Source organism: Clostridium vincentii, from assembly GCF_002995745.1.
Classification (GTDB): domain Bacteria; phylum Bacillota; class Clostridia; order Clostridiales; family Clostridiaceae; genus Clostridium; species Clostridium vincentii.
Window position 1 is genome coordinate 1 of record NZ_PVXQ01000026.1, and the last position, 48506, is coordinate 48506.

General features: G+C 30.2%; 51 protein-coding genes, 1 riboswitch and 1 other annotated feature. Of the genes, 49 read left to right on the forward strand and 2 right to left on the reverse strand.

All coding sequences use genetic code 11. From position 1 onward, the window contains the following. Window positions 1-111: 111 nt before the first annotated feature. The 11 genes from CLVI_RS11495 to cobU all read left to right on the forward strand — a co-directional run bounded on the left by CLVI_RS11495 (window position 112) and on the right by cobU (window position 8666). On the forward strand, window positions 112-813 hold the full coding sequence (locus CLVI_RS11495; protein ID WP_242980679.1) for an ATP-binding cassette domain-containing protein: 702 nt from the start codon (window positions 112-114) through the stop codon (window positions 811-813). 4 nt (window positions 814-817) lie between these two features. Beyond that, window positions 818-1507, forward strand: coding sequence for an ABC transporter permease (locus CLVI_RS11500; RefSeq protein ID WP_242980680.1), 690 nt, complete (start codon window positions 818-820; stop codon window positions 1505-1507). 150 nt (window positions 1508-1657) lie between these two features. Continuing rightward, window positions 1658-2923 (forward strand): replication-associated recombination protein A, encoded by a 1266-nt coding sequence (locus CLVI_RS11505; protein ID WP_106060278.1) that lies wholly within the window; start codon window positions 1658-1660, stop codon window positions 2921-2923. Between the two features lie 289 nt (window positions 2924-3212). Then, complete coding sequence (locus tag CLVI_RS11510; protein WP_106060279.1) at window positions 3213-3665, forward strand: RrF2 family transcriptional regulator; 453 nt, start codon at window positions 3213-3215, stop codon at window positions 3663-3665. Between the two features lies 1 nt (window position 3666). Further along, a complete protein-coding gene (gene nifS / locus CLVI_RS11515) occupies window positions 3667-4848 on the forward strand; it encodes a cysteine desulfurase NifS (RefSeq protein WP_106060280.1) in 1182 nt (393 codons plus the stop codon). Window position 4849: 1 nt separating this feature from the next. Next, window positions 4850-5284, forward strand: a complete 435-nt coding sequence (gene nifU, locus CLVI_RS11520) for a Fe-S cluster assembly scaffold protein NifU (RefSeq protein WP_106060281.1) — start codon at window positions 4850-4852, stop codon at window positions 5282-5284. Window positions 5285-5292: 8 nt separating this feature from the next. Beyond that, a complete protein-coding gene (gene mnmA, locus CLVI_RS11525) occupies window positions 5293-6369 on the forward strand; it encodes a tRNA 2-thiouridine(34) synthase MnmA (protein WP_106060282.1) in 1077 nt (358 codons plus the stop codon). A gap of 163 nt (window positions 6370-6532) precedes the next feature. Beyond that, on the forward strand, window positions 6533-7195 hold the full coding sequence (locus tag CLVI_RS11530; protein WP_106060283.1) for a hypothetical protein: 663 nt from the start codon (window positions 6533-6535) through the stop codon (window positions 7193-7195). A gap of 1 nt (window position 7196) precedes the next feature. Beyond that, window positions 7197-7616, forward strand: a complete 420-nt coding sequence (locus CLVI_RS11535; protein ID WP_106060323.1) for a ribosomal maturation YjgA family protein — start codon at window positions 7197-7199, stop codon at window positions 7614-7616. 62 nt (window positions 7617-7678) lie between these two features. Next, complete coding sequence (locus CLVI_RS11540) at window positions 7679-8113, forward strand: C-GCAxxG-C-C family protein (RefSeq protein WP_242980681.1); 435 nt, start codon at window positions 7679-7681, stop codon at window positions 8111-8113. A gap of 4 nt (window positions 8114-8117) precedes the next feature. Then, window positions 8118-8666, forward strand: a complete 549-nt coding sequence (cobU, locus tag CLVI_RS11545) for a bifunctional adenosylcobinamide kinase/adenosylcobinamide-phosphate guanylyltransferase (protein ID WP_106060284.1) — start codon at window positions 8118-8120, stop codon at window positions 8664-8666. Window positions 8667-8732: 66 nt separating this feature from the next. Here cobU and CLVI_RS11550 read toward each other — a convergent pair whose 3' ends face one another. Beyond that, window positions 8733-9575, reverse strand: a complete 843-nt coding sequence (locus CLVI_RS11550; RefSeq protein WP_106060285.1) for a hypothetical protein — start codon at window positions 9573-9575, stop codon at window positions 8733-8735. Between the two features lie 169 nt (window positions 9576-9744). Next, window positions 9745-9930, forward strand: a riboswitch (cobalamin riboswitch). A gap of 269 nt (window positions 9931-10199) precedes the next feature. On the opposite strand from CLVI_RS11550, the gene CLVI_RS11555 reads away from it, so the two are divergent. Genes CLVI_RS11555 through CLVI_RS11610 form a run of 12 tightly spaced genes read left to right on the forward strand, consistent with a single transcriptional unit; the run spans window position 10200 to window position 21909 of the window. Further along, complete coding sequence (locus CLVI_RS11555; RefSeq protein ID WP_106060286.1) at window positions 10200-11690, forward strand: cobyric acid synthase; 1491 nt, start codon at window positions 10200-10202, stop codon at window positions 11688-11690. A 22-nt stretch (window positions 11691-11712) separates the two neighbouring features. Further along, window positions 11713-12660, forward strand: a complete 948-nt coding sequence (locus CLVI_RS11560; protein WP_106060287.1) for an ABC transporter substrate-binding protein — start codon at window positions 11713-11715, stop codon at window positions 12658-12660. Between the two features lie 9 nt (window positions 12661-12669). Further along, window positions 12670-13716, forward strand: a complete 1047-nt coding sequence (locus CLVI_RS11565) for a FecCD family ABC transporter permease (protein WP_106060288.1) — start codon at window positions 12670-12672, stop codon at window positions 13714-13716. A 2-nt stretch (window positions 13717-13718) separates the two neighbouring features. Beyond that, complete coding sequence (locus CLVI_RS11570) at window positions 13719-14492, forward strand: ABC transporter ATP-binding protein (RefSeq protein WP_106060289.1); 774 nt, start codon at window positions 13719-13721, stop codon at window positions 14490-14492. A gap of 12 nt (window positions 14493-14504) precedes the next feature. Further along, window positions 14505-15845: a cobyrinic acid a,c-diamide synthase CobB gene (locus CLVI_RS11575; RefSeq protein ID WP_106060290.1), complete on the forward strand. Its 1341-nt coding sequence runs from the start codon at window positions 14505-14507 to the stop codon at window positions 15843-15845. After that, window positions 15838-16377: a cob(I)yrinic acid a,c-diamide adenosyltransferase gene (locus tag CLVI_RS11580; protein ID WP_106060291.1), complete on the forward strand. Its 540-nt coding sequence runs from the start codon at window positions 15838-15840 to the stop codon at window positions 16375-16377. Before CLVI_RS11575 ends, CLVI_RS11580 begins: the two co-directional genes overlap by 8 nt. Before the next feature lie 35 nt (window positions 16378-16412). After that, entirely contained in the window at window positions 16413-17501 is a 1089-nt protein-coding gene (gene cobT, locus CLVI_RS11585; protein ID WP_106060325.1) for a nicotinate-nucleotide--dimethylbenzimidazole phosphoribosyltransferase, read from the forward strand. A gap of 29 nt (window positions 17502-17530) precedes the next feature. Further along, window positions 17531-18292, forward strand: coding sequence for an adenosylcobinamide-GDP ribazoletransferase (locus CLVI_RS11590; RefSeq protein WP_341458758.1), 762 nt, complete (start codon window positions 17531-17533; stop codon window positions 18290-18292). A 15-nt stretch (window positions 18293-18307) separates the two neighbouring features. After that, window positions 18308-18898 (forward strand): histidine phosphatase family protein, encoded by a 591-nt coding sequence (locus CLVI_RS11595; protein WP_106060293.1) that lies wholly within the window; start codon window positions 18308-18310, stop codon window positions 18896-18898. After that, complete coding sequence (gene cbiB, locus CLVI_RS11600) at window positions 18895-19869, forward strand: adenosylcobinamide-phosphate synthase CbiB (RefSeq protein ID WP_106060294.1); 975 nt, start codon at window positions 18895-18897, stop codon at window positions 19867-19869. The genes CLVI_RS11595 and cbiB overlap by 4 nt, the downstream gene beginning before the upstream one ends. Before the next feature lie 15 nt (window positions 19870-19884). Then, on the forward strand, window positions 19885-20952 hold the full coding sequence (locus CLVI_RS11605; protein ID WP_106060295.1) for a pyridoxal phosphate-dependent aminotransferase: 1068 nt from the start codon (window positions 19885-19887) through the stop codon (window positions 20950-20952). After that, window positions 20953-21909, forward strand: coding sequence for an alkaline phosphatase family protein (locus CLVI_RS11610; protein WP_106060296.1), 957 nt, complete (start codon window positions 20953-20955; stop codon window positions 21907-21909). A 98-nt stretch (window positions 21910-22007) separates the two neighbouring features. Here CLVI_RS11610 and CLVI_RS11615 read toward each other — a convergent pair whose 3' ends face one another. Continuing rightward, complete coding sequence (locus CLVI_RS11615; RefSeq protein ID WP_106060297.1) at window positions 22008-22571, reverse strand: nitroreductase family protein; 564 nt, start codon at window positions 22569-22571, stop codon at window positions 22008-22010. Window positions 22572-22741: 170 nt separating this feature from the next. Here CLVI_RS11615 and CLVI_RS11620 point away from each other — a divergent pair, with 170 nt between their 5' ends. From CLVI_RS11620 to CLVI_RS11745, 26 genes are all read left to right on the forward strand, one after another. Next, window positions 22742-23722, forward strand: a complete 981-nt coding sequence (locus tag CLVI_RS11620; RefSeq protein WP_106060298.1) for a diaminopimelate dehydrogenase — start codon at window positions 22742-22744, stop codon at window positions 23720-23722. 181 nt (window positions 23723-23903) lie between these two features. After that, window positions 23904-24383, forward strand: a complete 480-nt coding sequence (locus tag CLVI_RS11625) for a hypothetical protein (RefSeq protein ID WP_106060299.1) — start codon at window positions 23904-23906, stop codon at window positions 24381-24383. 113 nt (window positions 24384-24496) lie between these two features. Then, a complete protein-coding gene (locus tag CLVI_RS11630; protein WP_106060300.1) occupies window positions 24497-25735 on the forward strand; it encodes a mechanosensitive ion channel family protein in 1239 nt (412 codons plus the stop codon). Between the two features lie 150 nt (window positions 25736-25885). Continuing rightward, complete coding sequence (locus CLVI_RS11635) at window positions 25886-26680, forward strand: AAC(3) family N-acetyltransferase (RefSeq protein ID WP_242980683.1); 795 nt, start codon at window positions 25886-25888, stop codon at window positions 26678-26680. An 87-nt stretch (window positions 26681-26767) separates the two neighbouring features. Next, a complete protein-coding gene (locus tag CLVI_RS11640) occupies window positions 26768-27550 on the forward strand; it encodes a YdcF family protein (protein ID WP_106060302.1) in 783 nt (260 codons plus the stop codon). Between the two features lie 178 nt (window positions 27551-27728). Beyond that, window positions 27729-28244 carry a PRC-barrel domain-containing protein gene (locus CLVI_RS11645; RefSeq protein ID WP_106060303.1) on the forward strand — a complete coding sequence of 172 codons (516 nt, stop codon included), beginning with the start codon at window positions 27729-27731 and terminating at the stop codon, window positions 28242-28244. Then, on the forward strand, window positions 28222-29253 hold the full coding sequence (locus CLVI_RS11650) for an AI-2E family transporter (protein ID WP_106060304.1): 1032 nt from the start codon (window positions 28222-28224) through the stop codon (window positions 29251-29253). Before CLVI_RS11645 ends, CLVI_RS11650 begins: the two co-directional genes overlap by 23 nt. A gap of 70 nt (window positions 29254-29323) precedes the next feature. Beyond that, window positions 29324-29499, forward strand: a binding site (T-box leader). Between the two features lie 47 nt (window positions 29500-29546). After that, window positions 29547-32186 (forward strand): alanine--tRNA ligase, encoded by a 2640-nt coding sequence (gene alaS, locus CLVI_RS11655; protein ID WP_106060305.1) that lies wholly within the window; start codon window positions 29547-29549, stop codon window positions 32184-32186. A 115-nt stretch (window positions 32187-32301) separates the two neighbouring features. Next, window positions 32302-32559 carry an IreB family regulatory phosphoprotein gene (locus tag CLVI_RS11660; RefSeq protein WP_106060306.1) on the forward strand — a complete coding sequence of 86 codons (258 nt, stop codon included), beginning with the start codon at window positions 32302-32304 and terminating at the stop codon, window positions 32557-32559. Window positions 32560-32614: 55 nt separating this feature from the next. Next, window positions 32615-33034 carry a Holliday junction resolvase RuvX gene (gene ruvX / locus CLVI_RS11665; RefSeq protein ID WP_106060307.1) on the forward strand — a complete coding sequence of 140 codons (420 nt, stop codon included), beginning with the start codon at window positions 32615-32617 and terminating at the stop codon, window positions 33032-33034. Between the two features lie 30 nt (window positions 33035-33064). Then, window positions 33065-33331, forward strand: coding sequence for a DUF1292 domain-containing protein (locus CLVI_RS11670; protein ID WP_106060308.1), 267 nt, complete (start codon window positions 33065-33067; stop codon window positions 33329-33331). A 38-nt stretch (window positions 33332-33369) separates the two neighbouring features. Next, complete coding sequence (locus CLVI_RS11675; RefSeq protein WP_106060309.1) at window positions 33370-33831, forward strand: Fur family transcriptional regulator; 462 nt, start codon at window positions 33370-33372, stop codon at window positions 33829-33831. Window positions 33832-34008: 177 nt separating this feature from the next. Beyond that, the gene (gene typA / locus CLVI_RS11680) at window positions 34009-35835 is read left to right on the forward strand and encodes a translational GTPase TypA (protein ID WP_106060310.1); all 1827 of its coding nucleotides are present in this window, start codon (window positions 34009-34011) and stop codon (window positions 35833-35835) included. Between the two features lie 116 nt (window positions 35836-35951). Next, window positions 35952-36977 (forward strand): endolytic transglycosylase MltG, encoded by a 1026-nt coding sequence (gene mltG, locus CLVI_RS11685; RefSeq protein WP_106060311.1) that lies wholly within the window; start codon window positions 35952-35954, stop codon window positions 36975-36977. Between the two features lie 9 nt (window positions 36978-36986). After that, the gene (locus tag CLVI_RS11690) at window positions 36987-37631 is read left to right on the forward strand and encodes an O-methyltransferase (RefSeq protein ID WP_106060312.1); all 645 of its coding nucleotides are present in this window, start codon (window positions 36987-36989) and stop codon (window positions 37629-37631) included. A gap of 5 nt (window positions 37632-37636) precedes the next feature. Next, window positions 37637-38863 carry a peptidase U32 family protein gene (locus tag CLVI_RS11695; RefSeq protein WP_106060313.1) on the forward strand — a complete coding sequence of 409 codons (1227 nt, stop codon included), beginning with the start codon at window positions 37637-37639 and terminating at the stop codon, window positions 38861-38863. 134 nt (window positions 38864-38997) lie between these two features. Further along, complete coding sequence (locus CLVI_RS11700; protein WP_106060326.1) at window positions 38998-40527, forward strand: penicillin-binding transpeptidase domain-containing protein; 1530 nt, start codon at window positions 38998-39000, stop codon at window positions 40525-40527. Between the two features lie 129 nt (window positions 40528-40656). After that, a complete protein-coding gene (gene sigK / locus CLVI_RS11705) occupies window positions 40657-41355 on the forward strand; it encodes an RNA polymerase sporulation sigma factor SigK (protein WP_106060314.1) in 699 nt (232 codons plus the stop codon). A 101-nt stretch (window positions 41356-41456) separates the two neighbouring features. Further along, window positions 41457-42512 (forward strand): type IV pilus twitching motility protein PilT, encoded by a 1056-nt coding sequence (locus tag CLVI_RS11710; protein WP_106060315.1) that lies wholly within the window; start codon window positions 41457-41459, stop codon window positions 42510-42512. 90 nt (window positions 42513-42602) lie between these two features. After that, complete coding sequence (locus tag CLVI_RS11715) at window positions 42603-43838, forward strand: cell division FtsA domain-containing protein (protein ID WP_106060316.1); 1236 nt, start codon at window positions 42603-42605, stop codon at window positions 43836-43838. A 13-nt stretch (window positions 43839-43851) separates the two neighbouring features. Continuing rightward, window positions 43852-44958, forward strand: a complete 1107-nt coding sequence (gene ftsZ, locus CLVI_RS11720; protein ID WP_106060317.1) for a cell division protein FtsZ — start codon at window positions 43852-43854, stop codon at window positions 44956-44958. 206 nt (window positions 44959-45164) lie between these two features. Then, on the forward strand, window positions 45165-45968 hold the full coding sequence (spoIIGA, locus tag CLVI_RS11725) for a sigma-E processing peptidase SpoIIGA (protein ID WP_106060318.1): 804 nt from the start codon (window positions 45165-45167) through the stop codon (window positions 45966-45968). A gap of 10 nt (window positions 45969-45978) precedes the next feature. Further along, window positions 45979-46686, forward strand: a complete 708-nt coding sequence (gene sigE / locus CLVI_RS11730) for an RNA polymerase sporulation sigma factor SigE (RefSeq protein ID WP_106060319.1) — start codon at window positions 45979-45981, stop codon at window positions 46684-46686. 81 nt (window positions 46687-46767) lie between these two features. Beyond that, the gene (sigG, locus tag CLVI_RS11735) at window positions 46768-47541 is read left to right on the forward strand and encodes an RNA polymerase sporulation sigma factor SigG (RefSeq protein ID WP_106060320.1); all 774 of its coding nucleotides are present in this window, start codon (window positions 46768-46770) and stop codon (window positions 47539-47541) included. Window positions 47542-47623: 82 nt separating this feature from the next. After that, complete coding sequence (locus CLVI_RS11740) at window positions 47624-47887, forward strand: YlmC/YmxH family sporulation protein (protein WP_106060321.1); 264 nt, start codon at window positions 47624-47626, stop codon at window positions 47885-47887. Between the two features lie 120 nt (window positions 47888-48007). Then, complete coding sequence (locus tag CLVI_RS11745) at window positions 48008-48238, forward strand: hypothetical protein (RefSeq protein ID WP_106060322.1); 231 nt, start codon at window positions 48008-48010, stop codon at window positions 48236-48238. Window positions 48239-48506 lie beyond the last annotated feature (268 nt).

Below are 48506 nucleotides of genomic sequence, written 5' to 3' on the forward strand. Positions count from 1 at the left end.
TTTGCCGCCGACTTCCTTCAGATTCCACCTCACAATGGACACCCTTGTCTTAAGCTAAATGGTTGGCACTATCAGCCTCCATTACGGACTTTCACCGATTAGTGCACGCCCATGCTGGGCGCACTAGGAAGTATCATAGAATATCCTGTATTCTACGATAATCTCACTGGCAGAGAAAATTTAGAACTTCATTGTGAGTACATGGGATATTATGATAAAAGTGGTATTGATAAGGCAATAGATCTAGTAAATTTAAAGGAGATAGATAATAAGGAAGTTAAATATTTTTCCCTAGGGATGAAACAAAGGCTTGGAATTGCAAGGGCAATTTTAACTAAACCTGAGTTATTAATACTAGATGAGCCAATCAATGGTCTTGATCCAATAGGAATTAAGGAAATCAGAGACATATTGAAAATGTTAAATAAAGAATATGGTATAACAATTTTAATATCTAGTCATATTTTAGGGGAAATAGAACAATTAGCAGATACCATAGGGATAATAAATAATGGAAGATTAATAGAAGAAGTCTCCATGGAAAGCATTAGAGAAAAAAATACTGAGTATATAGAAATTATTACTAAGGATTGTATAAGAGCAGTGTATATTTTGGAAAATGATTTAAATATTTCTAACTTTAAAGTTGTAGACAATACATTAATAAGAATATATGACTTAACGTTAGCTCAAAAGGATATTTCAAAGGCTTTAATTCTAAAGGATATAGAGATTGATGCTATTAATAAGAAAAATAGTACATTAGAAGACTATTTCTTAAATCTTTTAAATGGGGGTAAGTTAAGTGTATAAATTAATGAAATTAGAATTGAAGAAGTTCAAAATCAGTGGATATATTAAAGGAGCTATTATTACTAACTTAATTATTCTGGGGTTATTATTTATGGCTGTGTATTTGCCTGAATTTGGTGAAGATAGAATTATTAATAATTTCAATGATGTTTTTTGGATGACAGATGCATTTGTAAAAGCTCCTTTCACAATTTTTGCAGCCGTATTAATTTCAAGATTAATAATTAGTGAATATAAAAATAAAACAATAAATGTTCTATTCACATATCCAATAAACAGGGAAAAAATTATGTTAGCAAAGCTAGCTGTTGTAGCAACATTCACTTTTATAACTATGATAATATCAAATTTTTTCTTGAATTGTAGTTTATTTGTTTTAAATATTTTTATAAATTTTACTCAAGATCCTTTAACAGTGGATATATTGCAAAAAAGTATGATTAATATTGTTTTGTATTCAGTGACCTTTGCATTTATAAACTTAATTCCTGTATGTGTAGGGATGAAGAAGAAATCCGGGTCTGCCACAATAATAACCTCAATTATATTAGTAAGTATATTAAATAGTGGAACCAACGGAAATACCTTAAGTAGCATTATAGTAATTCCAATCATTCTTGCAGTTATAGGAGCAATTACTTCTTATTTATCAATAAAAGATATAGAAAAAGTAGATGTGATTGATTGTTATTAAGGTGTATTGTCACGTAAATTAAAGTTTCATATGAATAAAAAAAGAAGCTCTATAATAACTTAGGTTATTTATGAGTTTCTTTTTGAATGTATAGCAAAAGAATATATGTTAAAATGTAAGTATATTATTCAAGGAAGATGAGGCGGAGTTATGTATCAACCATTAGCAGATAAAATAAGACCAACTAAACTATCGGAAGTTTGTGGTCAAAAACATATATTAGGAAACAATAAAATTTTAGATAGGATCCTTAAAAGTGGTGCAATAAGTAATATGATTTTTTACGGACCACCTGGTATTGGGAAGACAACTGTAGCAAATATTATTTCGAAATCTGCAAATAAGCAATTTTATAAGTTGAATGCTACGAATGCTTCTTTAAAGGATATACAGGATATTTGCAAGGAATTAGATACCTTTATGGGAAGAAATGGGGTTCTTTTGTACTTAGATGAGATTCAAAATTTTAATAAAAAACAACAGCAATCCTTATTAGAATATATAGAAGACGGACGTATTACTTTAATAGCATCTACCACAGAAAATCCCTACCATTATGTTTATAAGGCTCTTTTAAGCAGGTCTACTATTTTTGAGTTCAAACCCTTAAGTGAAGATGATGTAAAAGAAGCATTAAATAGGGCGATTGATATAGAAAAAGTAAATTTTACTGAAACGTCCCTTAAAATTGATGAGGAAGCCTTAGATTATTTCGCAGCTGCATCTAATGGAGATGTTAGAAAAGCTATAAATGGTCTTGAGGTTGCACTAAATTCTACAAATCCAAGCAGTGAAGGAATTGTACATATTACCCCTGTGATAGCAAGGGAAAGCTCTCAAACTAAGGTTGTAGCTTATGATATGAATGGTGATAGCCACTATGATATCTTAAGTGCTTTTCAAAAATCAATTAGAGGAAGTGATGCAAGTGCATCTCTTCATTACTTAGCTAGATTAATAAAAGCTGGAGATTTAATTTCAATTTGTAGAAGACTTCTGGTAATAGCTTCAGAGGATATAGGCCTTGCTTATCCTCAAGCATGTTCTATAGTAAAGTCTTTATTAGATACATCTAGAGAATTAGGGTTTCCTGAAGCTAGAATACCATTAGCTGAAGCAACTATTTTGCTTGCCACCGCACCAAAGTCAAATTCTGTGGTACTTGCAATAGATAAAGCTTTGGCAGATTTAGATAATATGAAAATAGATGATATTCCAAACCATCTAAAGGATGCACATTATAGTGGAGCTGCTGCTTTAGGACGAGGGGTTACTTATAAATATCCACATAATTATGAGAATAACTTTATTAAGCAGCAATATTTACCCAATAATATTAAAACAAGGATCTATTATGAGCCGGGAGCAAATAAGATGGAAAGAACTACGAAGGAGTTTTGGGATAGAGTTAAATAAAATATATTTAAAAATAGATAAGCAATTTGTATATAATTATGATATTATATTAATAAGTTATTATTAAATAAATAGATATAACTAGTAACGATTAGTCTTTGAGATAACAATTTAATAAATATAGTATACAAGACACGTATATTTTTCAATGATGAAAAGCTACAAATATTAGCTTTTCATTTTTTTTACAGAAAATGAAACATCCTTATTGACAATTCCCGAGTGCTTTGCTATGATATAAATATAAATCATAGCATAGTAAATTGGTCAACATTAAGGAGAGATTACAATGAAGTTATCTACAAAGGGGCGCTATGGTGTAAAGGCAATGGTAGAACTTGCTATAAACTATGGTGGTCCTCCAATATCTGTTAAAACAATATCCGTAAGACAAAATATATCTGAATGCTACTTAGAACAATTATTTGCACCTTTAAGAAAGGCAAAATTAATTACTAGTAGTCGAGGAGCTCAAGGTGGATATGTTTTAAGTAAAGAACCTAAAAGTATTACAGTGGCGCAGGTTATCTATATTCTTGAAGGTCCTATTGAAATAGCAGATTGTATAGAAGGTACGGCATGTGATAATATCGATTTTTGTGCTACTCGACTTCTTTGGGAAAAAATTAAAAATAGCATTGATGATGTAATGGAATCAATAACCCTTCAGGACATTGTTAATGATTACAAAGATATGAAATTTAAAAATGAAGAAATAAAGTTACAAAATGGAGGAAAATAAAATGAAGAATGTATATATGGATTATGCAGCCACAACTTTTGTTAAACCAGAAGTACTAGAGGAAATGTTGCCTTATTTCACGGAAAAGTTTGGTAATCCATCATCCTTTTATGAAGTTTCAAGAATAACAAGTAAAGCAATTGATGACTCTAGAGCAAAAGTTGCTAAAGCAATAAATGCACAAACTAGTGAAATCTACTTTACAGGTGGAGGATCCGAAGCTGATAACTGGGCAATTAAAGGTATTGCTTCAGCTTATAAAAATAAAGGCAATCATATTATTACATCAAAAATAGAACATCATGCAGTATTACATACCTGTGAATATCTTGAAAAGCAAGGATATGAGGTAACTTATCTTGATGTGGATAGTGAAGGTTTTGTAAATCCAGAAGATGTTAGAAATGCAATTACAGATAAAACTATTTTAGTTTCTATCATGTTTGCAAACAATGAGATTGGTACAATTGAACCTATAAAGGAAATTGGAGCAATTTGTAGAGAAAAGAAGGTTTTATTCCATACAGATGCAGTTCAAGCTATAGGGAATATTCCAGTTGATGTTGAAGATATGAACATTGATTTATTATCTCTAGCTGGACATAAAATTTATGGACCTAAGGGAATAGGAGCTTTATACATCAAAAAAGGTATTAGAATACATAACCTTATTCACGGTGGTGGACAAGAAAGAGGTAGAAGAGCTGGAACTGAAAATATTGCAAGTATAGTAGGCATTGCAAAAGCAATTGAACTTGCTACAGAAAATCTAGAAGAACATATGAATAAGATGACAAATTTAAGAAATAGGTTATTTGAAGGATTATTAAAACTTCCTCATACAACTGTAAATGGACCTATGGGAGATAAACGACTACCTGGAAATGTAAATGTAAAATTTAGATTTATTGAAGGAGAAGGGATTTTACTTTCATTAGACTTTGAAGGAATAAGTGCTTCTAGTGGAAGTGCTTGTACATCAGGATCTTTAGACCCATCACATGTACTATTAGCTATAGGAATATGTCATGAAAGAGCTCATGGTTCTTTAAGACTTACTTTAGGGGATAGCACAACTCAAGAAGATGTTGATTATGTTATAGAAACAGTACCACCAATTATAGAAAGATTAAGAAAGATGTCTCCATTATGGGATGACTACAATAAAAAAGGAGAGGTTTAATATGATATATTCTGATAAGGTAATGGACCATTTTAAAAATCCTAGAAATGTAGGGGAAATTGAAGATGCAAATGGCGTTGGAGAAGTTGGAAATGCTAAGTGCGGAGATATAATGAAAATTTACTTGAAGATTGAGGATAATATAATAAAGGATGCAAAGTTTATGACTTTTGGTTGTGGATCAGCAATAGCATCATCATCAATGGCTACAGAACTTATTATAGGAAAAGATATAGATGAAGCATGGGATCTTACTAATAAAGCGGTTGCTGAAGCTTTAGATGGGTTACCACCAATTAAAATGCATTGCTCAGTTTTAGCTGAAGAAGCTATTCATAAAGCTTTAAATGATTATAGAGCAAAGGCTGGACTTGACGTTCACTTTATTGAAGAACATGGAGAAGATTTACACGATGCGGTTCATTTCGCTGAATAGGAGATAGCATGAATAAAAAAGTAGTAGTAGGTATGAGTGGTGGAGTTGATAGCTCCGTTGCAGCTTATCTTTTAAAAGAACAAGGATATGATGTAATTGGTATTACAATGCAAATGTCCCCAGAGGACCCGGATTTTGCCGAAAGAGAAGGCGGATGTTGTGGTCTTTCTGCGGTAGAAGATGCAAGACGGGTATGTGATAAACTGGAAATACCATTTTATGTTTTGAATTTTAGAGAAATCTTTAGAAAAAAAGTAATTGATAATTTTGTTGATGAATATATGGCAGGAAGGACACCTAATCCTTGTATCGCCTGTAATAAGTATTTGAAATTTGATGAATTATTAAGAAAAGCTAGAGGTATCGGAGCAGAGTATGTAGCAACTGGTCATTATGCTAAAATAGTAGAAGAAGATGGAAGGATGCTTTTAATTAAATCAGAAGATGATAAAAAGGATCAGACCTATGCTCTATATAATTTTACTCAAGATCAATTAGCTCATACTTTAATGCCTTGTGGTGAATATAATAAGGACAAAATACGAGAAATAGCTAAAGAACTAGGTCTAGCAGTACATAATAAAAAAGACAGTGAAGAAATTTGTTTTGTAACAGACAATGACCATGGTAGATTCATTTCAGAAGATAAGCCAGGAAAGATTAAGCCTGGTGATTTTGTAAATAGGGCTGGAGAGATTCTTGGACAGCATAAGGGAATAGTTAACTACACTATAGGTCAAAGAAAAGGATTAGGTATAGCTTTTGGGATTCCTATGTTTGTAACTGGTATTAATGCTAAAAGAAATCAGGTTATATTAGGGTCGGAAGAAGATATTTTTAAGACTGAATTATTAGCTAAGGACCTGAATTTTATCTCTTTTGATAAATTAAAACAAGAATTAGAGGTTACTGCTAAGGTAAGGTATGCTGGAAAGGCTGCTGAAGCAACTATTTATCCAGAGGCATATGGTAAGGTTAGAGTTGTCTTTAAGGATAAACAAAGAGCTATAACAAAAGGTCAATCCGTTGTTTTTTATAATGGGAACATTACTATTGGTGGCGGAATTATTGAAAAGATATTTTAATATTAAAATGAGCTGCTAAAACTAGAAATTATAAATTCTAGTTTTAGCAGCTCATCTTTTTATCTATAGTCAAATAATCATTATTACTTCATGGAATACATTAAGTAAATTGGAAATTAGACGATAATAAGGATAAATATCAATAAAAAGGTGGCGTGTATTAATGAGTATAGACAGTATTGGATCTAATGGCATAAACACCTCCAATTATAGTAATATAAATGATAGAAAAAAAGTAGAAAATAAAAATGAAGAGTCTAGCAACACATCAAAAGGCATAGGTACTGATACATTTATTGAATCCAAAGAACAAGATACAACTAATTCAACATATAAACCTGTAAAAAAGAAACTTACTCTAGAAGAAGTAAAAGCCATAAAAGAAGAACAACAAAATTTAAAAGCAGATCTTATAAAAAGATTTATTAGTGATACAATAAGTAATCAGAATAAATTGCTTGGAAAATCAACTGGAAGTAACATAAATGAAATGCCCAAGGAAACTACAGATTTACTTACTAAAATCTTCGGTTCTGTAGAAGATGCTTACCCACCACTTGCAACAACTCAAGAAGGTGCACAGCAAGCAATATCAGAAGGTGGAGCATATTCTGTAACTGCAGTTGCAGATCGTATTATGACTATGGCAAAAGCCATAGCAGGAGATGATCCAGATAAAATTCAAAAAATGAGAGATGAAGTGGAGAAAGGTTTTGCACAAGCTGGATTAGATTTTAGCAAAGCAACAAAAAGTGATTTACCCCAAATTTCTAAAGATACCTACACTGAGGTCATGAAGAGATTTGATGAATTACAGGATAAATAATATGATTTTCAAATATACTAGAAATAGATTATTGTATGCAGTTTTAATTATTATTGTAATGATATTAGGATTATTATCTGGAAAATATGGATATATCATACCAGATTTTATAGATATATATCTAGGTGATGCTTTATGGGCATCAATGATTTACTTAGGAGTAGCCTTTATTTTCAATAAAAAGAGATTAAAAATAGTGGCTGCATTTGGATTATCTTTTTGCTATCTAATTGAAATTAGCCAATTGTACCATGCTAATTGGATAGATAACATTAGGCAAACTACTCTAGGAGGTTTGATTTTAGGGTATGGATTTTTGTGGAGTGACTTGGTAGCTTATAGTATGGGAATTGGGATAGGTGTAATTATTGACCTGATAATTTCAAAGAGTTATAAGATTGTGGAGAGTAATCATAGATAGATTATATGTTCAATTCAAGAATTTGTAATCTATCAAACATTTTATTAATGGAGGGGGTACTAATGGAAAATTTAACTGAAAAAGCAATAGATAAATTTAATAAGGGTTATAATTGCTGCCAATCAGTCCTTTGCGCATATTGTGAATTGTTTGATATGAAGGAGAAAGATGCAATTCGTATAACAGAAGCATTTGGGAGTGGTATAGCAGGATTAAAAGAAACTTGTGGTGCCGTAACAGGTATGGCTATGACAGTAGGTTTAATAAATAGTGCTGGTGATTTAGATAATCCTAAAAAGACAAAGATTGAAACCTATAGAATAACTCAAGAAATGATGAAAGAATTTGCTGAGATTAACGGGTCTTTAAACTGTGGAGATATTTTAAAAGGTGATGGATTTAATCAATTAAGAAGTTGTAAAGGCTGTGTTGAAGATGCATCAAACCTTATCCAAAAGCATTTTTTCTCAAACAAAACGACTTTAATGGAAAGGTGAAATAATGAGTAAAATAACTTTAGTAACAGGTGGTAGTAGAAGCGGTAAAAGTAGCTTTGGGGAAGACTTATTTAAAGAGGAAGACAGGGTCCTATATATTGCTACATCTATGATTACAGATGATGAAATGGAAAATCGAGTTGCCGTTCATAAAAGTAGAAGAAATCAGAATTGGGAAACCTTTGAAGGTTATAGAAATTTGTATAATGTAATTAAAGATACTAATTGTAAATACATTATCCTTGAGTGTATAACTACCATGATAACAAATTTAATGTTTGATAAATATACAGACTTTGATAATTTATCAAAAGAAGAGATACAGACTTTAGAAGAGAGTATTAGTGAAGAGATTACAAAAATAATATCTAATTGCAAAGATTTTGATAAAGAACTTGTAATAATAACAAATGAAGTTGGTTTTGGTTTAGTATCTGAATATAAACTTGGAAGAATTTTTACTGATATATCAGGTAGAATAAATCAATTAATAGGTAAATTATGTGATGAGGCTTATTTAGTGGTATCAGGATTACCATTAAAGCTTAAATAGTTAAGTTTGATTGTATGCAGATATTTTTTATTTATTCTTGAGAACCCTGAAAAGGGAAGAAGCTAATCATTTTAGAATGATTAGCAACATACAATAAATAATCATATAAATTCCGAACAGCCACTTATATAGTTTATTTTCAAACGGCTTGTCTCTTTCTGGAGCTGAAAAACAGTTCTTGAATGATCCTTTTGCCAATTTTCGCCCAAGGATTATTTCTGATATCAAGTAGGGTATAAATGGCCCTAAGATGCTCCCTATAACTAAAAAAATATAAATAGGTGTAGTAGTAAAATATCTTGAAAATATAGCTATAACTCCTAGATTTAGTACAATATAAACTATAAAAAACTTTATATTCTCATATATTCTTTCCCAACTATTATCAGAGTATTTTGCAGTTTTGAAAAAACTATACATTTTCTTTTCGTTATATACAGTAGACATATTTCTTTTGTCAAGACTTTCCTTTAAGGCAGTTAGCATATCTCCTATATTTTCTAAAACTACAGTAAGTCTTATATTTCCATTAATATGAATAATTTTTACCCAACCCCCAGTGTACTTAATAGATGGGAACTTCAAGGCTTGTATATTTTCATAAGGAATTCTTGTTTCCCCTTTAATATTATTGTATACTATTCCTTCTTCAGTCAAAGTCACGTTTATTTTTTTGAATTTTCTATACATAACTAAATAAATGAATAGGAACTCTAAACTTAAAAGAACAATTATCCCTATTCCAACACCTAAAATAATTGACCACAATGTAGGACTGTTTGTGGTTTTCACCCTTGATGCTAGTCCTAATGAAACAGTGGCATAACTAATAATAAACATAAATTCAATAAATAAGAAAAACTTTGCTGGCTTTCGTAAATACTTTCTGTAAATATATTTTTCTTCCAAATTTTTCACTACCTTTCATATAATTTGAATACATTAATATTGGGAAGTATTCAAATATTTTATATATATGTACATATTACCTTATTATATATGAAAAAACAATAATTGGATTTATGAATGTTAATTTGACAAGAGTAGGGAAATCTTCTATACTAATCTAAGTAATTATAACTTAATATTAAGTTTAGGTGCCTTTAAATAGGTGAAAAGGGAATGTGGTTAGAATCCACAAAGCAGCCCCCGCTACTGTATTTGATGACGAATCTTTGGTAAAGCCACTCTATATATTTATAGGGGAAGGAAAAGATAAGGATGATTCATAAGCCAGGAGACCTGCCTAAATTTACGTTTCAAATATACTTTCGGAGGGAAGGTCTATTAGATTTTGATAGGAACTAATATAAGATTTTTATTAGTTGAGAATTGAAAGTTGACATCCTTTGGGTCCCCTTGTTGGGGAGTTGAAAGTTATGTATGAATCCCAAAAGGATTCAATCCTTAACTTTCAATTTTCAATTATCAATTTTCAAAAAATTATCTTTGTTTTAAATAAATTCTAGTGGCAATACGTCTATATGTATTGCTGCTTTTATTTTGCCCATTTTAAAGAGAGGTGATGTGACTATGGCTAAAATAATGATTCAAGGTACTGGATCATCTGTTGGTAAAAGTATTCTTGTTGCAGCATTATGCAGGATATTTAAGCAAGATGGTTATTCAGTATGTCCCTATAAATCACAAAATATGTCCTTAAATTCGTACATTACTTTAGATGGCAAGGAAATGGGTAGAGCTCAAGTTCTTCAAGCCTATGCAGCAGGAATTGAGCCCCAGGCTTTTATGAACCCAATACTTTTAAAGCCAACAGCTGATACAAAGTGTCAGGTAATTGTAAATGGAAAGGTACATAATAATAACACTGCGCAAGAATATCATAATTTGAAGCCTATGTTCAAGGACATGCTCAAGGAACAATTTATTAAGCTAGAAAAGAATTTTGACATAATTGTCATGGAAGGAGCTGGAAGCCCTGCTGAAATCAATTTAAGAGATCGAGATATTGTAAATATGGGAATGGCCGAGCTTGTAGATTCACCTGTACTTATAGTTGGAGATATTGACAAAGGAGGAGTTTTTGCTTCCCTTGCTGGTACTATGCTGCTTTTAACAGATGATGAAAAGATTCGAGTTAAGGGAACAATTATAAATAAATTCAGAGGAGATATTAATCTTCTCAATCCTGGAATTGATATGATTGAAGAAATTATTAAAAGACCAAATTTAGGGGTTGTTCCTTATTTTAATTTAACACTTGAGGATGAAGATGGTGCGATGGTGGAAGTAAACAGAAAAGTCACAGCACCAATAGATGTTGCAATGATAATGTTCCCACATATATCTAATTTTACAGATGTTGATTGCTTAAAATGTGAAGAGGATGTAAGTGTTAGATTTATAAGTAGCCGTGAAGAGTTTGGAAATCCAGATCTTTTAATTTTACCAGGAAGTAAGAATACTATTGAGGATTTAAACTTTATAAGAAATTCAGGTCTTGAGGATGCAATTATAAATTATAGTGAATATGGAATACTTATAGGTATTTGTGGTGGCTATCAGATGCTTGGCAAAAAGATTAGTGACCCATTGAATATTGAAAGTAATCTTAAAAGTATAAAAGGCATGGAGATTTTGGATGTTGAAACAATAATTGAAAGTGAAAAGGTAATGACTAGAGTTGAAGGTCATGTAACATTACCAGGGTGTAAAGGCTGTATCTATGGATATGAAATTCATATGGGAAAGACTACTATAGCTGAAGGTAGTAATAGTTTCATAAATATAGATAAAGAAAATAATATAGAAATAAATAAAACTGATGGTATCTTTAATAAACAAGAGACTATTTTCGGTACATATATACATGGGATACTAGATTCTACACACTTTAGAGAATACTTGTTAAATAAAATAAGAGTTAAAAAATCAATTACTCAAAGGAAATCTCCAGTCTATGAAGGTTTTAGGGAACAAGAAATAAATAAACTAGCAGACATAGTTCGTAAAGCAATAGACATGGAAAAGATATATGAAATAATGAATTTAAATAGAAAATAATTTAAAGGTAGGTAAATACATAATGAAAAAAATAATGAAAACTTTAACGACAATATTAATTACAATGACAATGATAGCTACTTTTACAGCATGCACAAGTGGTAATAAGACAGATAGTTCATCAAATACTAAAAGTGAAGCAGTGCAAACTGTATATCCTTATACATTTACAGACTCAAAGGGCGATGAAATTGTTATTGAAAGTGAACCAAAGAAAATTATTTCCATAGCTCCAAGCGTCACTGAATTAATTTATGCTCTTGGAAAGGGTGATGAACTTCTTGGAAGAACAGATTATTGTGATTACCCAGAAGAAGTAGCTGATGTAGAAAGCATTGGGTCATTAACAGATCCCAATATAGAAAAGATTATTGAATTACAACCGGATATAGTAATTGCATCAACACATTTTAAAGATGATGTAGCTAAAAAGTTACAGGATTTAGGTATTAAGATAGTTGTTTTAAAAGATTCTAAAAGTATTGATGGGTCATATGAATCAATAAATAAATTAGGGCAAATGCTAAATGCACAAGATAAGGCTGAAGACGTCGTTGATTCAAGTAAGAAAAAGATTGAAGAAATAAAGGAAAAGGTTGAAGGTGCAGAAACACCAAAAGCTTATTACGTTGTAGGTTTTGGCAAAAGTGGCGATTTTACTGCAACTGGAGATACTTTTATATCAGAAATGTTAAGTATTGCAGGTGCAAAGAATATAGCACAGGATGCTACTGGATGGAAGTATAGCCTTGAAAAAATAATTGAAAATGATCCAGAATATATAATAATATCAAAAAAATCTGGAATGAAGGATCAATTTATGACAACTGATGGCTATAAAGAATTATCAGCTGTAAAAAATGATAAGGTTTTTGAAATAGATGATGATTTAGTTAATAGGCAAGGTCCTAGAATTGCAGATGGAGTAGAAGCCTTAGCTAAAATTATTCATCCAGATCTATTTAAATAGGTATAAGTTATGAATAAAGTAATTATAAAGAAAAGAAAAACTTTGTTTATTACACTATTGCTAGTTTATATAATACTTGCTGTGGTTGCTACCTCTTTGGGGGCAGCAACTATAAAACCTTACACTGTATTAACAGGCATTTTAGGTAAAATACCCTTTTTAGGACAATATATAAATAGCAATGTATCAGAAACAGATTCTCTTATAATATTTATGGTAAGGATGCCGAGAATTATTATGGCAAGTTTAGTTGGTATAGGCCTTTCAGTAGTTGGCGCATCATTCCAATCCTTATTTAAAAATCCCATGGCAGATCCTTATGTCCTGGGAATATCCTCTGGTGCAGCACTAGGTGCAGTTCTTGCAATGGTACTAAACATTCCAAGTTCCGGGGCCTCTTTGAGTATTGTAACCATATCAGCATTTATAGGTGCTGTAGTTACAACTATTCTTGTTTATAATATAGCTCAGGTTAGAGGACGGGTAACAACAACTAATCTATTACTTGCAGGTTGTGCAGTTAGCTTTTTAATGTCATCTATGATTTCAATAATAATGGTTTTTAATCAACAAGATGTTAATAAAATAGTTTTTTGGATGATGGGAAGTTTTAATGCTTCAAGCTGGAAAAACATTTGTATAGTAGCTCCTATTATATTAATTGGCACAATAGTTATATACTTTTATTATAAGGATTTTAATTTAATGTTAACTGGGGAAGATAATGCAAAGAGTTTAGGTACTGATACAGAAAAAATAAAGAAAATTATAATATTACTTTCCTCTATGATTGTAGCAGTAAGCGTTTCTTTTTCAGGAATAATTGGTTTTGTAGGATTTTTAGTACCTCATATGATTAGAATTGTATTTGGCCCTAATAATAAAGCATTGATTCCGTTATCGGCAATAGGTGGAGCTACTTTTCTTCTCTTCTCAGATACTATTGCAAGAACAATAGCCGCTCCAGCTGAATTGCCTGTAGGATCCGTTACAGCATTAATTGGTGCTCCATATTTCATATATCTACTTATAAAAATGAAAAAAAGGAGTGGCTAGAATTGAAAGAAGAAATTAAAGTAAAAGACCTGAATTTCTCTTATGAGACAAAGGTTATTTTAAAAGATATAAACCTAAGCTTTAGTAAAGGTAATTTTTATTCTGTAATTGGACCTAATGGCTCAGGGAAATCTACATTTATTAAAAATATATCAAAAATATTACCATCAGGAGATAATAGTGTATTTATAGATGGCATAGATATTTCTACTATCAAAAATAAAAAGCTAGCTCAAACAATGGCTGTAATCTCTCAGGATATAATAATAGAATATGATTTTACGGTTTTTGATATAGTAATGATGGGAAGAAGTCCCTATAAAAGAAGATTTGAAGATTTTAATATTGAGGATGAGAAAATAGTTGAAAAATATATGAAAGCTACGGATACATGGTATTTAAAGGATAAACTTATTACCGAATTAAGTGGTGGAGAAACTCAAAGGGTAATAGCTGCAAGAGCTTTAACCCAAGAAACAGATATAATTTTACTTGATGAACCTACCTCACACTTAGATATACAATATCAAATAGAATTCTTAAAGATATTTAAGAGTTTAAAAGTGGATAAAGTTATTATAGCTGTCTTACATGATTTGAATTTAGCATCAATTTTTAGTGATGAGATAATATTAATTAATAAAGGTGAAGTTGTATCAAAAGGTCTTCCTTGGCAAGTTATAAACAAAAAGAATATCAAGGAAGTTTATAACCTTTCAGTAGAAGTTTTTGAAAATCCAATAAGTAAATGTCCATATATAATTCCTATATTGTAGGCGGTGAAAAATATGAAAAGTATAATAATATCTTCAAATTGTAGCGGTGGAGGTAAAAGCACCTTTACTTTAGCTCTAATGAAAGCATTAATTAATAGAAAATATGATGTTCAAGGCTATAAAGTAGGTCCAGATTACATAGATACAGCCTTTCATACCCATGTTTGTGGAAAATCTTCTAGAAACTTAGATTTATTTATGATGGGCGATAAAGGTGTGAAATCATCATTTGCAAAAGGTAAAGGTAATATAGGCATAATAGAAGGCGCCATGGGTCTCTATGATGGTTTAGGATATGATAGTAAATATTCAACTTATCATTTATCTAAGTTTCTAAGTATTCCTATAATTCTTGTAATAACTCCAAGGGCTCAAAGCAATACACTTTGTGCTGAACTTATGGGACTATTAAATTATGAGAATGCAGATATCAAAGGGGTAGTACTTAATAATATTTCAAAAGATTATTACAAACTTTTGAAAAGGATGATAGAAAATAATACTCCTTTAAAAGTATTTGGATACATGCCAAAAGACGAGAGAATTATACTTGAAAGTAGGCATTTAGGCTTAATTCAAAGTAGTGAAATAGATGATTTAGATGAAAAAGTTGATCTTTCGTCCAAAATCCTAGAAGATCATATTCAAATAGAAGAAATAATAAACTGCTTAGAAGTAAAACCAGAGTCCCATGAACAATATATCCCCTCTAAGAATAAATCTTTGAAAATAGGATATGCCTTTGATAAAGCTTTTAGCTTTTACTATAAAGATAATTTAGAATTATTTGAAGACATAGGAGAATTAATTCCTTTTAGTCCCTTAAAGTCTAAAAAGCTACCAGAAAACATAGATTTTCTCTATATTGGAGGTGGCTATCCGGAGGTTTTTGAAGAGGAACTTAGCAAAAACAAGGATCTTTTAAGTGATATAAAAAACAAATTAGAAAAGGGACTTCCTGCCTATGCTGAATGTGGTGGCCTTATGTATTTAACTAAGGGTTCAGAGAGAAACAATTTGGTAGGATTTTTTAATGGAATGTATAAGCTTACTGATAAACTTGTGAATTTTGGATATGCTAAGCTTCAAGTATCAAAAGAGAATAATATTTTTCCTAAAGGTCTGGAGATAAACTGTCAGGAGTTTCATAAAAGTTTTGTGGAACTTAAAGAGTCAACAATATTTAGTTTATCTAAAAATTACTATGAAGAAAAAAAATGGCATTGTGGTTACTTGAAAAAAAATGTTATTGCTTGTTATGCACATATTTATTTCTATGGGAATATGGAGTTTTTCAATAGTTTAATAGAATTAGCAAAATCTTATAAGAGTGAGGAGATTAATAATGGATAGCTTAGAAAGAGGGTATGTCCAAGTCTATACAGGAAATGGGAAAGGAAAGACAACTGCAGCCGTAGGTCAAGCTGTTAGGTCAGTAGGAAACGGTCTAAAGGTATATATGCTACAATTTCTTAAAACTGATCCAACAGGAGAGCTTGAAACAGCAAAATTATTTGGAGATAAATTTCAGATTTTCAGATTTGAAAGTAAAAAGGGGTTCTTTTGGAATCTAACTGATGAGGAAAAAGTAATTCTGCAAAGTGAAATAAATACAGCTTATAATTTTGCAATTGAAGTAATTAAAAATAATAGCTGCGATGTATTTATATTAGATGAAATCATGGGAATATTATCTAACAAACTGCTAACTGAAGGACAAGTAATAGATCTTATAGATAAAAAACCAATTAATATGGAGTTAATTCTAACTGGAAGAAATGTACCTGATTCAATAATTGATAAAGCAGATTTAGTAACAGAAATGAAATGTGTTAAACATTATATGGATAAAGGGGTCTATACTAGAAAAGGAATTGAGAGTTGAAATTTGATACCCAAAGGGTGCGCCCTTGTGGGGAAATTGAAAGTTTAGAAAATGCGTTGAAAAAAATAACCCCTTCAAATAAAACCATAATGAAAGAATGTATAGAACGCTGGGATGGCATTGCAAAACCTCTTAGAAGCCTTGGGACTCTTGAGGAGGCTGTAGTAAAAATTGCTGGAATAACTGAGAATATCAATGTGAATATAGATAAAAAAGCATTAATTATTATGTGCGCAGATAATGGAGTTGTAAAAGAGAATATTACTCAAACGGGTAGTGAAGTTACAGCAATAGTTGCAGAAAATTTCACCAAAAGAAAAGCAACTGTAAGTATAATGGCAGGAGTTTCAAAAACTGATGTCTTTACTGTTGATATTGGAATAGAGAGAGATATGGAGAATAGTTTAGATATAAATGAAGAGGTTCTCCCTTTTAGAATATTAAATAGAAAGATTTCTTATGGAACTAGAAATTTATATTTAGAACCTGCTATGACTCAAGAACAAACAATAGCCGCAATTGAAGTAGGAATTAATTTAGTAAAAGAACTTAAAAAGAAGAATTATAATATAATTGCTACAGGAGAAATGGGCATTGGCAATACTACTACAAGTAGTGCGATAACTTCAGTATTATTAAATGAACCTGTTGAACTTGTTACAGGTAAAGGGGCTGGCCTTTCTTCTAGTGGATTAGAAAGAAAAATACATGTAATTAAAGAATCAATTAAATTAAATAAACCAAAGGTTGAGGATCCAATTGATGTTTTATCTAAGGTTGGAGGCCTTGATATTGCAGGGCTTGTTGGGGTATTTATAGGTGGTGCAACCTTCAAAATTCCAATAGTAATTGATGGTTTTATATCAGCTGTTGCAGCATTAATAGCAATTAGACTTGAACCACTAGTGATTGGTTATATTCTGCCTTCACATGTATCAAAGGAACCAGCAGGAGAAATGGTTTTAAATAAGCTTGGATTAACACCTTTTATAAACTGTGGAATGTTTCTAGGGGAAGGTACGGGTGCAATAGCTGTATTTCCAATATTAGAAATGGCCTGTAATGTTTATAGAGATATGAGTACTTTTAGTGAAATCCATGTTGAAGAGTATAAACAATTATAATTTACATTAAGCTGAAGGGAGCGATGAAAATGATATGGAATTCATTTAAAATAGCCTTTTCCATGTATTCAAAAATCCCAATGCCAAAAACAGATTGGAATAAAAGAAATATGAAATATGCTTTATGCTTTTTCCCTGTAGTGGGACTAGCAATTCTAGCTTTAGTTATGCTGTGGAATTATATTTCTCTTAATTTGAAAATAGGGAACATTCTGCATACTGCAATTTTAGTTGTTATTCCAATCCTTGTTACAGGAGGGATTCATTTAGATGGTTTTTTAGATACCATGGATGCTTTAAGTTCTTACCAGCCAATTGAAAAGAAATTAGAAATTCTAAAAGACCCTCATACAGGAGCATTTGCAATAATAAGTGCTATTACATACTTTATTCTCTATTTTGGAGCTTGGAGCGAGGTTCACGGTGATGCTTTAATTATTTTATCAATTGGATTCATCCTATCAAGAGCATTAAGTGGACTTAGTATTGTCATTTTTCCTTGTGCGAAAAATAGTGGCCTGGTAGCCATGTTTAGTGATGCTGCTGAAAAAGATAAGGTAAAGTATTCAATGCTGTTTTACATTTTCATCTGCACACTTTTAATGTTATTTATTAATATTTTTCTAGGAGGAATCTGTGTAATTACAGCTTTACTAGTATTTATTTATTATAAGGTCATGAGCAAAAAAGAATTTGGAGGAATAACAGGAGACTTAGCAGGCTATTTTTTGCAAATTTGTGAATTGATAATGGCATTAAGCGTTGTATTTATTGAAAAGTTATTTTTGTAATTAGGGGAGAAAACTATGATTAAAATTGCACTTATTCGGCATTCTAAAACTAATGGAAATCTTGAGAAAAGATATATTGGTATTACTGATGAATCATTATGTAAAGTAGGTATAGATTTAATAAAATCAAAATCCTTTCCCTTAGCTAAAGTTGTCTATTGCAGTCCACTAGCTAGATGTCTTGAAACTTCAAAGCTAATCTATAAAGATATAGAACCTATAATTTATAAGGATTTAAAAGAATGTAATTTTGGACTCTTTGAAAATAAAAATTATAAAGAGCTAATAGGGAATATACACTATAAGAAGTGGATTAACAGTAATGGTACTTTGAATTTTCCAAATGGGGAAAGTTCTGAAGAATTTAAAGATAGATGTGTTAATGCATTTGATAAAATAATTAATGATATTTTGCAAAAGGATGTAAAGTCCAGTGCCATGATAGTTCATGGTGGAACTATCATGGCTATTTTAGATAGATATTCCTTACCTCATGAAGACTTTTATCATTGGCAAGTAAATAATTGTGAGGGATTCGTGATAGAAATCGATGAAATTTTATGGATAAAGGGTGACAAAAGAACCACCATATCGGAGGTAATATGATAATATCTTTAATCGCTTTATTAATTGGCTATATATTAGATTTGATTTTTGGAGATCCATATTCCTTTCCACATATTATCAGATTACTAGGAAATCTAATTTCTAGAGCGGAGAAAATACTTAGAAGAATATTTCCAAAGAATAATAATGGAGAATTTGTAGCTGGAATATTTTTAGTTGTAATCATGACAGTTATTCCAACTATAATTACAATCTTAATTCTAAAAGCTTGTGAAAGCTTTAGTGTGTATTTAAGATTAGCTGTAGAAGGATTTATTTGTTATCAACTATTAGCAACAAAATCTTTAAAAACAGAAAGTATGAAAGTATATAAAGAATTAAAGAATAACAATTTAGACGAGGCTAGATATAAAGTATCCATGATTGTAGGACGGGACACTAAAAAATTAACACAGGAAGGAATTACAAAAGCAACTGTTGAAACAATAGCAGAGAATGCCTCAGATGGTGTTATTGCACCTATGATATTTATGGTGCTTGGGGGAGCACCATTAGGACTTTTTTATAAAGCAGTTAATACTATGGATTCAATGGTAGGATATAAAAATGAGAAATATCTTTATTTTGGTAGGTTTGCTGCAAGACTTGATGATGTTTTAAATTATATTCCAGCTAGAATATCTGCGTATCTTATGATATTAGCTAGTTTTTTTACTAAGATGAATGGAAAAAATGCTTATAAAATATATAAAAGAGATAGATATAATCATTCAAGTCCTAATTCTGCACATACAGAAGCAGTTTGCGCAGGAGCACTTGAGATTCAATTGGCAGGAGATGCCTATTATTTTGGTACTCTATATAAAAAGAAGACTATTGGAGATGCCCTAAGACCAATAGAATTTGAAGATATAAGAAGAACTAATCTTCTTTTGTATACAACTTCAATTATAGGAATTACGATATTCTTAATAATAAAAACCATAACGTTATACATAATCATTAAGTAAGTGGGAGTGAAGACGATGAATAAACTAATTCACGGTGGGGATATATATACTAAAAGAAGGACTAATGCAGATTCAATTTTAGATTTCTCTGCGAATATAAATCCATTTGGAATGCCGGATTCTGTTAAACAGGCAATAATTGATAATATTGAAAGCTACACTAATTACCCTGATCCACTATGTAGGGATTTAAGGCAAGCATTAGCTGTTTATGAAAATACAAATTCTAGTAATATAATATGTGGAAATGGAGCAGCTGATATAATCTTCAAAATTACCCTTGCACTAAAGCCTGAAAAAGCTTTGCTAATTGCTCCAACTTTTGCAGAATACGAAGAAGCTATAAATCTAGTTAATGGTGAAATAATTTATTATAATTTAAAAGAGGAGAATAATTTTTATATTGAGGCTGATATCTTAAACTATATTACCTGTGATTTAGATATTATGTTTATTTGCAATCCCAATAACCCAACTGGGATACCTATGAAAAAACAGGATCTGCTTATTATTTTAGAAAAGTGTAAAGAAAATAATGTGAAATTAGTTGTAGATGAATGTTTTATAGATTTTTTAATAGATGAAGAAGAATATAGTATTTCAAGTTACATATCTCAATATAATAATTTGATAATATTAAAAGCCTTTACAAAAATATATGCTATGGCTGGAATTCGTTTAGGATATATGCTATGTTCCAATATAGATATTGTAAATAAAATAAATGCTATAGGCCAACCTTGGAGTGTATCTACTGTAGCAAGTAAATGCGGAGTAGCAGCATTAAAAGAAATAGATTATGTACAAAAGACAAAGAGATATATTAAAGAGAATAGACAGTATTTAATTAAGGAATTAAATACTTTAGGCTATAAAGTATTTGAATCTCAAACTAATTTTATATTATTTAAGACTAAGAATACGAATATAAAAGATAAATTAGAGGAATACGGTATTCTAATTAGGTCCTGTAGTAATTATAGAAACCTAAATGAAGAGTATTTTCGTATTGCGGTAAAAAGTGAAAAGAATAATGAGTATTTTATTGATTCTCTTAAAAAGATAGAAAGGCAAAGTGAATAAATGAAAACAATTTTAGTGATAATAGATGGTGCAGAGCCAGCTGATTATAAATATTGTGAAAATATAAATAAAATAAAAGAGATAGGTTCCTTTAGAACTGTAAATAATACACCGGAAGGTATGGAAACTAATAGTTTAACATGTATTTTAAATATTTTAGGTGTTCCATATAGTGCTATCCCAAAGGGAAGGGCTTATTTAGAGGCTCTTGCAATTAATGAAGAGATTGATGAAAATGATTTAATATTTCGATGTAATAATATAAAGATGAAAAATGATATTCTTTTATCCTGTGTTGAACATAAAAATACTATTTTGCAAGAAGATGAATTTAGAGATATTAGATTAATTAATATTGGAAGCTATAAAAATCTTCTTATTATAAAAGAGGGAAGGAAATATTATGATAGTATTTCAACATTTCCACCCCATGAAAATTTAGGCAAAATCTTAAGTTACATTCTGCCAAAATGTACTGACAAAAAAATTGAAAGTATATTAAATAAATTAATATATAATTATAATTTGTATCCTTGGGGACAATCTGTTAAAGATATGATTCCTAGTTTTTATCAATTACATAATAAAAAAGGCGCTGTTGTTTGTAAAACTGAAATAGTTGAAGGTATTGCAAAGGATATGAATATGTATGTTCCTATTTTAAATAGTGCTACGGCAGATGTGGATACTGATTTGATTGAAAAAGCAGAAAAAGCACTTGAATTATCAAAAGAATATGACTTTGTACTATTACATATAAATGGTGCAGACGAAAGTGCTCATAGAAAAAATGAAGATCAGAAAATAAACTTTATTAATAAAATAGATAAAGAAGTAATTAGTTATTTAATGAAAACTATAGATGCTAATACTAGTCTTATTGTTACATCAGATCATGGAACTAGTGCCAAAAGTGGAAATCATATTAATGTTGAAGTGAATTATTATATTTTATAGATAACTATATATATAGGTCTCTGAAACATTTAAAAGCTATGAATTAAAAAAATTCACAGCTTTTATTTTACGATAACTAAATCTCAATAAGAATATACCTAAAAAACATCTTCTTTAATGTTATTAACATAGGCTTTATCCCAAGTGTTCAAAAACACAAAATCTTTGATATCTTTCTTATCATAATGTTCCTTACTTTCAGCAATTTCTCCAATAGGAGTCATGGCAACTACTTTAAAATTTTCTGGAATGGATAATGTTTCTTTAATAATATTCTCATGAATTGCAGCAATCCAACATGTTCCATATCCTTCATTGGTAGCAGATAAAATAAAATGTTCCATAGCTATGGCACTATCAACTAGATAATACTCTTTGTTTTCTATTTCTCCAGAAGCATGTGGGTCTGCAACAACTACCATTGTCATTGGGGCTTCTAATATCGATTGTGATGCTAAATTATCCTTATTCATTATAGCTTTAGAAAGTTGTTCTAACTCTTTTTTTTTATAAACTAAAATAAATCGGTACGAGGTCTTATTTTTCCATGAAGGAGCCATCATAGCCGCATTAATCATTCGAGCTAATTTTTCAGTATTTATTGGTGAATTCTTAAATTTTTTAATACTTTGTCTACTTTTAATTACATCATAAAATTCCATATAATCACACTCCTTAAATTTAGTATGTGTAATTTAAGTAATAATAATGTAAGTATTTTTTCAATGGTCATATTCATGAACCCTATAATAAGTAAATTGGAAATTTGCTAAAATTTTATATTGTGCTAATATAAATTATATACTTAGTACAAATCATTGGAGGATAAATTATGACAAATAAAATAAATATTGGAATAGTAGGTTATGGAAATTTAGGTAAAGGTGTCAGAAAAGCAATGAAACAAAATCCAGATATGGAGCTTAAAGCTATTTTTACAAGAAGAGAAGTTAGCCAAGTATCAGAAAACGATGCTTTAATGGTACATATTTCTAAAATTGAAGATTACAAAGATGAGATTGATGTAATGATATTATGTGGTGGTTCAGCTACAGACTTAGCGGTACAAGGTCCTCAAATTGCAGAATTATTTAATACAGTAGATAGCTTTGACACACATGCAAAGATTCCAGAATATTTCGATAAAATGGAGCAAGTTGCTAAAAGTTCAGGGAATTTAAGTATTATTTCGGTAGGCTGGGATCCTGGTTTATTTTCATTAAATAGATTATTAGGAAATATAGTTCTTCCAGAAGGAAAGGATTATACTTTCTGGGGAAAAGGCGTTAGTCAAGGTCATTCAGATGCCATAAGGAGAATTGAGGGTGTAAAAAACGGAATACAATATACTGTTCCTGTTGAGGAAGCTTTAGAAAAAGTAAGAAGTGGAATCAATCCTGAACTATCTACAAGGGAAAAGCATATAAGAGTTTGTTATGTATTACCTGAAACTAACGCAGACCTTAGAATTATAGAAGAAACGATTAAAAATATGCCTAATTATTTCTTGGATTATGATACCGTAGTTAATTTCATAACCGAAGATGAATTAAAGAGAGATCATGCAGGAATGCCACATGGAGGATTTGTAATACGAACAGGAGTTACCGGAGATGGAAACAATCAAAAAATCGAATTTTCACTTGACCTAGATAGTAATCCTGAATTTACGTCAAGCATTTTAGTAGCTTATGCAAGAGCTATATATAAATTATCAAAGGAAGGAAAGAATGGTGCATGTACTGTATTTGATATACCTTATACATATCTATCACCAAAATCACCTTCTGAATTAAGAAAAGAATTACTTTAATAATTTAAATTTTTTCAGATTATCATTTACCAGGAAAGATATATTAACACTCTTTGTGTTAATATATCTTTTTTTACCATTATAGAAATATTATAATTTAATTTGCATATTTAATATAAATTAATTACTATAGTTGTGAAAGAGCTATGTTAAATAATATCATTAAGGAGGTTATGTAGAGATGAAAGTGAAAATACATTTGGAAGAATTAAAAAAGAAAAACATAATATATATAGAAAGTATACAGGAGGGTTTCAATAAGTATCCAAATACAATGCTTGATGGCAGTGAAGAACAGGTAAATACTGCTATTAGACAGCTATTTAATATAAATGGTTTAGATAATTCTTATGCAGACTTTTATTATGGAAGATTAAATCAGCAAGAAAAAAATAGAGTACAAGCTGCTTTAGATGAAAAAGAGGTTATGGTTATAGAATCACTTCAATTATCGACAGATGATATTTTTATTCAACTTAATTCTGAACTACTTGAAATATTATTGAAGCTTACTGCTAATGAAGTGCTGTTTAGTAGCTTTTACTTTGCAAAATATCCATGTTTGGTATGGGGAAACTATGGCAAACGGTATCCTGTATTTTTTAAAGATGATTCTGTAATGCAGATAGTAATACAGCAGATATGGAAGAGACAAAAATAATAGGAATAGCAGAAGTTTTTAAGTGAAATATAAGTTAGAGAATAAAATTTATGGTATAATGTCGAAATATGCAACGAAGTTGTAAAACATTAATGAAAATGGAGGATTGAAATTTGGTTAATACTATTAAGAATTTGTTAATTAATCACGATATAAATGAAACTGTAGCTGTCTATCTATCTAATGCAATAGCTGTGATATTTATTATAATTATTACTATAATAGTGGATTTAATTGTAAAAAGAATTCTTCTTAAAATTTTAAATTCTTATGCTCAAAAAAGGAAAAATAAATGGCAAAACATTCTGACAGAGAAAAAGGTTTTTGAAATACTGGCTCGTATTGTACCAATTGGAATAATACATGCATTTGCTCCAGTGTTTCCTGATTATCAAATATGGATTCAAAGAATTGCTTTCTCTTATATTATTTTAATTGTACTATTAGCATCAAATAGGTTCTTGGATGCTATAAACATGATTTACTCGAAGTACGAAGTATCTAAAGCAAGACCTATTAAGGGATATCTTCAGGTTGTAGAGATAATCTCATACACCATAGGTATTGTTATCATTATAAGTATTGTGATAGATCGCTCTCCATGGATTTTATTAAGTGGTATTGGAGCTGCAACGGCAGTACTTGTTCTTATTTTTCAAAACTCTATACTGGGACTTGTAGCCAGCATTCAAATTACTTCAAATAATATGTTGAAGTTAGGAGACTGGATTGAGATGCCTAAATATGGAGCAGATGGGGCTGTATTAGAAATTTCCTTAAACACAGTAAAGGTACAAAATTGGGATAATACTATTATTACTGTACCAACACATCTACTTATATCTGAATCCTTTAAAAATTGGCGAGGGATGGAGGAGTCTGGTGGTAGAAGAATAATGAGATCTATCTATATAGATATTACTAGCATAAAATTTTGTAATGAAGAAATGTTATTAAGGTTTGAGGAAATCCAATATATTAAAGAAGATCTTCTAAATAGGAAAAAGGAAGTAGATAAATATAACAAATACTACAAGGTTAATTCATCACATCTTGTTAACGCAAAACAATTAACTAATATAGGTACTTTTAGGGTTTATGTAGAAAACTATCTAAAAAATCATCCTAAGGTAAATCAAAATATGATACAAATAGTAAGACAACGTCAACCTACTGAAAATGGATTGCCTATAGAAATATATGCTTTCACAACTCAAATAGATTGGGTAGCGTATGAATCAATACAATCTGATATTTTCGATCATATATTGGCTGTTGCACCTGAATTTGACCTGAGGATTTTCCAAGCCCCAACAGGATATGATTTTCATAGGCTAAGAACTGAAGTTTAATTAATTAAGTCAAACATTAAACATACTATTATTGAAAGCCTTGTCCATAAATTAATTTGAGGACAAGGTTTTTATTATGTCAAAATTGATATAATATAACATATGAAATTATTTTAATATGGTTCAATTAAAAGTAAGGAGAATGATAAATTGGTAAACGAAAGGGTAATATTAACTAAAAAGGATTTAATACAGCAATTTAAAAGCTGTGGAGTGGCAGAAGGACAAACTATATTTGTCCATACATCATTAAAAAAACTGGGATTTGTTGTAGGTGGAGCAGAGACTTTAATACGAGCACTACTTGAAATAGTAGGAAAAGAAGGAACGCTGATGATGCCATCACAAACTTGGAAGAATCGTGATCCATCTACTGGAGTCCATCAGGAGGCACCAGAGGAATGGTGGCCTATAATTCGTCAAAATTGGCCTGCTTATGATAAAGAAGTTACACCTTCAATTACTATGGGCATAGTTGCTGAAATGTTTAGAAAATGGCCGGGAGCAAAAAGAACAAACCATCCAGCTAGATCTATTGCAGCAGTAGGCAAGCACTCAGAATATATTACTAAAGAACATGACTTAAGTAACATTTTCGGGGAAAATTCTCCTCTGGACAAATTATACAAATTAGACGGATATGTATTATTAATTGGTGTAGGATATGAAAAGAATACATCATTACATCTAGCAGAAACTAGAGCTAATTTCTCAAGCAAAAAATTCAAAGATGAAAGTAGCGCTATTATGATTGATGGAGAGAGAAAGTGGGTTCTGTATAGTACTCAAGCAGTTAATGATGAAGATTTTGTTAGACTTGGATCAGAGTATGACAAAGAAAAAAATATTAAAGTCCATAAAGTAGGAAATGCAGAGGTGCGATTTATTAAGCAAAAACCGATGGTAGATTGGGTTGTTAAATGGATGGAAAGGAATAGAAAATAAATAGAAATTTAAATTCCTTATTTATATTCTATTATTATTTAATAAGTTAACAGAGTGATACAATAGTTCACGAGGGAGAGATAAAGAATGAATAAAAATATGCTTGTAAAGGATTGTATAAATGAAATCGGAAAATTTTTAGCAGTAAGAGATATAGATGAGTTAACTAGTGTGGCTTTAGAAAAAAAGTATTCACTAAATAAAGTAAAGTTATTAGTGTTACTTGGAAATTCAATCAGTAGTACAATAAAATGTGCAGTGGAAGCTTATAATAATGGAATATGCGAAAAAGTCTTAATTTGTGGAGGCATAGGACATTCAACTGAAATACTAAGAAATACAATAAAATCACATGATATATATAAATATATTGATCTAGATGGACAGTCAGAAGCAGATATTTTTTATCAAATAATAAATAAGTATTATAATATTCCTAAAGATAAAATAATAATAGAAAATAAATCAACTAACTGTGGAGAGAATGCAAAAAAGGCTATAGAGCTATTGGATACTTTAAGTATAGATTATAGTTCAGTAATTTTAGTTCAAGACCCAACGATGCAACTTAGAACCTATGCATCGTTTCTAAAATATATAAACACAAAAGATGATATATTATTAATAAATTATGCTCCATTCATACCAGTTGTAGATGATGATATAGCATTTGTTAATAAAGAAATTGATGGAATATGGACTATGGATAGATATATACAACTTCTTATGGGCGAAATACCAAGGCTGAAAGATGATATTAATGGCTATGGACCTAATGGGAAAGGCTTTATTGAACATATTGATATACCATCTATAATAGATGAAGCTTACAGTAAATTAGAAAATATTATTAGGATTAAAACTAGATAAAGTACTCTTACTTAAACACCTTGTCCATAAATTATCTTATTGACAAGGTGTTTTTATGAATCAAAATAAAATTATGAAAAAAACAATATATCAAAAGATCTTTAGAATAAATATTCTCCTAGAATAAAAAATTACAATTGAGGTAAAACTAAACTTAATTGATTATAGGAGGAAGATTATGTTTAGGATAAAAGATTTATATATGAAAAATATATATGATATCAAAGGGAAAAAAATTGGTTTATCTAAAGAAATTTATATAGATTTTTATAAGGGTGAGGTAATCGGAATAGGCATAGGAAGTTATTCAATAAGAAATAGAAATAACTATGTAAGCACTAGCGATATTATTAATGTGGACAATAATATCTTAATAAAAAAAGCATTTAAGAAAGATTTTAAGGTAGATAAAGGGTTAAAATTCTCTGATATAAATGATATGGATGTTATTGATAGATCCGGAAATCCAAAGGGCCTTGTGGAGGATATACTTATTGACGAAGAAAGTTTTCATATAAAAGGTCTTATAATTAGTTCTGGAATAATTGATAAGATTTTAAGTGGACGCGAGGTAATTTTAATGAACAATGCTATTTTAGGTGAAGATAAAATTTTGTATTCAGGAGCAAGTGGTGTAGTGCTAAAAAACATTCCCCACCATAGAGTAAAGTATGAATATTATAAAAAGGCATAGAGCGCTATTCCTAAGGATAGGGATTATATTAATTATATTATCTATAATTTTATTATATTTATTTTGTCAGAATTTTAAGGAAGTAATCGATATAATAGGAATTTCACTTGTTATTTCTTATATACTAAGACCTATAAAAAGATTAATACAAAAAAAGAATAAAATTAAAAATTCAACTGCATCTTTAATTGTAATATTAACTACAATATTGTTATGCTTAAGTGCAATAGTTTTATTGGTTCCTATTGTATTTAAGGAAATTAATAATTTAGGTCCTACTATTGAAAAACTAATAAGTTTTCTTGAGGATACTGTAGAAAAATCTAAAATTTTAGATTCAGCCTTTATAAAGTCTTTATATGACCAAGTACGTAGCAAAATGGATACTGTTATGTTTTCTATGTCAGAAGTGTTAGTAAACTATATTTTAATTTTCAGTGAAAATGTATTAAGTTTAGCTCTAATTCCAGTTGTCACCTATTATTTGCTTACGGATAGTGATAGAATTAGTAAAAAGTGCTATTACATTGTGCCCTTGAAAAAAAGAGTAGTTGTAAAGAAAATAATTATGGATATAGATATGCTTCTAGGAAAATATATCTTAAGTCAGATATTGCTTTCACTAATTGTAGGAGTAGTTACTTTTGTTATACTAATCGTTTTAGACGTAAAGTTTTCATTGGCCTTGTCAATATTAAATGGAGTAGTTAATATTATTCCCTACTTTGGACCTATAGTTGGTGGAGTACCGATTATTTTTATAGCACTACTGGATTCTCCTACAAAAGGATTATGGGCTGCTGTGGCAATTTTAATTCTTCAACAAATAGAAGGTAATATATTATCCCCTAAAATTACAGGAGACAGTACAAACATACATCCATTAGTAATACTGTTTCTACTTCTACTTGGAGAAAAATTTGGAGGGTTTCTAGGTATGGTAATAGCAATTCCAATAGGTGTTATAATAAAAGTGATTTATGAGGATATAAACTATTATCTATTTTAGCAATATAATGGGCTTATTACAAAAATATTGACAGATGATAAAAGTTAAAATATAATTTTAGTTAAATGAATATTAAGTGTTGATTAGAATAAGTAGATTTTATTTTCTATCCAGAGAGAAAGTGGTTTGGTGAAAACTTTTTAGGAAATATTTCGAAGCTATCTAGGAGCTATAATTAAACTAAGAGATGCTTTTTTTAAAGTATAATTAGGGTGGTACCGCGGAAGAGTTGCTTTCGTCCCTTTATGTAGGGATGAAGGCTTTTTTATATTTAATTTGATGGAGGAGACATAATGAATAAAATTGGTACAAATAATCTAAGAGAAGAATTTTTAAAATTCTTTGAAGAAAAAGAACATTTGAGAATGGATAGTTTTTCTCTTGTTCCTAAAAATGATAAGAGTTTATTGTTAATAAATGCTGGTATGGCACCTCTTAAGCCATATTTTACAGGAGTACAAAAACCCCCAAGAACCAGAATTACTACATGCCAAAAGTGTATAAGAACTGGTGACATAGAAAATGTTGGTAAGACTTCAAGGCACGGAACATTCTTTGAAATGCTTGGTAACTTTTCTTTTGGAGATTATTTTAAAGAGGAAATAATTTCATGGGCATGGGAATTTATAACTGAAAAGTTGGAAATATCAAAGGATAGATTGTACGTAACAATATACATGGAAGATGATGAAGCTTTTGAAATTTGGAAAAGTAAGACTGATATAGATCCAAGTAGAATTTTCAAATTAGGTAAAGATGATAATTTCTGGGAGATAGGTGTTGGCCCATGCGGACCGTGTACAGAAATTCATTATGATAGAGGCCAAGAGACTATAACAAATGTAGATGACTTCTTAAAGGCAGCAGATTCCGATAGAGTAGTTGAATTTTGGAATCTTGTATTTACTCAATTTGATAAGGATGAAAATGGCAACTACAATAAACTTAAAAATCCCAATATAGATACAGGTATGGGACTTGAAAGAATAGCTGCTATTATGCAAGGTGTTGATAATATATTTGAAATTGATACTGTTAAGAATATATTAGTTAAAGTTGCCAAACTTTCAGGAGTTAAGTATGGAGAAGATAAGAATAAGGATATATCTTTAAGAATTATTACTGATCATGTTAAAAGTGTCGTTATGTTAATATCTGATGGTGTTGCACCAAGTAATGAGGGTAGAGGCTATGTTCTTAGAAGATTGCTTAGAAGAGCAGCAAGACATGGTAGACTACTTGGTATTAAAGGGTTATTTTTAAGTGAAATAGTTGATGAAGTAGTTAAAAATTATGGTGGAGCATATAAAGAACTTATAGAAACTCAATCATATATTGAAAAAATAGTATCTTTAGAAGAAGAAAGATTTAATGAAACTTTAGATTTAGGAATGAATATACTTTTAGGCTATATTGATGAAGTTATTGAGAGTAAGAAGGATACATTAGATGGTGAAAAAGCATTTAAACTTTATGATACTTTTGGATTTCCTTATGAATTAACAGAAGAAATATGTGAAGAAAAAGCATTGAAAGTAGATAGAGAAGTTTTCAATAAGGAAATGGAAAAACAAAGAACAAAAGCTAGAAGTGCAAGAGGTAAATCTTCTTACATGGGTAGTGATGAACTTCCTATAAACAAAATTGATTCTGGAATCAGTAGTGAATTTATTGGTCATTCAGAAGTTGAAACTCAAGCAACTATTTTAGTCCTTGCTGATGATAAAGATTTTAAGACTGAATTAATTAAGGGTGAAAAGGGATTTCTAGTAACTGATAAAACAACTTTTTATGCTGAAATGGGTGGTCAAGTTGGAGATAAAGGCGAGATTTTAGGTAATAATTTTAAGGCAATAGTTTATGATACTAAAAAGAATATTGGAGGAAAGATAATTCATTATGTCAAGGTAATTGAAGGTATCCTTAAAAAAGGATCAGAGGTTACATTAAGGGTTAATAAATTAAGAAGAAACAATATTTCTAAAAATCATACAGCAACTCATATGCTTCAAGAAGCTTTAAAGGAAGTTATAGGAGAACATATTAATCAAGCAGGTTCATTTGTTGATGAAGAAAAGTTAAGATTTGATTTCACTCACTTCCAAGGGTTAACATCAGTTGAGCTTGAAAAGGTTGAATCTTTAGTTAACGAAAAGATTATGGAAGCATTTCAAGTAAATACAGTTCTTATGACTTTAGATGAAGCTAAAGAAAGCGGTGCAATGGCCTTATTTGATGATAAATATGGAGATAAGGTTAGGGTTGTATCAGTTGGAGAGTTCTCAAGGGAATTATGTGGTGGAACTCACGTTAGAAATTCTGGAGAAATAGGCTTATTTAAGATACTTACAGAATCAGGGGTAGCTGCTGGCATACGTAGAATTGAAGCTGTAACTGGATTTAACTCTATAAAATATGTAGAAGAGAAGCAAAGACTTCTTAAGGATGCTTGTCATATTTTAAAATGTAATGACAAGGATATAGTAAATAGAATAAATGCACAAACTTTAGAAATCAAAGAAAAAGACAATGAAATAACTGAACTTAAAGTTAAGCTTACAAGTGGGGCTGAGGAAGATATATTGAAATCTGCTAAAGAAATAAAAGGTACTACAGTCATTGCTTACGCTCTAGAGGATGTTGACGCAGGTGCATTAAGAGATTTAGCAGAAAAGCTTAAAAATAAGATAGGACATGGAGTTGTGGTTCTATTAAGTAACACAAATGGAAAGGTTAATTTAGTAGCTATGGCAACTAAAGATAGCTTAGCTTCAGGAGTACATTGTGGTAATATTATAAAGGCAGTAGCTTCAATTGTTGGCGGTGGCGGCGGCGGTAGACCTGATATGGCACAAGCTGGTGGAAAAAATCCTGAAATGATAAACGAAGCTGTAGAGAAGGTTTTTGATCTAGTTAATTCTTCCTTAAAGTAGTGTACAAGTGACATAACTTATAGTATAATTAAATTAGTATATATATTATTTTTAGTGGGTATACTAAAAATAATAGAGACATTTTTAGTACTTTGTAAGGGGGTGAGCTGCATATATGAGTGACAATATAGAACAGACAATGCAATTTGATGTAGCAAAGAATAAGGAAGTTTTAACAAAAACAATCTTAACAGAGGTTTATGATTCATTACAAAAAAAAGGTTATAATCCAATTAATCAACTTGTTGGATATCTAATTTCTGGAGACCCTACTTACATTACAAATTATAACGGAGCAAGAGCGCTGGTAAGAAAACTTGAGAGAGATGAAATTCTTGAAGAAGTAATAAAATCTTATTTACAGATAAAATAAAAGGTGCCCGTTAGAACGGGCACCTTTTAAATATGTTTGAGTCTAGGAGTTAATAATGAGAATATTAGGTTTAGATATGGGTCAAAAGACCATAGGAGTAGCAATTTCTGATCCCTTAGGATTCACAGCACAGGGGATTACAACCATTAGACGTGAAAAAAAGATTAAGGATATAGAAGAATTAAAGGTAATATGTAAAAAATATTCAGTTGAAAGCATAGTTGTAGGTTTACCTAAAAATATGGATGGAAGTATGGGCTTTGCTTGTGATAGAATCATGGAATTTGCTGAAATTATAAAAGAAGAAATAGGTTTAAAAGTTGAATTCTGGGATGAAAGACTTACAACAGTAGCAGCTAATCGTGCAATGCTTGAAGCTGATCTATCTCGTAGTAAAAGAAAGAAAATTGTTGATAAGATGGCCGCGACTTATATACTCCAAGGATACTTGGATAGAATATATAATTTTAAATAATAGTTTATTATAAAAAGGAGGAATATTAAAATGGTAAAAGAATTAGAATTTATTTATTTACTTGATGAAGAAGGTGTAGAACAAAAAATGAGAGTAATTACTTTCTTTAAGATAGAAGATTTAAATAAGGAATATGTTGTAGTTACACCGGCAGAAGTTGATCTTGAGGAAGCATATGTTTTAAAATACGTTGTTGACACAGATGGAAATGAAAGCTATGAAACAATAGAAGACGAAGTAGAATTTGATATGGTTTCAGAAACTTATGAGCTTCTTATGGAAGAAGATATTGAATAGTTAATATATATTTTTTATGAAAAGAGAGGGTGTGTCAAGTGGATAGGGTTATAAAGATAGACTATGATGCTCTTAAAGTGGATTTAAAAAAGAAGGGCTATAAGCTTACCCCACAAAGAAGAGCTATTGTTGATACTATAGTAGATAATGAGGGTAAACATTTAACAGCGGAAGAGATTTATGATGAAGTAAAAATTAATTGCCCTGAGATAGGGCTTGCAACTGTTTATAGGACTATTTTATTATTAGAAGAAATCGGGATAGTTTCTAGATTGCAATTAAATGATGGCTGTAGTAGATATGAATTAGTTCATGGTGACGAAAGACATAGACATCATCACCTTGTATGCAATAAATGTAATGCACTAATTGAGGTAGAAGATGATTTGTTGGACGAACTTGAAGCAAGCATTGAAAAACAATATGGATTTCATATAGTAGATCATTCAGTTAAGTTTTTTGGAATATGTAGTGATTGCCAAAGTAAACTAGATGAATAAAATGATAAGAAAAAATCAAATTATTACCTAGAGTTATAATTTATGTTGACTTTTGTCAAAATAGAGATTATAATAAAAATTGTGTTATAAAATTGGGTACAAGTGTATCCAATTTTATTTTGGAAAAAATTTATTTATAGGTTTACATAAAAGGAAACCAAATTTTGGAGGTAAATAATGGAATTAACAAAAAGAGAAGATATAAGAAATATCGCAATTATAGCGCATGTTGATCACGGCAAGACAACACTTGTGGATGCACTTTTAAAACAAAGTAATGTTTATAGAGCAAATGAAAAAATTGAAGAAAGAGTAATGGATTCTAATGATCTTGAAAAAGAAAGAGGAATTACAATTCTTTCAAAAAACACTTCTGTAATTCATGAAGGAGTAAAAATAAATATTGTAGATACTCCAGGTCATGCTGATTTCGGAGGAGAAGTTGAACGTGTACTTAAGATGGTTGACTCTGTTCTACTTGTAGTTGATTCTTATGAAGGACCAATGCCTCAAACTAAGTTCGTTTTAAAGAAAGCATTAGAACTTGGCTTAGAGCCAATCGTTGTTATCAATAAAATTGATAAAGATGATGCTAGACCTGAAGAAGTAATTGATGAAGTTTTTGACCTATTTCTAGAACTTGGAGCAAATGATGGACAATTAGATTTTCCAATTATATATGCTTCAGCAAGATCTGGATATGCAAAATATAATATAGAAGATGACAATGATAATATGCAACCTTTATTTGAAACAATATTGAAAAATGTTGCTTGTCCAGAAGGATATCTTGATGCACCATTACAAATGTTAGTTTCTACATTAGATGCAAATGCATTTGTTGGTAAAATATCTGTTGGTAAGATTCATAGAGGTAAGGTTAAGAAAAATGAAAATGTTACTTTAATTAGTAATGATGGTTCAACTAGAAACTTTAAAGTTACAAACTTATTTACATTCAATGGTCTAAAAAGAGAAGAGACAGACGAAGCTTCTTTTGGAGATATTGTTGCTTTAAGTGGTGCAACTGATGCTAGTATCGGAGATACTATAGCTGATATAAATGAACCAGAAGCTCTTCCATTTATGAGTATAGATGAACCAACATTAAGTATGAATTTCATGGTTAATGATTCACCTCTTGCAGGTCAAGAAGGAAGTTTTATAACTTCAAGACATTTAAGAGATAGACTTATGAAAGAATTAGAAACTAATGTAAGTTTAAGAGTTAAAGAAATTACTCCAGACTGCTACGAAGTTTCAGGTAGAGGAGAACTTCATTTATCTATCCTTATAGAAACTATGAGAAGAGAAGGATTTGAATTCCAAGTTTCTAAGGCAAATGTTATTTTCAGAGAAGAAAAGGGCAAGAAGCTAGAGCCAATGGAATTCTTAACTATAGATGTTCCAGAAGAGTTTATGGGACCTGTAATGGAAAAGCTTGGACCAAGAAAAGCAGAAATGGTAAATATGACTTCTGCAGTTAATGGTTATTCAAGACTTGAATTTGTAGTTCCAGCTAGAGGCCTTATAGGATTTAGAAATGAATTTATGACTGATACTAAGGGAAATGGTATTATGAATCACGTATTTGATAGTTACGGACCATATAAGGGCGATATTCCAGGTAGAAATAGAGGATCAATAGTTTCTTATGAATCTGGAGATGCAATAGCTTATGGATTATTTAGTGCTCAAGAAAGAGGAGCATTATTTATAGGCGCAGGTACTACTGTATATGTAGGTATGGTTGTTGGAGTTTGTGCTAGAGCTGATGATTTAGATATTAATGTTTGTAAGGGTAAGAAACTTACTAATACAAGATCTTCAGGAGCAGATGATGCAGTTAAACTAGTTACACCAGCTATAATGTCTTTAGAGAATTGCTTAGAATTTATTGGTAATGATGAACTAGTGGAAGTAACTCCACTTAATATAAGAATTAGAAAGAAAATATTAAACAGTGGCGAGAGAAGAAAAACAACTAGTAGAAGCAAAAAATAATGTTATTTTCTTTTTTAATTCACAGAGAATGTACCCTTTATAAAAACAACAATTAGTATTATAATTAAGTAAATAGCCTTTTATAGGCTATTTACTTTTATATATAGGGGGATTTCATGAAAATAAAAAATAGAAGAGTTGTAAACGTAATACTTGCTATGTTAGCTATTTTTTTAGGAATTATTTTTTACTATAATAGTGTAATAAGCAATCCCTTAAATATGGATGGAGATAATATAGAGATAGAAGTATTAGACGGAGAGTCTTTTAATTCAGTTTTAGATAATTTAAATGATCAAGGAATATTAAGAAGTAAACTTATGATTAAGCTGAAATTAAAGTTGGAAAAGCAAATTATTATTCTAATTCCAGGTACGTATAATCTAGATAAGAATGTTTCTTTAGATGAATTAACAAAGAAACTTCAACTGCAAAGTTCAAATATCAATCAAGTAAAAGTTACTATACCCGAAGGATTTACAATTGAACTTATAGCCGCTAGGTTAGAGGAAAATGGAATGTTTAATAAGGATGAATTTATTAATGCTGTAAAGACCTATTCTTTACCAAATTTCGTTAAAAATGATGAAAGAAAGAAGTATAACTTAGAAGGATTTTTATATCCAGATACATATTTTTTTAACAAGGATACTACTCCTGATGAGGCTATTAAAATTATGATTACTAAATTTCAAGAGATTTTTAAAAAAGTAGAAGATAGAACTAATAAAGTAATTAATGATTCAGATATAGAAACTATAATAATCAAGGCCTCTCTAATTGAGAAGGAAGCAGTCTTGGATGAAGAACGACCTTTAGTTGCTTCGGTAATAGAAAATAGATTTAAAAATAATATGAACTTAGCTTTTTGCTCATCGGTGAATTATGTTGTTGGCTATGATGGAAAAGAATTATTAAAAAATTCTGATATCTCAGTTGATTCACCATATAATACATATATAAATAGTGGACTACCGGTGGGACCTATAACAAATCCTGGAGAAAAATCTATTTTAGCGGCCTTAGAGCCAGCAGAAACTGATTATTTATATTTTTTGTTATTAAAGGGTGAAGGTGGAAAACAATATTTTTCTAAAACTGCTGAAGAGCATGAAAGAATAAAAAAAGAACAGGGTTATTAGGAGGAAACTATGAGTGGCGTTACTTATGGATATATGGAAGACTACATACGAGGTCTTATTCCAGATAGGGAAGGGACATTTAAAGAAATAGAAGATTTTGCAAAAGAAAATGCTGTGCCTATAATACAAAAGGAAACAGCTAAATTTCTTGAATTTATAGTTAATATGAAAAAACCCTTAAGAATTCTAGAATTAGGAACAGCAATAGGATTTTCTTCAATATTAATGTATGAAGCAGCAGGCACAAATCCTGAAATTCTGACTATTGAGAGAGATACTAAAATGATAGAACTAGCTAAAGTTAATATTAGCAAGTTTGGACTACAGGAGAAAATTAAGATTGAAGAGGGAGATTGTCTAGAAATACTAGAGAGTCTTAAAGATTCCTTCGATTTAGTTTTTATAGATGCAGGAAAAGGGCACTATAATCATTTTTTACCTCATTGCCTAAGGCTTTTAAGTCAAGATGGTATTATAATTGCGGATAATGTCCTTTTCAGAGGTATGGTTGCTTCAAATGAATTAGTTAAAAGAAGAAAAATCACAATTGTTAAAAGAATGAGGACATATTTAGATTTGGTATCTAACGATGAAACATTAATAACATCTGTAATTCCTATGGGAGATGGAATTGCTTTAACTAAAAGGAGGTAATTTTAATGAAAAAACCAGAAATTTTAGCTCCAGCAGGAAGTTTAGAAAAACTGAAAATTGCAATTGACTTTGGGGCGGATGCTGTATATTTAGGCGGAGGAAAATTAAATTTAAGAGCTTTTTCTGATAACTTTAATAATGAACAAATTGCAGAAGGTGTAAAATATTGTCATGATAGAGGCCGAAGAGTATATGTGACAATGAACGTTTTCCCTAGGAATTTTGATTTAAAGGGAGTAGAAGACTACATAAAAGGTCTTAATGATTTAGGGATAGATGCTATTATAGCAGCTGATCCAGCAATAGTAGCTGCTGTGAAGAATGCGGCTCCAAACTTAGCAATACATTTAAGTACCCAAGCAAACACTGTAAACTGGATGGCAGCAAAGTTTTGGTATGATCAAGGTGTGAAGAGAATAGTTTTGGCAAGAGAACTTACATTTACAGAAATAAAAGGCTTTAAAGAAAATCTACCAGAGGATTGTGAATTGGAAGCATTTGTACATGGATCAATGTGTATGGCATATTCAGGAAGATGTTTGATTTCAAATTATATGTTAGGTAGAGATGCTAACAAGGGGACATGTTCTAATGCATGTAGATATAAGTATTCTTTAGTTGAAGAAACTAGACCAGGAGAATATTTCCCTGTAATCGAGGATGATAAGGGAACATATATAATGAATTCAAAGGATTTATGTATGATACATCATATTCCTGAACTTATGGAAAGTGGACTACATTCTTTCAAAATTGAGGGTAGGATGAAAAGTGAATTTTATGTAGCATCAGCTGTAAAGGCATTTAGAGAAGCTGTTGATTCATACTTTGAAAATCCTGAAGGCTATGAATTTAAAGAAGAATGGGCTCATATTTTAAATCGGGTAAGTCACAGAAAATATCATACAGGATTTTTCTTAGGGAAATCTGGAGAACAAACTTATGATGTTTCTTCATATATAAGAAATTATGATATAGTTGGCATGGTTAAATCTTATGATATAGAAACCAAAACGGCAACAGTTCTTCAGAAAAACAGAGTATTTGAAGGTGATACTGTTGAAGTATTAAGAGCATATACTCCAAATTTTTCTGTTGATATTAAAGAATTATTTGATGTTGAAAAAAATGTTAAAGTAGATGTAGCTAATAGAGCACAGATGTTATTTACCATAAAAGTTGATACACCTTTAAATGAAAATGATATGCTGATAAAAGGCAAAATTAATTAAAGTATATAAGTAAAGGAATAAAACACTTCCTATCTGTCGATAATTTAGACTAGAGGGAGGTGTTTTATATTTTTATTCCCAAATACGATTCAAGAATAAAAGCTACGTTAATTACATTTGTTACCATATTTTTTATGTTAACCATCAGATTAACATATTTGCAGATTTTTCCTACAGATACAGTCGAAAGTCAATATCAGCTTCTCCAACAGGAAAATGCTACTAACTCTAAATTTATGATCTTAGATACTAATGGTAAAGATTTAATAAACTACAACCTTAAATATATAGTAGTATTTGATAAGAAACCTTTTTCATTAAATAATTATGAAGAAACATTAGAAGGTTTAATGGCATTAAACCTAATTATGAAAGAAGAAATAAAAAGTTTTAATTATAATGATATAATGCAAAGTAATGGAAAATTGTATTATGAAATATCTGAGAGTACATATAATAAGATTAATGCAATGAAAAATATAAAAGGTATATATTCTTATGTTTATAAAGAAGCTGATAAAAAAGAAGCTTGGACAGTTAGTAGCTTAATATCTAACATTCCTGAGAATGGAGATTTGATAGATGGTTCTTTAGAGGAGCAGATTTATAAAAATACTAAAAATAATAAATTCCCTCAAAAGAGTTTTTCTCTAGATAATAACTCAGTTTATGAAACAAGTATTGCAGAAGAACCTCAAATAAATGATAATTTAAAATTAACAATAGATGATAATATGACTGAAAAGGTAAGAGCGGTTCTAAAAAGCGATGAATTTAGTAATTTCACTAATGTAGGCGTTACCATAATGGAAAGTAATACAGGAAAGATCAGAGTCCTGGCACAGAAGGATGAAACACAAGCAAATATAAATCTTTCTATGGAAGGTTCTGGATATGAACCAGGGTCTGTTTTTAAACTTATAACCTTAGGGGCAGCTCTAGATAAAGGAATCGTTACACTACAGGATTCCTATACTTGCACAGGTGAAATATGTAAAGATAAAATTCATGGAACAATTACAGCTGAGGAAGCTTTAATTGAATCTTGTAATGATGTTATAGCTAAAATAGGAAATGAAGTTGGATATGATTCATTAATGGAATATGCAGAAAAAGTAGGGCTTTTTAATAGAGTTTTAAATCTTCAGCAGGAAGGTAAAAATGAAGCTATAGGACAGAAACCTGATGAAGAGTCTGGATTAAACAATATATCTATAGGTCAATGTTTAACGGTAACTCCTTTGCAAATTACAGGGGCAACAAATTCCATAATAAATGAGGGTGTATATGTTAAACCTTATATTATAGATGAAATAGTTGATAGCGATAATAATATTATTAAAACTTTTAATGCAGAAAGTATGAAAGTATATAGTACTACTACTAGTAAATTAATAACAAATGTAATGGATGAAGTAGTAGACAAAGGTACTGGCATTAAAGCTAAAGCTGATGGAATCAAAATTGGTGGTAAGACCGGGTCTGCAACAGGAGCCGATGGGGAAACTCATGGATGGTTTTCTGGATATTTTGAAGTAGGAGATAAAACATATACAATGACAGTATTTATCCCTAATATAAATGAAAAAGGTGGGAACCTTGGAGGGGGAGATACAGCAGCTCCGGTTTTTCGAGAAATAGCAAAAATTATTAGTGAAAAATAACTACACTTAAGTATAATTATGTCAATATTGATTGGAAATGCAAGTTGTATTTAGTAAATTTTATTGAATTAGGAAATAAACACTCCTACTGTGAATATTATAGTAATAAGCACGGGTAGGAGGGGTAAGGTGTTTTTATTAACAAATGTACTAGAACTTATATCCAATGCCTTATTTTTAACTGGTTATATTAATGGGAATAATATATTCCCAATGCCTTTAGATGAAAAAGAAGAACAAACTTATTTGATAAAACTAAAGGAAGGAGATAAGAAAGCAAAAGGTATACTTATAGAAAGGAATCTCCGATTAGTTGCTCACATAGTTAAAAAATATTCATTTCCCAATAAAGATGTTGATGAACTTATTTCAATTGGGACAGTAGGCCTAATTAAAGCTATTGATTCCTTTGATATAGCAAAGGGTGCAAGACTTGCAACCTACGCTTCAAGATGTATAGAGAATGAAATATTGATGCTCTTTCGAAATAATAAGAAACAAAAAAGTGAAGTTCATCTGCAAGATCCAATAGGAGTTGATAAAGAAGGTAATGAGATTTGCTTAATAGATGTATTAAGCAGTGAAAAGGATTCTGTAATGGATAAGGTGGAAAGTAATCTGGAAATTAAAGCACTTTATAATAAGATGTTTGAAATCCTAAGTACAAGAGAATGTAATATAATTATTATGAGATACGGACTTGAAGATGGTAGGTGTAGAACTCAAAGGGAAATTGCAGTATTGCTTAAAATTTCAAGATCTTATGTATCAAGAATTGAAAAGAAGGCATTAAAAAAATTAGAAAAAGCATTATATACAAAATTTTAATAAAAATACTAGATTCTTCTAAATATTAGAGGGATTTAGTTTTTTTTATAGAATAATAATACTTGGATATAAAATTAAATTACTACATGGAGGCTTATGTAATGTACGAATTGAATAAGTTGTTAAATAAAACTTTAGAATTAAAGGCATCGGATTTGCACTTAACAGTAGGAATTCCACCTACGGTTAGAATAAATGGTAAATTAATTAAAATTGGTGAAGAAAATTTACTTCCAACTGATATAGAAGTCTTTGCTCGAGAGATCTTAGCATCAGAGTTTGATAGATATAATGACATAGGGGAATTTGATATTTCATATTCCCTTAAAGGACTTGGTAGATTTAGAGTAAATGTATTCAAACAAAGAGATAGTCATGCTATTGCTTTAAGAGTTATTACTTTTAAAATACCAACATTAGACGAATTAAGCCATCCGCAAATAATAAAAGATTTAACTAAAAAGAAAAGAGGCCTAGTATTAGTTACAGGTCCTACAGGTAGCGGTAAATCAACTACCTTAGCAGCTATGATAAATGAGGTAAATGAAACAAGAAATGATCATATCATTACATTAGAAGATCCTATAGAGTATTTGCACAAACATAATAATTGTATCATTAATCAAAGAGAGATTGGAAAGGATAGTAAAAGTTATGCAGCTGCTCTTAAAGCTGTTTTAAGAGAAGATCCTGACGTAATATTAGTTGGAGAAATGAGAGATCTTGAAACGATTAGCATAGCAATAACTGCAGCTGAAACAGGGCACTTGGTTTTCTCCACTTTGCATACTATTGGTGCATCTAAAACTATAGATAGAATTATTGATGTATTTCCGCCAAATCAGCAACAACAAATTAAAGTTCAATTAGCAGCAGTATTACAAGGAATAGTTTCTCAGCAATTATTACCAAAAAAAGATGGTCTTGGTAGAGTTGCAGCTTTAGAAATTATGACAATTACTCCTGGTATACAAAATCTTGTACGGGAAGGAAAAACTCATCAAATTGAATCAACCATTCAAACTGGAAGCAGGTATGGAATGAAGACAATGGATATGTCCTTAGCAGAACTTTATAAAAAGGGAATAATAACCTTAGAAGATGCTCAAACCTATGCTGTAGATAAAGATACTTTAAGTAGAATGATGATGATTTAATTTAATAATTATTTTTGCAATAATAAAAGGATTTTGTAACTTTATGTTGAATAGTATTACATAGCTTACTAGCAAGGAGGAACATAAATTATGCACAATTCAGTTATAGCAGCAGTAGACTTTGGTAGTAAAAAGCTTTCAGCATCCTTAGGAATAGGTGGCGAAGAAGAAGTAGATATCCTTGGATCTTTTTGCCTTCCATCAGTAGGAATTGAAAAAGGATTTATAACCAATGAAGTTGAGTGCCAAAAAGTATTAAATAAACTTTTAGAAAATTTACAAGAATCTACTCAGTCTAGCATTAAGAACATTCATGTTGGTATATCTAGTAGAGGCCTTAGAACTACAGAGATTTCTTCCATTAATAATTTAATAGAAGGAAAAGTTACAAAGAATGAAATTAAAAGATTAATGGAGAAAGGTCGAAGAAAAACAATTTTAAATGAAGGTGAAGAGATTGCAGATATAGTAATTAATTTCTTTACTCTTGATGGGAAAATTATATATGAAGATATTAATGGATGGATTGGTAATAACCTTGAAGTTAATTTAACTATTATTATTGGTCCTAGTGATGAGCTAGCTAAATTTAAAAGAGTTATTAATCATAGCGGATATAGATTTGAAGGATTTATTGCGAATATTATAGCCGGTAAAAAAGTTTTTATACAAGAAATAATTGATACTAAGCCAAGGGCATTGCTCGATATTGGTGGAGGCGTATCTGATATTGCAATATTCAGTGACGGAATTGCTAAGTACATAAGTAATATTCCCTTGGGAGGGAATAACATCACTCGAGATATCTCAATATGTGGTGAATATCCCTTGAGAGAAGCAGAAAATATAAAAATAATATGTGCTAGTAATTATAAAAGTATTTATGAAGACGCTACTCAGGAAGAATTAATAGAAATAGGAACTTCTATGGTACCAAAAACATTGTTATACGAAGTTATAAAGGTAAGAATTGAAGAGATGTTAAGAATTGTAAACCAAGAATTAAAAAAATCTTCCTATTATGAGGGTCTTTGTAGTATAATAATATTTGGTGATGGGTTGTCTTATTTTGAAAACATAAATTCATTAGTCGAAAAAGAATTTGACACGAAGACAAAAATTATAACCAAGAATTATTTAGGTATGAAAAACGCCTCAAATATTACATCCTTAGCAATTGTTAAAGATGTATTTGATAGATTAAGTTTATTAAAAGAAGATTTAAATGAAATTAAAGTAGAAAAAATAAATAAACAAAATTTAACTGAAAAATCAAATGATGGTCTTATTGATAAGATTAAAGGTTTTCTAGGTAAAATTTTCTAAAGGAGGAATTACTTTGCTAGATTTTGAAGTAGATATGCAGGAATTAACTAACATAAAGGTTGTTGGATGTGGTGGCGGTGGAAGTAACGCCGTAAATAGGATGATAGTTGAAGGTGTTAAAAATGTTGAGTTTATTGCAATAAACACGGACAAGCAAGCGCTTATGCTTTCACATGCAAATCAAAAAATACAAATTGGTGAAAAATTAACTAAGGGTCTTGGAGCAGGAGCTAATCCTGAAATAGGTCAAAAAGCTGCAGAAGAGAGTAGAGAAGAGATAATGGCTGCAATTAAGGGAGCTAATATGGTTTTCATTACTGCTGGTATGGGTGGTGGAACAGGAACAGGCGCAGCCCCTGTTGTAGCTGAAGTAACAAAATCTTTAGATATCTTAACTGTTGGTGTAGTAACTAAGCCGTTCCCCTTTGAAGGAAAGAGAAGAATGAGATTTGCTGAAATGGGAATAGCAAAATTAAAAGAAAGTGTTGATACATTAGTAATAATTCCTAATGAGAGATTGTTATCAATGGCTGATAAAAAGACTACATTACTTGACTCATTTAAATTAGCTGATGATGTTTTAAGACAAGGTGTTCAAGCTATATCAGACCTTATTACTATTCCAGGTGTTGTTAATGCAGATTTTGCAGATATTAAAGCTGTTATGTTAAACAAAGGTCTAGCACATATGGGTGTAGGACATGGTACTGGTGATAGTAGAGCAGCGGATGCTGTTAGACAAGCTATTGCATCTCCCCTTTTAGAAACATCTATTAATGGTGCTACCGGAGTAATATTAAACTTTACTGGTGGTTCAGATTTAGGTGCATTAGAAGTTTATGAAGCTGCAGATGTTGTTCGTGAATCATCTGATCCAGATGCTAATATAATTTTTGGTGCTGTTATTGATGAAACCTTAAATGATGAAATTAGAATTACTGTTATTGCTACAGGATTTGAAATGGATACAATAAATGTACTTATAGAAGATCCAAAAGTAGAAAGTACGCCAATTGTTAAGGATTCTACTGAGAATAAACAACAAGAGACTACTAAAGATTCCTATGAGGAATCTCATGATTTAGATATTCCTGTATTTTTAAGAAGAACAAGAAAATAATTTAAAAATAATAAAAGCTCAGTCAATTTATTTGACTGAGCTTTTTTTGCGTTAAAAAATTATTATAATGAAAATCTACTTTTTTAATATATTATTGTTTCTAAATGTAAAAATAGTACGTAAAAAAAACTTTGTTTTCTAGTTTAAAGTGACAAAATTTTAATATGTATTAGAATATAATTATATTTGTAAGAGGGGGAAGGCTTATGGAAATTTATTTAGATATAATATTGTTAGAAAATTTTATTGTAGATATGTTTCTATTATCAGTCACATTCAGTATTTTAAGATGTAATGTAGAAAATAAAAAAGTAATAGTGGCATCTTTGCTAGGAGCTTTATATACAATCGTAATGATTTTCCCAGCATTCAATATTTTATCAGCATTTCCGTTTGCTTTATTAGTTGCATATCTTATGATGTTAATTATTTTGGGAAGGCATAGGTATATTTTCGCATTAAAGGCTACAGGAGTTTTTTTACTATCTTCAATAACTTTGAGTGGCATATGTTTTGTATTTTCTTCCATGGAAAATAAATATAGTTTTACAAAAGGATTTACAATTAGCAATTATTCATTAAAGTATTTTGTTATATCAATTATGATTCTATATATTTTATACAATAGAGCTATTAGTTATTTTAGAGAAAGAGCTATTATCGGAAACTATACTTATGATATTGAAATTACAATTAAAAATGTTAAATATATTATTAAAGGATTTTTAGATACAGGTAACGAATTAAGAGAACCAGTTACAAATCTCCCCTGTATCATAGTTGAAAAAAATCTTTTTAGTAATTATGAAGTTGAGGATGATAAAGCATACTATATTAACTATAGTTCTATTGGGTACAAAGGTAAGCTAAAGGGATTTAAAGTAGATAAAGTTAGAATTAAATCAGAGGGTCAAGAGTTTAGAGAAGTTAATGCCCTTATCTGTCATTGTGATGATATTCTGAGTAGAGATAAGGACTTTAATGCATTGTTATCAAGAGGGGTAATTTAGAGGAGGAAGTATGACTAGATTAGATATTTTATTTAACAGATTATTACTAAGGTTGAAATTATTCAGGAGAAAACTTCATTACATTGGTAGAAACGAAGCACTACCACCACCTTTAACAAGGGAAGAAGAAGAGATTTTAATAGGAAAAATAGAAGATGGGCGTGAAGAGGTAAGAAGTACTCTAATCGAAAGAAATTTAAGATTAGTTGTATATATAGCCAAGAAATTTGAAAACACAGGAGTAAATATAGAAGATTTAATATCTGTAGGAACAATAGGTTTAATCAAAGCAGTAAATACATTTAAACCTGATAAAAAAATCAAACTTGCAACCTATGCATCTAGGTGCATAGAGAATGAAATACTTATGTATCTTAGACGGAATAGTAAAATAAAGGCTGAAATTTCATTTTATGAACCATTAAATATAGATTGGGATGGTAATGAGCTTCTTCTTTCAGATATTTTAGGAACTGAAAATGATACTGTTTATAATCTTATTGAAGATGAAGTTGATAAACAATTATTATTTACAGCTTTAAAAAATTTAAATGAAAGAGAGAAAGAAATTGTGAAATTAAGATTCGGTTTATTTGGAACTAAGGAAAAGACTCAAAAGGAAGTTGCAGATATGCTTGGTATCTCACAATCTTACATTTCAAGATTAGAGAAGAAAATAATAAATAGATTAAAAAAAGAAATTAGTAGAATGCTATAGTTTGTCTGTGGTATAAAAATATCTCATATCGGAAATAATGATTAATGCAGTAAGTTATTACGTCCGAAGGGGTTGATGATATTGATCATTAATAAGGTAGAAATCTGTGGAGTAAACACAGCGAAACTTAAAGTATTGAAAGAGAAAGAAAAAAGAGCTCTCCTAATACAAATGCAAAATGGAGATACTACAGCTAGAGAAACTTTTATTAAAGGAAATCTAAGATTAGTATTAAGTGTTATTCAAAGGTTTAATAATAGAGGAGAAAACGTAGATGATTTGTTTCAAGTTGGTTGTATAGGTTTAATGAAGTCAATTGATAATTTTGATTTAGGTCAAAATGTTAGATTTTCAACATACGCAGTTCCAATGATAATAGGTGAAATACGGAGATATCTTAGAGATAATAATTCTATTCGAGTAAGTAGATCTCTCAGAGATATTGCTTATAAAGCATTAGTTATACGAGATAGACTAATAAAGGAAAATAATAAAGAACCATCTGTTTCCCAGATTGCAAAGGAACTAGGTATTCCAAGGGAAGACGTTGTATTTGCATTAGATGCCATTCAAGATCCAGTATCCTTATATGAACCAATTTATCATGATGGCGGAGATGCTATTTATGTTATGGATCAGGTTAAGGACAGTAAAAATACTGATGAAAGTTGGGTTGAAAATATTTCAATAAATGAAGCAATGAAAAGGCTTACGGATAGAGAGAAATTAATATTAAACTTAAGGTTTTTTAATGGAAGAACTCAAATGGAAGTGGCTAATGAAATTGGAATATCCCAAGCTCAAGTTTCAAGATTAGAAAAAACAGCATTAAAACATATGCGTAAGCATGTATGACCAGACATTAGGGTTTCCCTAATGTCTTTCCATATATATAAATTAAGAATATGTAATTATAAATAAAAATGGAGGTGGGGTTATGGAAGAAAGTTTAAATTCAATAAATGCTATGAGGACAATGGAGGTGATTGATATAAATTCAGGATCTAAAGTTGGACATATCAAGGATATTAAGATAGATTGTGATGAGCAAAAGGTTCTATCTATTTTATTACCCGGGGAAGTAAAGGGCTGGTTTTCTAAAAGTGAGGATTTAGAAGTTAAGTGGTGTGATATCGTAAAAGTTGGTGTAGATGTAATATTGGTTGATCTCTCTAATTCCGATAGTAAAACCCTTGATTGAGTTTTACTAATAAGTTAATGGACAAGCGAATAATTATTAAGCCTTCATTTTATATGAACATATAGTAACGACTAGAATACTATAAGTAATATAACATAGGTTAACAGGAGGCTTATATTCGTGAATGGTTATGAGTTAATTATGAAAATTAAATCAAACATGAAAGATCCAGTATTTGCAGAAAAGTTTAATAGGCTTGTAGCTGAACTAAATACTATACCTGGATTGCAACAAGAAGTAATGAAGATAGCACAGATAAATGATGATAAAAAAAGGAACAAAGCAATAGACCGATTGCCAAGTAAGGCAAGAAATATAGTTCAAGAAGTATTTAAAATGGTAAATAATTAAAGGTTAATTCAGAGGGATATATTTCCCTCTATTTTTTTTGTAAAATATATCATTAATTATAACAATTAAAATTAAAGAGGGTTCATTAATTGAGTGATTACACTTTGCTCAAGATTATTATGGGTATATAGATGAAGAGGTTCGTTAGAGTATAATTTTAGTAGGCAAAGGTAGCAAAAAAATAAAGGAGATGTAAAAACATCTCCCCAATACATAAATTATCCATTATAATTTTATTGCTAAGATAAAAAGAATGGAGTTGGATTTA

Coding starts and splice junctions, on each gene's coding strand:
- CLVI_RS11495 (WP_242980679.1), top strand. CDS start 112: ATGCTGGGCGCACTAGGAAGTATCATAGAATATCCTGTATTCTACGAT.
- CLVI_RS11500 (WP_242980680.1), top strand. CDS start 818: ATGAAATTAGAATTGAAGAAGTTCAAAATCAGTGGATATATTAAAGGA.
- CLVI_RS11505 (WP_106060278.1), top strand. CDS start 1,658: ATGTATCAACCATTAGCAGATAAAATAAGACCAACTAAACTATCGGAA.
- CLVI_RS11510 (WP_106060279.1), top strand. CDS start 3,213: ATGAAGTTATCTACAAAGGGGCGCTATGGTGTAAAGGCAATGGTAGAA.
- nifS (WP_106060280.1), top strand. CDS start 3,667: ATGAAGAATGTATATATGGATTATGCAGCCACAACTTTTGTTAAACCA.
- nifU (WP_106060281.1), top strand. CDS start 4,850: ATGATATATTCTGATAAGGTAATGGACCATTTTAAAAATCCTAGAAAT.
- mnmA (WP_106060282.1), top strand. CDS start 5,293: ATGAATAAAAAAGTAGTAGTAGGTATGAGTGGTGGAGTTGATAGCTCC.
- CLVI_RS11530 (WP_106060283.1), top strand. CDS start 6,533: ATGAGTATAGACAGTATTGGATCTAATGGCATAAACACCTCCAATTAT.
- CLVI_RS11535 (WP_106060323.1), top strand. CDS start 7,197: ATGATTTTCAAATATACTAGAAATAGATTATTGTATGCAGTTTTAATT.
- CLVI_RS11540 (WP_242980681.1), top strand. CDS start 7,679: ATGGAAAATTTAACTGAAAAAGCAATAGATAAATTTAATAAGGGTTAT.
- cobU (WP_106060284.1), top strand. CDS start 8,118: ATGAGTAAAATAACTTTAGTAACAGGTGGTAGTAGAAGCGGTAAAAGT.
- CLVI_RS11555 (WP_106060286.1), top strand. CDS start 10,200: ATGGCTAAAATAATGATTCAAGGTACTGGATCATCTGTTGGTAAAAGT.
- CLVI_RS11560 (WP_106060287.1), top strand. CDS start 11,713: ATGAAAAAAATAATGAAAACTTTAACGACAATATTAATTACAATGACA.
- CLVI_RS11565 (WP_106060288.1), top strand. CDS start 12,670: ATGAATAAAGTAATTATAAAGAAAAGAAAAACTTTGTTTATTACACTA.
- CLVI_RS11575 (WP_106060290.1), top strand. CDS start 14,505: ATGAAAAGTATAATAATATCTTCAAATTGTAGCGGTGGAGGTAAAAGC.
- CLVI_RS11580 (WP_106060291.1), top strand. CDS start 15,838: ATGGATAGCTTAGAAAGAGGGTATGTCCAAGTCTATACAGGAAATGGG.
- CLVI_RS11590 (WP_341458758.1), top strand. CDS start 17,531: ATGATATGGAATTCATTTAAAATAGCCTTTTCCATGTATTCAAAAATC.
- CLVI_RS11595 (WP_106060293.1), top strand. CDS start 18,308: ATGATTAAAATTGCACTTATTCGGCATTCTAAAACTAATGGAAATCTT.
- cbiB (WP_106060294.1), top strand. CDS start 18,895: ATGATAATATCTTTAATCGCTTTATTAATTGGCTATATATTAGATTTG.
- CLVI_RS11605 (WP_106060295.1), top strand. CDS start 19,885: ATGAATAAACTAATTCACGGTGGGGATATATATACTAAAAGAAGGACT.
- CLVI_RS11610 (WP_106060296.1), top strand. CDS start 20,953: ATGAAAACAATTTTAGTGATAATAGATGGTGCAGAGCCAGCTGATTAT.
- CLVI_RS11615 (WP_106060297.1), bottom strand. CDS start 22,571: ATGGAATTTTATGATGTAATTAAAAGTAGACAAAGTATTAAAAAATTT.
- CLVI_RS11620 (WP_106060298.1), top strand. CDS start 22,742: ATGACAAATAAAATAAATATTGGAATAGTAGGTTATGGAAATTTAGGT.
- CLVI_RS11625 (WP_106060299.1), top strand. CDS start 23,904: ATGAAAGTGAAAATACATTTGGAAGAATTAAAAAAGAAAAACATAATA.
- CLVI_RS11640 (WP_106060302.1), top strand. CDS start 26,768: ATGAATAAAAATATGCTTGTAAAGGATTGTATAAATGAAATCGGAAAA.
- CLVI_RS11645 (WP_106060303.1), top strand. CDS start 27,729: ATGTTTAGGATAAAAGATTTATATATGAAAAATATATATGATATCAAA.
- CLVI_RS11650 (WP_106060304.1), top strand. CDS start 28,222: ATGAATATTATAAAAAGGCATAGAGCGCTATTCCTAAGGATAGGGATT.
- alaS (WP_106060305.1), top strand. CDS start 29,547: ATGAATAAAATTGGTACAAATAATCTAAGAGAAGAATTTTTAAAATTC.
- CLVI_RS11660 (WP_106060306.1), top strand. CDS start 32,302: ATGAGTGACAATATAGAACAGACAATGCAATTTGATGTAGCAAAGAAT.
- ruvX (WP_106060307.1), top strand. CDS start 32,615: ATGAGAATATTAGGTTTAGATATGGGTCAAAAGACCATAGGAGTAGCA.
- CLVI_RS11670 (WP_106060308.1), top strand. CDS start 33,065: ATGGTAAAAGAATTAGAATTTATTTATTTACTTGATGAAGAAGGTGTA.
- typA (WP_106060310.1), top strand. CDS start 34,009: ATGGAATTAACAAAAAGAGAAGATATAAGAAATATCGCAATTATAGCG.
- mltG (WP_106060311.1), top strand. CDS start 35,952: ATGAAAATAAAAAATAGAAGAGTTGTAAACGTAATACTTGCTATGTTA.
- CLVI_RS11690 (WP_106060312.1), top strand. CDS start 36,987: ATGAGTGGCGTTACTTATGGATATATGGAAGACTACATACGAGGTCTT.
- CLVI_RS11695 (WP_106060313.1), top strand. CDS start 37,637: ATGAAAAAACCAGAAATTTTAGCTCCAGCAGGAAGTTTAGAAAAACTG.
- CLVI_RS11700 (WP_106060326.1), top strand. CDS start 38,998: ATGTTAACCATCAGATTAACATATTTGCAGATTTTTCCTACAGATACA.
- CLVI_RS11710 (WP_106060315.1), top strand. CDS start 41,457: ATGTACGAATTGAATAAGTTGTTAAATAAAACTTTAGAATTAAAGGCA.
- CLVI_RS11715 (WP_106060316.1), top strand. CDS start 42,603: ATGCACAATTCAGTTATAGCAGCAGTAGACTTTGGTAGTAAAAAGCTT.
- spoIIGA (WP_106060318.1), top strand. CDS start 45,165: ATGGAAATTTATTTAGATATAATATTGTTAGAAAATTTTATTGTAGAT.
- sigE (WP_106060319.1), top strand. CDS start 45,979: ATGACTAGATTAGATATTTTATTTAACAGATTATTACTAAGGTTGAAA.
- CLVI_RS11740 (WP_106060321.1), top strand. CDS start 47,624: ATGGAAGAAAGTTTAAATTCAATAAATGCTATGAGGACAATGGAGGTG.